The sequence below is a fragment of the Methanofollis aquaemaris genome, from assembly GCF_017357525.1.
In the GTDB taxonomy this organism is placed as follows: Archaea; Halobacteriota; Methanomicrobia; order Methanomicrobiales; family Methanofollaceae; genus Methanofollis; species Methanofollis aquaemaris.
The window spans coordinates 1759758-1816030 of sequence record NZ_CP036172.1; the positions used below are offsets into that span (position 1 = coordinate 1759758).

A 56273-nucleotide genomic window follows, 5' to 3' on the forward strand; every position below is an offset into this window, starting at 1 on the left:
CACCCTGACGGCCTCTTCGGGGGGGAGTTCCTTTTCCAGGGCGTAGAGTTTGAGGGTTCCTTTTTTTAGTCTTGCAAGAGCATCATCCATGGAAGTACAGAGGGGTACGATACTTTTTGAACTTATGGAAGTCCCGGATCCGGGGTTCCCGTCAGGTTTCAGGTGGTATCGAACCCCTCCTTGCGACGGAGAATCTGGATATCATGGAGGAAGAAGAGCGGGTGCGACGGTGGTGTCTGCGGGTGGAGAAACGGCGTGCTGAAGAGGAGCGGCAGGTTCTGATCGCCGGAGGTCTTCTGGACCGGAGTGTGCGGCCCTGTGCCGACGGCGACGATCTCCTTCTCCCGCTTATCGAGGAGATGGAGGGCGCTGAGGAGGCTTTGTTCAAACCCTTCCCCCGGCACGAGGATCTGCCCAGGCACGAACTTGTCGGCGGGATCGCGATCATGCAGGAGGAGGACCGGGCCGGTGCCGCCCGCATCCTCGCCTCCCGCCCCTCGCTCCACACGGTCCTCTACCCCACCTCCGCGGTGGAAGGGGAGTTCAGGACCAGGGAGTTTCTCATCCTCGCCGGCGAGGAGACGACCCGGACGGTGGTCACCGAGCACGGCCATCACTTTGTCGTCGACCTGGCCCGCGCCTATTTCTCGGCCCGCCTCTCCACCGAGCGCCACCGCGTCTGTGCAGAGATGACGGAGGGCGAGCGGGTCGTCGATATGTTTGCGGGCGTCGGGCCCTTCGCCCTCACCCTGGCAGACCGCGCCTCCCTCGTGGTCGCCGCCGACCTCAACCCCGCGGCCGTCTCCCTCCTCTGCGAGAACATCACGAAGAACCGGAAGACCAACGTCATCCCGGTCCTCGCCGACGCCATTCATCTTCCGGGCGTCTTCGGCCGGACCTTCGACCGGGTGATCATGAACCTCCCGATGGAGTCGGTCCAGTTCCTCAAGGCCGCCTTCGCCCTCTGCCGTCCGGGCGGAACGATCCACTTCTATGCGCTGGTGGATGAGGAAGGGAAGTACCTCGATGCGATCCGCGCCTTCCCGGTGAGAGAGGTGCGGGAGCGCCGGGTAAGGAGTTACTCGCCGGCCGAGTGGCATGCGGTGTACGAGATTGTGGTGGGGGAGTGAGGGATCACTCCCGGGCGTACGGGATCGATGCGATATATTCGCTGGGCGTGAGATGGCCTTCGGTCAGGCGGCTCCCCTTGAAAAAATGGATTTTTGGTTCTGAAGTTTTTGCACCTGAGACCAGGTAAAAATAATAATTCTTCAGGCGTGTGCAGGTCCTCCACTCGTTCTGAGTGAGGTAAAACGAATGGCGTGTGTTGCCACCTGAGATGGCCTTCACCTCGATATATCGCTCTTCTCCGGTTTCGTCGTATGACTTGATGTCATAACCGAGGGCTGCGTTCTTTGATACGATATTCACCTGCTCTGCAAGATCAGGGCGTCCGGCCATCTCCAGGCGGCGTATTTCTGCGCGGAACGCGATGTATTCGGCGCAACGGCCCAGGAAGATGTTTTTTCGGTGCTGCGCTTCGTAATCGATTGGGCCGTTCGGCGTGCGCCTGTTCTGGTCAGGGTCACGGTTCTTGCGGTCGGTCGGCACGGGGCCCAGGACCTTGACCTCCTCGGGTAGAGGGATCGAGATCAGATCGCCGGATGTCTCCTTGACGAGATGTTCCAGCATCCAGCAGAAAGAGTGGGCATGGATCAGCGACACGTCCACGAACCCGTCCAGTTCAAGCGCCTTCTTCACCTCCCGCAACGCCGCGAGGTACGCCTGATAGTTTTCCCATGAACATTTTCGCGCCGTTTTGAGGGGTATGCCCATCATCGAAAAGGCCCGATCGAAGTGTGTGGTCTTGATGGGGGCGTAGCGTTCTGGCCGGTATAAAAAGAAGACATATGCGATATAGTCGTATATTTTCCCGGCATGGTCGATGAAACCCTGGAATGCTCTGTCTCGTGGGATCTTTTCTTTGAAGAGATCGTAGATGAGTTGTTCGTAGGAACGCGTCACGCCGGGATCGTGCAGCGCCTCATAGAGTGACCGATGACTGCGGGTCTGTTCCCCGTACCGTTTCCCTGACTCAATGAGATTGTTTGTGGTGTCGGTATTGGGGATGTCGATCTCGATCGCCGCGATCAGTCTTCTGATGATCTGCCCGCTTCCGATCTCGTCCTCGGTCCATTCATCGACAGCGAGTCGTTTCCGTCCTTCTTCGCAGACTTTCTTTTTGTAGTTCTCCCAGTCGCGGGGGAGACCTTCCTCAAAAGAAAAAAATGGCTGGCCTGACTTTTTCAGAATGGCCTCATTCAGTTGGAGACAACGCTGGTGGAAGAGCGGATAGGAGAGATTAACCTCTGGCGATGGCATAATTGTCAATTGGGAGATATAAATTTAATTTTGTTGATTTCATTCTTTTTTTGTGATTCTGATCTCGGAATGGTGGATCAGGAGAGGTCTTTGACTGACGAATGCGGCCGTTCAGACGTGCCGCCCCCATCGTAGAATCTTCCCCGCCGTCTCGCGCCGGGGGGCCGTGCCCCCCGGAACCCCCCATGGAGAGAGGATAGGTGGGGGCGGCAGGCTGCTCAGTTTCTGTCCGCTCCCCCGTCGTAAGGAGATCTCTCAAGGTTTTACCATGAAACAGCATGAGGCAAGAGCCTCATGCTGAACCAATGAAAACCTACACATTGAATTCGATTTCTGATTTCAATGGGGTTTTCATGGAAAATTGATTCCATCCGGTATGCTTGTGGCTGCTTTCGCTTCATACCAGATTCAACAAAACCGGAAAAAAAGAGGAATCGGAGATAATTTGTTCACAGGAGGAATTTCGAAATTCGCTCACATCGGAGCGAACTTCGTCCCATAGTAGATGACCCCGCTCTCGCCCTCGGCGCCGATCTTGCGGAAGACACCTTTGACCGGCATCCCGATCGTGACCTCTTCAGGCGAACAGACGAGTTGCGCCGTCAGCCTCGGGCCTTCTTCGAGTTCGACGATGGCCAGGACATATGGTGTCAGGGCCGAGAACTGGTCGCTCGCCGTCCTGATCACCGAGTAGGTCACGACCTTGCCGACACCCTTGAAGGTGTGGTTGACGATCGTGCCCTCGCGCCGGCAGTCAGGGCAGAGGTTCCTGGGCGGATAGAAGTACCGCCCGCAGGTCTCGCAGTGGGTTCCTTCCAGGTTATAGCGCTGGGGGATCTTTCTCCAGAAACGTGGTACCGACATCTCAGCCCCTCCCGAAGATATGCGCGGCGACCGTCGCACCGGTCCCGCCGACATTGTGTGTCATACCGATCTCGGCCCCGTCGACCTGCCGCTTCCCGGCCTCGCCGCGGAGTTGGAGCACGGCCTCGCAGACCTGCTTGATACCGGTCGCACCGACCGGGTGACCGCAGGACTTCAGCCCGCCGCTGGTGTTCACCGGGATCTGCCCGCCCAGTGCGGTGGCGCCCTCTTCGGTGAACTTCCCGGCCTCGCCCTTCTTGCAGAAGCCGAGATCCTCGATGGCGCAGATCTCCGCGATGGTGAAACAGTCGTGGACCTCGACGAAGTCGATGTCTTTTCGTTCGAGCCCGGCCATCTTAAACGCCCGGTTGCCCGCGGCCACGCTCGCGTCCATGGTCGAGATGTCCCGGCGGTCATGGAGCGCGATGGTGTCGCTGGCCTGCGCGGTGGCGAGCACCTTGATGGGGGTGTCGGTGAACTTCTTCGCCATCTCCAGCGGTGCGACGACCACGGCCGCCGCCCCGTCGGTGATCGGCGAACAGTCGAAGAGCCGCAGCGGGTCGGCGACCATCGTCGAGTTGGTCACGGTACTCAGGGTGATCTCCTTCTGGAACTGTGCGATGGGGTTGCGTGCGCCGTTGTAGTGGTTCTTCACCGCCACCTGGGCGAGCTGCTCTCTGGTCAGCCCGTACCGGTGGATGTAGTCGTTGGCGATCATCGCATACAGTCCGGGGAACGTCGCCCCGGCAAAGCCCTCCCACTCGCGGTCGGCCGCCCCGGCCAGGGCGTCGGTGGAGAGGCTGGTGTCGACGTCGGTCATCTTCTCGACCCCGGCGGCGACGACGATGTTGGACATCCCTGAGGCGACCGAGATGACCGCCTCGCGGAAGGCCAGGCCGCCCGAGGCACAGGCCGCCTCGACACGGGTCGAGGGGATGTGTTCGGATGCGAGCCCGGCGTAGTCGGCGATGAGCGCGCCGATGTGTTCCTGCTCGATAAACCGTCCGGCGCTCATGTTGCCGACGTACATCGCGTCGATCTGTTCGCCCGCGAGGTTTGCGTCCTCGATGGCACTGACGCCTGCCTCAACAAAGAGGTTCCTGAAGGAACGGTCCCACCATTCACCAAATTTGGTGCAACCGATCCCGATTACTGCTACATCTCTCATTTTTGCACCATGATCTTACCCTTGTGCTTGGCATACTGTGCATAGTCGAGATAGATCGGGTTTTCGAGGAGTTTCTCCACCGAAGGCGCCGCCGCCCGGTCGAAGACAGTGGTGTCTGCGATCAGGTCGGTGACCGTGATGTCGAAGGCGTCGCTGCCCGCACCCGACCCGAAGGAGGTGACGAAGATCCGGTCTCCCGGTTCGGCGACGTCGAGCGTCGCCGCAAGTCCGACCATCGAGGCGCCCGAGTAGGTGTTGCCGAGGCGCGGCACGACGAGGCCCGGCTTGATCTGTTCTTTCGTAAACCCGAGCATGCCAGCGACGCGGGAGGGGAACTTCGCGTTCGGCTGGTGGAAGACGGCGTAGTCGTAGTCGGAGGGTTCTGTCCCCCTCTGTTCGAGCATCATCCTGGCTGCGCCCTGGACGTGCTTGAAGTATCCGGGGTCGCCGGTGAACCGTCCGCCGTGGCGGGGGTACGCCTGCCCTTCGCGGCGCCAGAAGTCCGGGGTGTCGGTGGTGAACGAGCAGGTGTGGTTGATCTCGGCGATCGGATCCTTCGACCCGATGACCATCGCGCACCCACCTGCTGCGGCGGTGTATTCGAGGGCGTCGCCGGGCGCGCCCTGGGCGACGTCGGCGCCGACGGCGATGCCGTACGTCACCATGTCGCTCCCGACCAGACCCATGCAGGTCTGGACTGCGGCGGTGCCGGCCTTACATGCGAACTCGTAGTCGGCCGCGGTCATGACGGGGGTTGCCCCGATGGCCGCTCCGACGGTCGCCGCCGTCGGCTTGACGGCGTACGGGTGTGACTCGGAGCCGACATAGATTGCTCCGATGCCGTCGCGGTCGACGTTTCTTCTGAGAAGTGCGTTCCTGGTCGCCTCGACGGCGATGGTTGCGGTGTCTTCGTCGAGGTCGGGAACCGACTTCTCCTGAACGCCGAGACCGCCGGAGATGTCCTTGGGGTTGTCCCCCCAGACCCGGGCGATCTCCTCGACCTTGATCCTGAACCTGGGGATATATGCCCCATAACTGATGATGCCTACCATTCTTTTTCCCTCAATGTGCTTACGATTTGTTCGACGTCCATCGATGTGCAGAGAACGGTGATACGGTCGCGTTCCGCCAATTTCGGGACCAGCGGATGGACCTGCTCTAAATCGAGTCCCTGGAGGAAGATGCACCGCGGTTTGAAGGGGGTCACCCGAATCGCCACCAGCGGAGACTTCCCGGTCGAGACATTGGTAAAGATGAGCGCACGCTCGGTGCTCCATCCGTAGATGCGGTTGAACTCGTTCGAGGAGAGTTGCATGATCGCGTTGAGGCTGTTGACCACGGTGTACCCGAAGATCGAGAGGTCTTCTGATCCGCAGAGTGTCCGCGCCTCCACGGCCTTCGCAAATTCGGTCAGTGGGACCGAGGATGCGTAGTCGTGGATGTCGTAGATGACGTCGTCGTCGTCAAAGGCGTTGTAGAGGATCTTTGAGAAACGCTGGATATACTTGCCGCCGTTCTCCTCGTCGATCGAGAGGATGGTGTCGACGATCTTGCCGACCACGGCGGTCCCGGGGCTTTTGCGCCTGCCCCCCTCGTAGTCGGAGATGACCGAGGGAGAGACGCCGAGCCGCTCTGAGAGCACCCCTTGAGGGATGCCGAAACTCATGCGCCATTTTTTCAGGGCTTTTCCCGGTGAGTCCGAGAGCGTAATCTCACCTGCCATCTTCTCGGCAAGCTGCTTACGCAGTTCGGAGTTCATGAAGGTAGATGTTTACCAGGCACATTAAATAATTAACGAATCGACCATCGACAATCTACGAAGTGCGCGGGACAAACCCATATATAGGATGCATCTCAATTTTGAAATACATGATGGATGCAGGAGATCTCCAGTGCTTGAAGGTCGTTGCCCTCATGGGCGGTCTACGGAGTTCTGCCTGGATGTCTTCGCAGTCTCTGGCCAATGCCCTGAACATCAGCCCCCAGACGGCCTCTCGTCGGCTCAAGGGCCTTGAAGCGACCGGGATGATCACGCGCACGGTCAGAACCGACGGGCAGTATGTGGCCGTCGCACCCGCCGGGGAGGAGGAACTCAGGCGCGAGTACTCGGCCTACTCGCGGATCTTCTCGCCGGAAGGCGGGTATTATGTCCTGAAAGGGGCGGTGATCAGCGGCCTCGGCGAGGGACGATACTACATCGACCACCCCCAGTATCGGGAACAGTTCATCGAGAAACTCGGGTTCAATGCCTATCCGGGCACCCTCAATGTGAGGCTCGACCCGGAGAGTGTTCGGGTGAAGCGCCGCCTTGAGGCTCTGGTCTGGATCGGGATCGAGGGCTTCGAGGCCGACGGCCGATCGTTCGGGAACGCCCGGTGTCTCCCGTGCCGGATCGATGACTGTCCGGGTGCGATCATCGAGCCCGGACGGAGCCACTATCCTGAAGAGATCATCGAGATCATCTCGCCGGCACCCCTGCGCGAGACCTTTGGACTGCATGACAACGATATCGTAAGTGTTGAGGTAACTCATGATTGAAGACGCGTGTTCCGCCCTCAGAGAGGGCAAGATTGTTCTGCTCTATGACTTCGACGACCGCGAGAAAGAGACCGACCTGATCATCAGGGCCGACGCCGTCACGCCCAAAGACGTGCTGACGATGCGCCGCGACGGCGGCGGACTCATCTGCACCGCGATCCACCCCGAGGCGGCAAAAAGGCTCGGCCTTCCCTTTGCCTCCGACCTCCTGCAGGGTTTCGGGGCGGTCGAACACCTCGGCGACATCCCGTACGACCGGAAGAACCATTCGTCGTTCTCGATCTGGGTGAATCACCGGAGCACCTACACCGGGATCCCCGACCGCGATCGGGCGACGACCATCAACGCCATCGCGGACCAGGTGAAGTCCTCCCTCAACGGCGGGGGCCAGAACTTCGCTGCCGAGTTCAGAACGCCCGGCCATGTGGCGATCCTCAGGGCGGCCGAGGGTCTCCTCGACGACCGCCGCGGGCAGACCGAACTCTCGATCGCCCTTGCCGAGCAGGCCGGGGTGACGCCGGCGGTCGTGGTCTGCGAGATGCTCGACGACGAGACAGGTCTTGCGCTCTCGAAAGAGGACGCGATAGAATATGCGGAGAAGCACGGCCTTGTCTTCATCGAAGGGAAAGAGGTTCTTGACCACTGGGAAGAAGTGAAAGCCGCTAAGAATGCCTGAATGTTGGCTGTGTTGAAAATCTCATACTTTTTTCGTAACCCTCCGATCCCCTGCCTTTCCACATTCTCGCGCCAGAACACCGCGACTCCCAACCCCCCACGCGAAGAGTGGGGCGGGAAGACAGAGGGCCGATCGTTTTGAGTTTGATCTGATCCTTGATCCTATCGGTCGTGTACGGGTCCGAAGAATTCTCTCCTGGCCATTTTCCCTCTCCTTTTCTTGCATGAACATGCATCACCCGCCTTCCCTCTCCTGCTTTGCCGGGGCGCGGCCAACCCTCCGCCATTCGCACTCTGGAATCAGATTTCAACAAAGCCTGAATGTCTCCATTTATTTCCTTGAATCGATATTTCTTCATTTTTTTATTCTTTTTCTTTATGCTCCTTTTTTTATAGCAGTTGTCGGGGATCGCAACAGATAAATGGTCATGAATTTTAATATTTTTTATGAAGAAAGATGCCGTGGCCTACTTTTCTACCCGGAAAAGGGGCGATATGGAGCATCATCGGGCAATTGTTGAAGAATTTTGCAAATATAAGTTTAGCATCAATAGAGTCTTCACCGATCATCGGGTGAACAGCGCACCGCCCAGAAAACGGGAAGGCTATGTTGAAATGCTCACTTATTGTCAGAAGCATGGGATCAAACACGTTCTGTTTTTAAATCTCCCTTCTGTCTCCAGAAATCTCGACATCGGACTCGAAGAACTGAAACTCCTCCTCAGCGAAGAAATCATTCCATACTTTGCCGAAGATGATTTTATTGCGAATACGGACGATTCTTCGGCAAGGGTCAGGGACTTCAAAAACTTCCTTGCATACATGAATGCCTACCGCGAGTTCGCCCGCAAGAACCTGCCGAACCATGCGCGCCCGGCCTCCCAGCCGAAAGGTACCATCGGCCGTCCGCGGGCTCTGAACGACGGTCAGATCGAGGCCTTGATCACGGTCAGGCGTTCGGGGATCAGCATCTCTCAGATCTGTCGGATGTTCAATGTGAGCAGGAGCACGGTCTCCAAGATCCTTGCCGACTATCCTGAGTTGAAGGGCGAGTGGAAAGGGGCGCAGTCGTCTTCCGTGGCGAAGAGCGAATAATCAGCTCTTTTGAAACCCTCATACTTTTTTCGTAACCCTCTGATCCCGCGCTATCCCTGATACTTCCCTCATTTTCAACTCTATTATATTCCTCTTCTGGAGTCTGAATCAGGGGCTGACCACACCCCGGTGGACCTGATAGGCAGAGGACGGGATCACCTCCCGCCTTCCCGCCCAACCGCTGCGCGGAGAAAGGCGTGAGATCAGATGGACGCCGCGACAGAAGGACGAAGAATGCTATCCGGGGAAAAAAAGATTTCAGAGATTGATCTGCCGGAGGGCCTCATAGGCCATCTGCCGGTAGACCTTCAGATCAAGTGCCGGATAGTGTTCTTGCGTGAGTGCTGCATCCTTGCTCTGGTCGAAGCCCTCGATCCGTTTCAGCGTGTTCTCGGCAGCGTCAAGGACCCAGCAGTCCCGCATCTCCTTGTCGACGACCGTCACCGACTCGGCCCGCACCGAGACGAAGATCCTGCCGTCAGGAGTCTCATAGACACTTGGCTTCCCCACGACCGCCACGAATGCCGGCGGCTCGATCCTGGAGACCTGCTGCATCGCCTCCTGCTGGAAGGAGGAGGCACTGACAAAGAAGATCCCGGTCGGGTCGGCGACGCGGAACTGATAGAAGAGATTCTGCTCGCCGCGCTTCTCTTTCTGGGTCATCGACCCGATGATAAAGATCCGATTGCACCGCTCGCCGGTGGGCAGGAGTACATAGGCCGGGCTCTTCTCGTCCTCGCCGTCCTTGAAGTGGTAGGTGGCCTCCCGCAGTTCGGTCGCAAAGACCCGCCGGGCAGGCTCGCGTTCGTACGTCTGCTGTTGTTTGAACCGTACTTCATTCGACATTGTCTTCACCTCCAAGGCGGTTGAGCAGTTCGGCATGTCGGTCTCGATCATAGGTGATCGGCGAACACTCCTTGACAAGGATCGTGTCGCCGAGGTCGTTGCCTGCGCAGATGAAATATCGCCCCACCATGGTGTCTCTGAGGCGGTAGAAGACATCGTCCATGCCCATAGGGCTGTTCTGGGCGATCTCGATCGCATCGTCGAGAGAAAGCCCGGTCACCGCCTCAACGACCTCGCGCTGCATCAGGATGTTGTGCGCCTTCTCGCCGTCGTCGAGGACGCCCTTGATCCGCAGGTCGTACCTGAAGTCGCTCTGCATCTCGTGCACCGGGCAGTAGTTCATCCGTGAGAGGACGCGGTTGCACCCCTCCACCGGACAGCGCTTGATCACGCCGGAACCTGGGCCGATGCTGACAATTGCGCCCCTATATTGTGCGCCGCCCACGCCGACCTCGATATCGCCCTCTTCGTCGGGGAAACACCGGGCCCCATTGAGGGTGATGTCCAGACGTCCCTGGAATTCGCTGACCGACGCATAGAAGATATTGTAGACCTTTCCGACCTCGAGTTCGGTGGCATCGTCGTCCTTCCAGATGGTGAACTTGACCGTCCCCGACTCGTCGCCGACAAGTCCGGTCTGGAGGATCCGTTCGTGGCGGGCCTCCCACTCCTGGACCATCTTCACCCGCATGCTTGCAACGCCGGGCCGCAGATCGCTGACTTTGACCACCTGCGGGAGTGCCGCGACATTCTCCTCAAGAAGGGTGATCGTTGTTCCAGCGTGGAAGTTCAACTTCGGCACACCCCGGTAATCGTCCACGACCGCGGACTCGATCCGGTAGGACTGACCTTCCTCAACGAGGGGGGCGTTTGCCCGCGCCCAGGCCGTGAACTGGATCGCCCCGGTGGCGTCGGCGATGATTCCGGTCTGGCTGATGGAGGGCGAGAAGGGTTTTGCAAGCCCGACGATTTTTCCCTCGACCGTTGCCCACTCGCCGGGGAGGAGCGAACCGATCTCGCGCTGTTCCGAGGTCTGGCGAGGGACACTCTCCAGACCGTGCTCCTTTGCGATGTTCTCGGTCACCGTCTTCTCGGCCTCCGCGAGGTTGACCCCGAACTCCTCGACAAGAGTCCTGAGTTTCTTCTCAATGAAGGCCGGATCGACCTCGACAGACTGTGATGCGAACTTCTGGGAGATTCTTTTTGATGCTTCGGATAGGTCCATACACATCTCCACAGGAGCATCGGTGTCATGGGTATAAAGCAGATCGGGCGAGGTGTGAAAGTGAATGCCCTCCCTTCCCTGGTTGTATCTTTAAGTACTCCTGAGTCCAAACCCTGAATATGGCGATCACCGCTGATAGTACGATCCTGGAACTTCTCCAGGAGAAGCCAGAATCCGCAGATGTCCTGATGCGCTTTGGTATGGGCTGCCTTGGCTGTGCCATCGGTAGGGGCGAGAGCATTCGTCAGGCCGCGGCCGCTCACGGCATTCCGCTCGAAGAGCTCGTTGCCGCGCTGGGTATTCAGGAGTAAAATCTATTTTTTTGGGTTATCCGTGATGGATGCCCGGTATTTTTTGAGTTCTTTGAGTGCCGCCTCAGGGTTGCGTCTGAAGTAGGCCGCCACTTCCGGTTCATGGAGGAGGGTGCACCGGCTGCAACTCCAGATCCGGCCCCCGTTTGAACTCTCGACCCAGTCGCCGAGGCCTTCGTCCCGGCATGGATAGAAGGGACAGTAACAGAAGTCGCAGGCCTGCCCCTCGAAGTGGCAGGGATAATACGGACACCCCTCCGGCTGCCACTCCACCCAGTGGTCGCCGCCGTACCTGCTGAAGATAAAATAGGACGGGCGTTCTCTGACGACACGCTCTTCCTGCCGGTCGAGCGCTGCCTGCACGCCATGGAGCACGGCGGCATACACCCGGCGGCCGACCTCGGTGAGGGTGCCCGCATAGGTGTGACCGACCTCCTCCCCTTCGGAGGCCACGACCACGGCGTCGGTCGTCGTCCCGGTGAAGGGCCGCCCCGCCTCCCGCAGGGCCATCGCCTTCGCCTCGGTGGCGGTAATGATCGTCTCGAGGAGCGCCCCGTCGCCAAGTCCCTCCCTGGAGGTGACGATGATGTTGATGGTATGGGGGCGAGCGGGGTCAGGGTCGGGGTTCGGGTTCGTGACCCCGGCGGTCACGAAAACGGTGATGAAGTCGTACTGCAGGACGCAGAGGTGGCGCATCGGAACCGCGGTGAGAAGGCCGAAGTAGTCCGGCCCATAGCCCCAGGAGGCCGCACGTTCCTGGAGGTACCGTGACGGTTCGGTGTGGTCGAAATCGGTCGGGACCGAGTGGTTGAAGATGGTCGTGACCCTCCCGACTCCTCCGGCGATCCCGGTGCTCGCCGCTCTGAAGTCTCCCCTGACAAAGAGGGTGTCAGAGGTGTAGTAATACCTCATGCGACAGTGTATCTGACCCTGTCCTTAAGTTCCTGCTGTTTCCCCGCGTTCCACCCGGAGACGTCCTGGAGGTAACCGGTGACCCTGCTGATCTGGGTGACGTCGTGGGAACCGCACTCCGGACAGACCGGTGCGCCGCAGAGGGGACAGTAGTCGATGCCGGAGATGATCTCGTGGGAACAATGGGTGTGGTCGAGGGGACACATGATCTCGAGTTCGGTCTCGCCGCAGACCGGGCATGGTGTGCTCTCGACGACATGGTTGCAGGTGTGGCACTTGTACCGCCGCTCTTCAACCGGAATATCCGTAAGTTTCTGATATTTCTTCGCCAGCGCCAGGTGCTCGTCGCTCCACTGCATGCATAATCCTTCCTGTTGAAATTATATAGAGATTCGGACCTGACCAAAAGGTCTGCTTCATCAGGGAAAGGGGGACCCTGTCTGAAGGGAAACCCAAGATATATCATCCCTATTGGCCTATGGATCACTGATGCTGTACCCTTCGGAACGTCTCTTTCTTCTGACGTTTTTGTTGTTTATCAGTCTCGGAATGCCATGTATGGCCGGGAACGGCACATTGATGCCGGATTTACCGATGGTAAACCAGAGTCTCGCCGCCCTCGACACCCTCTCCGACGACGAAGTGAGTTATGTCCCTCCCGACTCGGAGGACTATGCGGCCACTGCCGAGTATCGGGTCTTCGGGGCATGTGCCGACTGTACGGGGCCTGCCGCCTCGGCGAAGAAGGTCCGGGTCATTACCTATCCGATGATCACCGATCCCGACCTGGCCGACCCGGTACACCTGGGACGCGCCCACGGGGTGAAGGTCGACGTCTTCCCTGAGGGCGATCTCGATCCCCTCCAGGGTTCGCTCGGCGGGTATGAAGCCGATGCGACCGGGATCGCGGGGACGCTTTTCACCGGCGACCTCGGGACGAGAACCGCCTTCGTCGCCATCTTCTTCAGGGACGGGGCGTCGGAGAAATCATATGCCACGTTCATGCTCACCGCTGCGGACGCCGTGAGGTTTGGCGATCTGTGGGAGAACGGATCGTACATCAGGCTCCGCGACTGGTCGGAGGCGTCGGTCTCGCCGGAGAAGAAACTCGTCGGGTATGAGGAACCGGGTGCCGCGCTGGAACCAACCGGTCCCGCCATGGCGGTGAAGGCGGTTCAGATCCCTGAATCCTGTGACGATGAAGGGCTCCGGGAGAGGATGCGCGAGACCGCCGACGACCTGGCAACTACGGTGAGCGAACTTTCCATCACGGCAGGACGCGGGGACCACGCGAAAGCGGCCACCCTTGCCATGGGCTTGGCCTGCTCGGCCAGGTCGTACGCCGCCGACTTCGGAGACCTGGAGATCCCGGCAGGTTCGGAGGGGGCCAGGGCCGATTTTATCAGGGGACTGGATGCCTATGTCGGGGCGGGTTCGGCGCTCTGGTATGGGGCCAACTTCGAGAACTCAACGATGTATGACGAGGGGGCCACCTCCCTCGCCGAGGCGCGGGACACGCTGAACGGGGTGCTCGGGGCCCTTAACCTCAAGACTCTGGACGACCCGACCCTCGAACTCAAGTCGACCGAACTCTATCCCGATGCGCTCGCCCTCGGGAAGGGATATATCTATGCCGATGCCAGGGGGGAGCATAAACTCTCGGTGAAACCCGGGTCGTACAAGTTCTGGAAGTCGTATTCTGCGGGTGAAGAGGAGGTGACGGCACCGTACGGGAAGACGTTTTTCATGCTCGTGATGGACGTCAACTATGTCGCCTACTACGGTGGCGGGAGTTCGAAGGTCGGAACCCCGGCACCCCAGGTCTTCACCCTGCTTGCCGACGGGGAATCTTATACGCCGGTGAAGGTTTCGGCCTCCTACCTCAGGAACATCGGGTCGGTCTACCGGAGCGTCAACCTCGATCGGGACGATCGTCGTTCTGTCGGCTACCTGGTCTTCGAGGTGCCGGAATCTTTCGACCCCACAGGTGCCCATCTCAAAGCCAATCTTGGTGCGGGCGGTTCGCCGGTCTGGAAGATCGGCTGAGGACTCTGTTGAATCCCTTCGGGTTGATCGTTGCGCGGAGGGCCGGGGGAGATTCTGCGATAGGGGCGGTCCATCTGATCGACGTGCCTTCCTGCACGCTCGCGCCGGGGGCGCTGCCCCCGGAACCCCCGGGATCAAGATAAGGGCGGGAAGGCAGAGATATGAATGTTTTGAGGTTCGTGCTGTCCTCCACCGATCAAGTCCATCTGTGTGGGGGTGGTCAACCCTCATTTGCCCTCGAAGAGATATTCTACAGATCCGTTTTCTCTCTCCATTTTTTGTGTCGTCTATCTCTCCCGGCGCTCCCGTACAGGAGGATAAATTATATTATTTGATTCTTAAGTAGCACAAATAGAGAATGACAATATATATATATTCACACTGCAGAAAAAAATCGCCATATGCATGGTCATTACGGTCCCGCGGAGGCCGCAGGGAAGGGAACATGATCTGGTGCGGGAATGCGTCTGATGCTGGCGGCATCACTCCTTCTTTGTATCTGTTGTGTGGCCCCGGCCGCCGCCGGGCTCATGGACAACTCCGGGGAGGGTCAGGGCCTCGCCCGCCTTGTCTCTCTCTCCGAGCAGATCGGTGAACCGGATGCCGACACGCCGGGGCAGGCGAACCTGACCGGTTCAGGTGAGAATATGTTTGTCTCCTCGGGATCGTCTCAGGAGGACGCGGTTGCAGGGGTGTCCGTCTCCCTCTCGGGAGCTATGGTCAAAGATGTCGCGGTCTATTCTCTCATCACCGATCCCGGTGTGGCAGACCCGGAGCATCTGGAGCGTTCCTCCGGGGTGAAGGTCGTGCCGTCACCGATGCCGACGACCCCCTGGCCGATACGCTCTGGTGGTACGAGCAGGACGCGACGCGGGTGGTGCAGGCCCTCTATGCCGACGGGGTCGGGGATGATCTCGGTTTTGTCGTCGTTGTCTTCACAAAACTCAATGAAAAAGAATATTTTGCGAAGTTTGTCCTCGATGCCGCCGATGTTGCCTCCTTCCCGGCCGGTTTTGACGGCGGCTACATCAGGTACGCCGACTGGTCTGAGGCCCTGGTCACCGGCGGTGCAGGAGTCGTGGGCTACGAATCCCCTGGCCGGGTGCTCGCGTGCAACCGACCGGCCGGCGGGGGCGCCGCGATCCCGTGCCCTGACAGGGTCTTCGGGTCGATAATGACAGACGTGGCCACGGTATTGAACGAGAAGATCTCTGAGATTTCGTGTGCGGCCGGGGCGGAGGAGTACGAGACTGTGGGCACCCTCTCGATGGAACTCGCTGCAACCGCTCGTGCCGACGAACAATTTTTCAGGAGTCTTTCGGTGCCGGAAGAATTGAAACCTGCGTACCGGGAGTTCCTCAACGGTCTTGCGATGTATCAGGACGCGGGTTCGCTCTTCTGGTATGGTGCCTCGCTCAGCGATCTGAAATCTTTCTCAGAGGGGAACGACCGCCTGGTCCAGGGCCAGACTCAGACGCGGTGCGCTCTCGAACGTCTATCTCTCCAGGTTGCGGCACCCGATCTCCCGCCGGCTCCGCCGGAGGATCTCTATCCCGATGCCATCCGCCTCAAACAGCGATACGAGTTCAAAGACCGCGCTGGCGCTAACAACCTCTCGGTGCGGGTCGATTCGTTCGCCTGGATCGATCGTTATCACACCACGAAGGACGAGGTCCAGGAAGAGCACCGCCCGTCGTACGGGAACCGGTTCCTGGGTGTCCTGGTGGAGGTCAACCATCTCGGGTACTGGGGCAAGGGCAACCAGAAATTTAAAACTCCGAAGCCCGGCGACTTCACCCTTCTCTCACAGGGCGAGTGGGTCAAACTGACCCAACCCGACACACCGTACATCCGGAACGTGGGTTCGATATATCAGCAGGTGACCCTGGACCGCAAGGAGCGGATCATCGGGTACCTTATCTATGAGGTTCCCGGGTCATTCGATCCCTCGGGCTCGTACCTGAAGGCCGAACTCGGGGATGCCGGCACTCCGATCTGGCGGCTTGGGTAAGTGCATAGATCCGGAGAGAAGAACGTAATCAGACAAAAAGCGTGAAGCAGGCCGGAGCCGTCAGGCCCCGACCCACCGCCTCAGAGGACTCATAGGGTTCGTCAACGCCGGACGCGCCGGCTCGGAACGGTCAATCTCATCATCGACGATAGGGAGCGTAGGCCCTGGCCGCCGCGGCCGGGTCCACCGCACCGTAGATGGCGCGGCCGACGATCATGCCGTCGACGAGGGGTGCGACCTCCGCCGGGTCGCCGCCCTGCGCCCCGACGCCCGGGGAGAGGATCTTTTTCTCGCCGATCAGGTTTCTCAACACTTTGATCCGTGCGGGCCGGGTCGCCGGGGCGATGATCCCGTCCGCGCCGTTTTCCACCACGAGACGGCAGATCGCTTCGGGCACCCCTTCGGAGAAGAAGGTGAGGGCGCCCGGATGGCTCATCTCGGCGACGACATAGCACTCGCCGCCATGGGCATGGGCGCTCTCCACGCAGGCGGCGATGGAGTCGGGGCCGGGGAAGGCCTGGGCGATGACCGCCGAGAACCCTGCCTCAAAGACCTGGTCGCAGATGAGCATGTTGGTGTTCGGGATGTCGGCAACCTTGAAGTCGGCGATGAGCGGGAGGCCGAGGTCTGCGAGGTCGCGGGCGATCCCAAGGCCGGTGCCGAGCACCAGGGGGTAGCCGACCTTGATCGCGTCGACTTCTTCTGCGCAGGCCGCTGCGATGCTGAGGGCGGATGTCCGGTCGGTGACGTCCAGGGAGAGGACAAGATCAGTCATGCTCCTATGCTCCTTTTGAAGTCTTATTTAAAGTTGCTGAAATGTGACATCCAGGGAGAGGACGAGGTCAGTCCTGCTCCAGCCTTTCCAGGACCGCGGCGGCGATGAGGGGCAGGTTGATCGTCGCATCGCCGTACACCGTGATCGCCGCAGCGTCCTCGTTGATCTTGCCCCAGGACTGCGCCTCGGTGAGGGTCGCGCCCGAGAGCCCGCCAAGGTCGGGACGGTCGCCGGTGAGCTGCACCGCGTAGTCGAAGCCCGTCGGGGTGATGAGTTTGTTCTGGAAGATGAAGTTCTTCGGCACCCCGCCGCCCACCAGGAAGGCACCGGCATGTTCGGCCGCATAGCAGCGATCGATGATATCTTTCATGTCACCAAAGGCGTCGACGGTGATATGGTGCATCTGATTATAGAACCAGAACTGCAGCCCGAGCATCGAGTCCTGGATCGCCGGGCAGAAGACCGGGACATCGTACTTCGCCGCGGTTGCCAGGATCCCGTGGTCCAGGTGCTCGCCGATATGACGGAGAAGTCCTGAGATGGTGATCGTCGTTTTGTCCGGGATCTCGGTGAGACACTCCTGCATGAACTCTTCAAGGTGGATGAAGGCCTCGTCCGGGAGGAAGATGTCGTAGATCCGGTTGATCTCCTCGTGCCGCAGTTCGATATCATCGCAGACTGCGGTGCCGTGGTAGTGGTGGCACCCGATCGCCTCGATGGTGTCGTGGGTGAGGTTGGCGCCGGTTGAGACCAGGATATCGATGTGGCCCCGCTCGATGAGGTCGCTGACGACCCCGCCCATTCCGGCCGGGACCATTGCCCCGGCAAGGCCGAAGAACTTTGTCGCCTTCTCGTCCCTGAGCATCATCTCATAGATGTCGACTGCCTGGGCAAGGGCTCCGCCATTGTAGGCTCCCGCTCCCTTGATCGCACGGACAAGCGTGTCGGCTGTCATGCCGGGGGAGAGTTTGAGTTGCTTGACCGGGTCTCCGCATTCTTCTGTATTAGATTCCATAGGACACCAGATTGTCTATGATCTTCGTCCCGTGATCCATTAACAGTTTTGACCCGGACAACCGGTGGAAAAAAGGGATATGTGCTGTTGTATTGATATTCCCCAGTACTTGATCCTCTCTTTGGCGGCGATATGGATCAATTGTAGTATCTTATATTGTTGGGGAGTGCCTGACTCCCCATATTGTATACGGTGTGTTCGCTTCCATTGCTTCCGAGTTTCCGAGGCTTGTGCGTGTATGTGCTCTTCTTCTCCCCCTGTGGTATTTTCAAGGGACGAACATTCGGAAGATGTGCAGACTTCCACTGGCTCTTAGAAGGCTTCCTTGTAGATAGCCATGACCTCATCCTTCGTCGCGACACGGGGGTTGGTGAGGTTGCAGATGTCCTTCATGGCGTTGTCGGCCAGGGTCGGGATGTCCTCTTCCTTGGCGCCGAGTTCCGTCACGGTTGCCGGGATGCCGACGTCGACCGAAAGCGTCTTGATCGCTTCGATAGCCTTGTTCGCGGCTTCCATGGTGGAAAGGCCCTCGACGTTCTCGCCGAGTGCCTTGGCGATGTCGACAAAGCGCTCAGGTGTGGCGATGAGGTTGAACTTCTCGACGTACGGCAGGAGGATGGCGTTGCAGACGCCGTGCGGGAGGTTGTAGAAGCCGCCGAGCTGGTGGGCCATGGCGTGGACGTAGCCGAGGCTGGCGTTGTTGAATGCGATGCCGGCGAGGTACTCGGCGTGGGCCATCTTGTCGCGGGCCTCGAGGTTGGCGCCGTTGGCGACTGCCGGGCGGAGCCACTTGCTGATGAGCTCAATGGCCATGAGCGCGGCTGCGTCGGTGGTCGGCGTGGCGATGGTGGAGACGTAGGCCTCGACCGCGTGGGTGAGGGCGTCCATACCGGTTGCGGCGGTGAGTGCCGGCGGCATGCTGACCATCAGTTCGGGGTCGTTGATCGCGACGTCGGCAGTGTATTTCCAGTCGACGAGGGCCATCTTGACGTGCCGACGGGTGTCGGTGATGACGGCGAAGCTGGTCATCTCAGAGGCGGTACCCGCGGTGGTGTTGACGGTGATGAATGGTGGCAGGGCTTCCTTTGCCATCCCGGCGCCTTCGTAGTCGTAGATCTCGCCGCCGTTGGTGGCGACGACACCAATGCCCTTGGCGCAGTCCATCGGGGACCCTCCGCCGACGGCGACGATCATGTCGCAGCCTTCCTTCTTGTAGGCTGCTGCACCCTCGTGGACCGAGACATCGGTCGGGTTGGGCTCGGCACCTGCGAAGACGTAGAAGTCGACACCGGCTTCCTTGAGGAGGGCGCCGACCTCTTCGGCGAGTGCCTTGCCGTGGCGACCCTTCCCTGAAACGATGAGGGCCTTCTTGCCGTTGAGCATCTGTGCCCAGTTTCCGATCTCCTTCACTGCACCAGCGCCCATGAGGGCGACTGCCGGGTTCAGATATGTGTATACCATTATTCCCACTCCATTTGAGGACACTCTGTTCTGAGCATCCTATGATCGAAGACTCCACATGGGGCGATATAAAGGGTGGAGATTTCATTCCAGGTCTACGTGCTTTTATAGGATTTATTTATAATTATTAATCCTTAAATTCTCAAAATGGCTCATAATTGGACCTTGATTTCCGTCCTATCAGTTTAAGTCTGGAATTTATACTATAATGGTCTATGATGGCAATTCGTAGATTTCACTCTGATATGCCATGAAAAATCATGAAAGATGCTTATTTTGCCGGTAAAATTCCGGTATTTTTGCCCCGCGACCTCTTCGAAATCTGCGCGCTCCAGAGTGAGGACGGCGGGAGTTGCCGCACCCCCCGGGACGGCGTGCACCCGGGTGGCAATGTGTTCAGATAGGATAACGAACAATGTCGGAAGAAGAATAGTTTCGAAAAAATTGATGGGGATATATTTTATTTGAAGTAAACCCCGACGTCCCGCTTCTTGCTGAACCTGGCAATGTTGATGACGAGGGGCGTGATGGCCTCGATGTACGGCGAGACTGCGAGAGGTCCGGCGTTCACGGCTTCAAGTTCTGAGATCGTGTTGACCAGTTCGATGACTTTCTCCTTTGCGTCCTCGTCGTCAGAACAGACACAGACCGAATAGTCGAGGGGCTCGGAGAGTTTCTGCCACTTGCCGGCCGGGATGTTGTTGAAGGCGGCGACGATCTTTGAGTCCGGCAGGAGTTTCTGGAGTTTCAGGGCCGCTGAGCCGTCCTCGGGTGGATTGTACTTGAAGTAGTCGGTCCTGACCATCGGGTTCATCAGGCTGACGATGGTCTTGCCCTCGAGTCCGGTGAGGGAGTCGATGGTCCTTTCCAGGTTCTCTGCCGGGATCGAGAAGACGACGATCTCTGACTCGTCCACGACACCCTGGTTGGTCGTCGGGTTGAGGTCGAAGGGGAGACCGAGCACCTTGAGCGCGTAGCCGCACATCTCACAGGCGGCCTGAGCCTTTTCCTCTTTGCGCGATCCGATATAGACGGTGTGGTTCTGTGAAAGCCGCAGTGCCATACCCTGTCCGATTCCACCGGTTCCGCCGATGATTCCTACTTTCATGGTCGAGGAGTGGATGATCCCTGGTAATTATTATTTTCGGTTTGTAATCTTTCCAATATGTCTAAATATTTTCTAAAAATCGTGAAGAATTGGTTGTACGGGCGATCGGGGGAAAGATCTACAATCAGAATGATTTCCGGTCCCTGATCTCGATCTGATCTGTGGCTCCCTGCATGGGTCGAACCCTCCCCTCCGACATGGTCGTACCTGCCTCCCTGGCGGGGATCTCTCCAAATTGCTGTCCGATCCCCTGCGCGCCCCTCTGCGGGCGATTCATGCCGGGCTTTCGTCGGCCCTCCGTGAGTGTGCTGGATGGAATCAATTCTAATCTTTTAAAAAAATATTCCTTTCATCATTTCTCATTCTCCCTGTTTAATCATGAAAAACCCTTAAATTGGGGGGGAAATCAACAGACGTAAATAGTTAGAGATTTTTTCATTAACTGGAACCTGAGTATACCAATATCATGGAGGGTTTGAAACGACAGAGACACAAGAACAGATCCCAACGGTGCGTCAGATCATCGAAGGCTACCCGAAAGAGCCTCGTTATCTGCTTGCAGCGTTACAGGATATCCAGGAAAATCACACGTACCTGTCTGTCGAATCGATGAAGATGGTCGCCGAGTATCTCGGCGTTCCTGAGAGTCGGGTCTTTAGTGTCGCCACTTTTTACAAAGCGCTCAGTCTTGTCCCCCAGGGCAAGAAAGTGATCAAGGTCTGCAACGGCACGGCATGCCACCTCCGCGGTGCGCCCAAACTCGTTGAAGCCCTGGAGAAAGAACTTGGCATCAAGAACGGCGAGACGACCGATGACGGTCTCTTCACGATCCAGACAGTGAACTGTGTCGGAGCCTGTGCAATGGCTCCGGTTGTCATGGTCAATGACCGGGTCTACGGGAAGGTGACCATCTCACAGGTCTCGGAAATTATTGAGGAGGAGAGGAAAGATGCGGTTTGATACGATAAAAGACCTCGAAGAATACCGTGCGGGTCTTCTTGCCTCAGCACCCGATGTTCCCCACATCTGGGTCTGTGCGGGGCCAGGGTGTCTTGCCAACGGCAGCATGGAGATCTACGAGGCCTTCATGGCGTATGCCGACGAGCACGACCTGAAGGCCGAGATCGACCTCAAAGCGGAGGCCACCGGCTGCCAGGGGCTCTGCGAGCGCGGTCCCCTCGTCACCGTTCGCCTCGCAAAGGACACCGATGAGATCTTCTACCAGCATGTAAGGGTCAAGGACGTTTCCGAGATCATGGAGAAGACCGTCCTCGGCGGTAACGTCGTCGACCGTCTCCTGTACCGCGATCAGGCCACCAAGTCGAAGATCGCCTCGACCTCGGCCATCCCGTTCTATGCTCACCAGAAGAAGATCGTCCTCAAGAACTGTGGGCATGTCAACCCCCTCTCCATCGACGAAGCCATCGGCGCCGGCGCCTATGCCGGGCTTGCGAAGGCACTCGCTATGGAGCCTGCAGAGGTCGTGAAGGTCGTCAAGGACTCCGGTCTCCGAGGTCGCGGCGGCGGAGGGTTCCCGACCGGTGTGAAGTGGGAGTCGGCCGCCGTCGTCGACGCCCCGCAGAAATATGTGGTCGTGAACGGCGACGAAGGTGACCCTGGTGCGTTCATGGACCGGGCCGTCATGGAAGGCGACCCGCACACCATGCTCGAAGGCCTTGCCATCGGTGGATATGCCATTGGGGCTACACGGGGTCTGATCTATGTCAGGAACGAGTACCCGATCGCCGTCGAGCACCTCCATCTCGCCATCGAGCAGGCGCACGAGTACGGTCTCCTCGGCAAGAACATCCTGGGCAGCGGTTTCGATTTCGAGATCGAGATCGTCCGGGGTGGCGGCGCCTTCGTCTGCGGTGAATCGACCTCCCTCATGACCTCCATCGAGGGCAGGGCCGGTGTCCCGCGGGTCAAGTACATTCGTTCGACCGAGAAGGGTCTCTGGGAAGGCCCGACTGTCCTCAACAATGTCGAGAGTTGGGCAAACATCCCGCAGATCCTGCTCAACGGTGCTGAGTGGTTCAAGAGCATGGGCACCGACAACAGCAGCGGGACCAAGGTCTTCTCTCTCGTCGGCAAGATCAAGAACAGCGGCCTCGTCGAGGTGCCGATGGGCGTCACCCTGCGCGAGATGATCTACGAGATCGGTGGGGGGGTGCTCAACGACCGCGAGTTCAAGGCTGTCCAGACCGGCGGGCCGTCGGGCGGCTGCCTCCCGGCAAGCGAACTCGACCGCCCGGTGGACTTCGACCAGCTCAAGGCTGCCGGTTCGATGATGGGCTCAGGCGGGATGATCGTCATGGACGACCACACCTGCATGGTCAACCTCGCCCAGTATTTCGTCGACTTCCTGGTCGAGGAGTCGTGCGGGAAGTGCACACCCTGCCGCGAGGGTCTGAAAGCGATGCAGACGCTCCTCCACGGCCTCACCTCGGGCACCGCCAGACCCGGCGACACTGCGCTTCTCAAGGAGATCGCCGAGCATGTCCGGGACACCGCACTCTGCGGCCTGGGCAAGACCGCCGCCAACCCGGTGCTCTCGACGATGCACTGGTTCCCTGAAGAATATGAGGAGCATGAGAAGGAGGGCTTCTGTCGGGCCGGGGTCTGCAGCGGACTCTACACCCTTGAGATCGATCCCGATCTCTGCACCGGATGCACCCTCTGTGAACGGGTCTGTCCGGCCGGTGCGGTCGCCGGCGAGAAGAAGATGCCGCACACCATCGACAAGCATGCCTGTGTCACCTGCGGCTCATGCATCGACGCGTGTCGGTTCAAGGCGATCAAGGTCGTGAGGAGGAGTGAGTAACATGGTTGAAGTGACGATCGACGGGCAGAAAATTGAGGTTGAGAAGGGAACGACCGCCCTGGAGGCGGCGCGTGCCCTGGGCATCGAGATCCCGACCCTCTGTTACCACGAGGGCCTGCCGCCCGACGGCAACTGCCGCCTCTGCCAGGTGGAGGTCACCGACCACCGCGGCCGCACCAGTCTGGTCATCTCGTGCATGTACCCGATCAAGGGACCGGTCGAGATCAGGACCGACACCGAGCGGGTCCGTGACGCCCGCGCCTTTGTGGTGAGGCTCCTCCTCGCCCGCTCGCCTGACTCCCCGATCCTCCAGCAGCTCGCGGAGGAGTACGGTGTCGAGCCCCTGGACGCACGCTTCGTCCCTGAGGGCGAGAGCGATCTCTGCATCCGGTGTGGCCGGTGTGTCCGGGCTTGCGCCACCCTCGGCAACGACTGCATCGAGTTTGTCTGGCGCGGGTGGGAGAAAGAGGTGAACACCCCCTTCAAGGAGCCTTCAAAGTCCTGCGTCGGTTGCGGTTCCTGCGCCCAGGTCTGCCCGACCGGTGCGATCCGCGCCACTACGGACGGTGCCACCAGGACGATCTGGGGACGGACCTTCGACCTCGTCGCCTGTGAGCGTTGCGGGGAGCTTTTCGCGACCCCCGAGCAACTCGAGGCCGCCGTGCCGGAGTCCGGGGAGGTGGACGGCCGCGTGCTCTGTCCGAGGTGCCGCAAACTTGAGCAGGCACGTGCAATCGCGTCCGGTCTGGGAGCGCACCAGGAGAGTTGAAGGGAGGTTAATGAAACCCCCTCACCTCTGTTCAAGATCTAACCGGGGTATGTTGACTATTCTCACATAATTTATCATTAAAAATTAAATAATCGCCCAAAATATTTGGATCGATCATAGAAATATTTAAATTATGGATATGTTAATCCTCAACCTGTAGGAGTGTACAACCATGGAGAAAACTGAGAACCTGTTGCTGATCACCCCTGAGCGGTGCATCGGCTGCGGGACATGCGAACTGGCATGCTCGATCGGGCATGTCGGAGAATTCAAGCCGACTGTTGCGAATATCTCGGTCCTCAGATTTGAGGCCGGAGTGAACGTGCCCATGGCCTGTCTGCAGTGCGACAAGCCCGCCTGTGTTGCTGCGTGCAAGAGTGGCGCCCTCGAGAAGGATCCTGCAAGCGGTCTCGTCAGCGTTAACGGCGCCAAATGTATCGGATGCCGGATGTGCGTGATGGCCTGCCCCTTCGGCAACATCTCGTACAACGCTGCTGCAAAGCAGGCCCTGAAGTGCGACCAGTGTGGCGGTCACCCGATGTGCGCCGAGTTCTGCCCGGCAAACGCTATCGAATATCTGCCCGCCGACACTGCGAATGTTCAGAGGAAGAAGGCGTTCGCTGCAAAACTTGCTGCCGGTATCTCGGAGGTGAATGTATAATGTATGGCTGGACTGGAACGGTGCTCCGCGTCAACCTGACTGAGGGCACGGTCAAGAAGGAACCCCTCAACGAGGACTTCGCAAAGAATTACATCGGCGGGCGTGGGCTCGGCGAGAAGTACTTCGTCGACGAGGTCGACATGGCTGTCGACGCCCTCTCTCCCGAGAACAAACTCATCTTCGCCACCGGCCCGTTGACCGGGACGATGGGTGTCTCGACCGGGCGCTACGACGTCGTCGCCAAGGGCCCGCTCAACAACACCCTCGCCTCGTCCAACTCAGGCGGCTACTTCGGTCCGGCGATCAAGTACGCCGGCTACGACCTGATCATCTTCGAGGGGAAGGCTGAGAAGCCGGTCTACCTCTGGATCAACAACGACACCGTCGAACTCCGCGACGCCTCCCACCTCTGGGGAAAGACGATCTACGAGACCGACGACGCCGTGAAGGCCGAGACCGACCCGGACGCTGAGGTTGCCTGCATCGGTCCTGCCGGTGAGAAACTCGTCCTCTTCGCCTGCATCATGAACGACAAGCACCGTGCCGCCGGCAGGACCGGGATCGGTACGGTCATGGGCTCCAAGAACCTCAAGGCCCTTGCCGTCCGCGGCACCGGCGGGATCAAGGTCGCCGACAAGGAAGGTTACCTCAACGCCGTCCGCGCCGCCAGAAAAAAGATCGCTGAGAACCCGGTCACCTCCCAGGGTCTGCCGACCTTCGGGTCCAACATCCTGGTCAATATCATCAACGAGTCCGGGGCACTTCCAACGAAGAACTGGCGTGAAGCCTACGACCCCGAGGCCGACAAGATCTCCGGCGAGACCCTCAGCCGCGACAACCTCATCCACAACAAGGGGTGCGCCTCCTGTGTCATCGGGTGTGGGCGTGTCGCCAAGGCGAAGGGTCGGTTCAACGAGATTGGCGAAGGGCCTGAATATGAGTCGGCCTGGTGCTTCGGTTCTGACTGTGCTATCCACGACATGGACGCTGTCCTGAAGGCGAACTTCCTCTGTAACGAACTCGGGATGGACACCATCTCTCTGGGCTCGACGATCGCCTGTGCGATGGAGCTCGTCGACATCGGCGCCATCGACGGTGAGAAGACCGGGTGCGACCTCAAGTTCGGCAACGCCGAAGCGATGGTCGAGATCACCCGTGCTACCGCCTACCGTGAAGGCTTTGGCGACGAGATCGCCGAGGGTTCCTTCAGGCTGGCCACGAAGTATGGCCACCCCGAACTCTCGATGACCGTCAAGAAGCAGGAGATGCCGGCCTACGACCCGCGTGCGATCCAGGGTATCGGTCTGGAATACGCCACCTCCAACCGTGGCGGGTGCCACGTCCGCGGCTACACCATCTCACCTGAGATCCTCGGCCTCCCGATGAAGATGGACCCCTCGGTCACCGAAGGCAAGCCCGAGATCCTCAAGATCTTCCAGGATCTCACCGGTGCGCTCTCCGCCTCCGGAACCTGTCTCTTCGCCTCGTTCGCGATCGGCGCCGACGAGATCGCCGCCGAACTCTCGGCCGCGACCGGCGTCGAGTTCACGACCGAGAAGGTCATGGAGATCGGCGAGCGGATCTACAACATGGAGCGGATGTTCATCGTCAAGAACGGTTACTCCGGGAAGGACGACGCTCTCCCGCCCAGGCTGCTCAACGACCCGATCCCGGCAGGCCCGGCAAAGGGCGGTGTCAACCACCTGCCTGAGATGCTGCCGCACTACTACGATATCAGGGGTTGGGACGCCGATGGTATCCCGACGCAGAAAAAGCTTGAGGAGCTCGGCCTGGCCGACATGGCCTGAGGCCCTCCTCTTTTTCGGATCCTATCGGTCCTATTTTTTTATCAGGGGTCGGGACGGTGCAGTTCCTCCCACATACTCCGGTTTTGGTCCTGATTTCACATTGCCTCTTTATAGATCTCCATGACCTCTTCCTTCGTCGCCTTTCGCGGGTTGGTGAGGTTGCAGATGTCTTTCATGGCGTTCTCGGCGAGGGTCGGGATGTCCCCCTCCTTGGCGCCGAGTGACTTGACGCCCGGCGGGATGCCGATGTCGGCCGAGAGTGTCCTTATGGCGTCGATAGCTTTGTTTGCGGCATCGATGGTGGAGAGTCCCTCGACATTCTCACCAAGTGCCTTGGCGATGTCAACAAAGCGCTCTGGTGCGGCGATGAGGTTGAACTTCTGGACATGCGGCAGGAGGATGGCGTTGCAGACACCGTGCGGCAGGTTGTAGAGCCCTCCGAGCTGGTGCGCCATGGCGTGGACGTATCCGAGGCTGGCGTTGTTGAAGGCGATACCGGCGAGGTACTCGGCGTGGGCCATCATGTCGCGGGCATGGATGTCGTCGCCGTTGGCGACTGCCGGGCGGAGCCATTTGCCGATGAGATGGATGGCCATGAGGGCGGCGGCGTCGGTGGTCGGCGTGGCGATGGTGGAGACATAGGCCTCGACTGCGTGCGTGAGGGCGTCCATGCCGGTGGCGGCGGTGAGTGCGGGCGGCATGCTGACCATCAGTTCGGGGTCGTTGATCGCAACCTTGGGGGTCATCTTCCAGTCGACGAGGGCCATCTTGACGTGCCGTCGGGTGTCGGTGATGACCGCGAAGTTGGTCATCTCAGAGGCCGTGCCCGCGGTGGTGTTGACGGCGATGAGTGGCGGCAGGGGTTCCCTGACCTTGCCGGCACCCTCGTAATCATAGATCGTCCCGCCGTTGGTGGCGATGATCCCGACGCCCTTGGCGCAGTCCATCGGGGACCCGCCGCCGGCGGCGACGATCATATTGCAGCCCTCTTTCTTGTACATCTCGGCGCCCTTGTGGACGGCGTTGTCGGTCGGGTTGGGCTCGGCGCCAGGATAGATCACAAAATTGACCCCGGAATCCTTGAGGAGTGCGCCGACTTCATCGGCGAGTGCCTTTCCGTGTTTCCCGATGCCGCAGACAATGAATGCTTTCTTTGCCCCCAGCATCTTTGCCCAGGTTCCAATTTCTTTCACCGCTCCGGCGCCCATGAGGGCGACCGGCGGGTTCAGATAGGTGGATGTCATCTCTTTTTCCCCTCCGTATCAGGCACCACAACAGGTGCCCTGTGAAGGGGACAGACTCTCTGAAACCATAAAAGATTTTGCCAGGTTCGGGAGATTTTCCGGACTCCTCGCCGGAAACGGTCTACATCTCTTGAGACCTTTGTCTCCTGCCGGTCGGGGTTGTGCCTCTCTGTTCTGAGTGTCTGGGGAAGAAACGATGATTCGGGGGTATGGGGTGGCTGAATGTTGTCGGTGCGGTCTTTTCCATTCTGAGAAGGCGCAGTCTTCTCGGGGTATGGTGTCAGGTCCGGACCTGAACTGGGAGTGAGAGGGGATGAGATGAGGGTGATGATCACATCTGGTCTTCGGGGATCTCCCGTGACCAGGAGGGTGATGGGAACTGGGCACCTCGCCATCCCCGGAGATCCCGACGGCTGAGGTTGCCGCCCCCTTCGATGAAAAAAGAAGAACGTCGGATCTATTTGAAGTAGACCCCGACGTCCCGCATCTTGCTGAACCGTGCGATGTTTATGACAAGCGGGGTGATGGCCTCGATGTACGACGAGACCGCCAGCGGCCCGGCGTTCAGGGCCTTGAGTTCGGAGATCGAGTTGACCAGTTCCATGACACGTTCTTTTGCGTCGTCAAAGTCCGAACAGACACAGACCGAGTAGTCGAGGGGTTCGGAGAGTTGCTGCCACTTGCCGGCCGGGATGTTGTTGAAGGCGGCGACGACCTTTGATTCCGGCAGGAGTTTCTGAAGTTTTTCTGCAGCCGATCCTTCCTCCGGCGGGTTGTACTTGAAGAACTCGGTTCTGACCATCGGGTTCATCAGACTGATCACCGTCTTGCCCTCCAGTCCGGTAAGCCCCTCGATCGTCCTCTCCAGGTTCTCGGCCGGGATCGAGAAGACGACGATCTCCGATTCGTCCACGACCCCCTGGTTGGTCGTCGGGAGCAGGTCGAAGGGCATGCCCAACACCTTGAGGGCGTAGCCGCAGAGCTCGCAGGCGGCCTGAGCCTTTTCTTCGATGCGCGATCCGATATAGACGGTGTGGTTCTGCGAGAGCCGCAGTGCCATCCCCTGTCCGATCCCCCCGGTCCCTCCAATAATGCCTACTTTCATGACCGCTTCCTACCTTTTTGTATCTCTTATGCTTTTCGGCTTAAGGTTTTTGAGATTTGATCTGCCCTGATGCAGGTCGTCATCTCCTCAGGGATCAGATCAGGGGTTGGGCCTGGCCACATTTTTCTCCCGTGTTTCTGCGGCAGCACCCCGACACCCCGCACTCGAAGGTTTTTTCTATCAATAAACCCGGTGAGGGTAGCACGGGGGGTTGATATGACCGAAGGCGTGGGAGATCAAACAGCGGTGCAGGAGATTCTCGGGGCCTATCCCAGGGATCCCAGACATCTGCTCGCGGCATTGCAGGACATCCAGGCTGAGTACAGTTATCTCTCGGTCGAGTCGATGAAAGAGGTCGCCAGATATCTCGGCGTCCCTGAAAGTCAGGTCTTCAGTGTCGCCACATTTTACAAGGCACTCAGTCTTGTCCCGCTGGGAAAGAAGGTGATCAAGGTCTGCACCGGTACGGCGTGCCATCTCCGCGGTGCGCCCAGACTCGTCGAGGCTATCGAAGGAGCACTCGGGATCAGGGACGGGGAGACCACCGCAGACGGAGTGTTCACCCTCCAGACCGTGAACTGCGTCGGTGCCTGTGCGATGGCGCCGGTCGTGGTGGTGAACGAGCGAGTGTACGGGAAGGTGGGGATTGCTCAGATCCCGGAAATGATCGAGACGGAGCGTGAGGATGAGGCTGAAGAGTAGAGAGGCGCTTGAGGCCTACCGCACCTCGTTGCCGCCGAAGGGTGCCGACGCTCGAGCGTGGGTGCAGGTCTGCGCCGGCACCGGTTGCATCGCCTTCGGGAGCGTTGCGGTGCGCGAGGCCTTCGAGGAGGAGGCTAGAAAGAGAGGCATGGAGATCGGGGTCACGTTCCTGGCCGATTCCACCGGGTGCCACGGGTTCTGCGAGCGGGGCCCCCTGGTGGTCATCCATCCGGGAAATATCTTCTACCAGCAGGTGAAGGTCAAGGATGTTCCCGAGATCTTCGAGAAGACGATCCTGAACGGGGAGGTGATCAAGCGCCTCCTGTACCGCGACCCGTTGACGAAGGAACACTACCAGACCGCCGAGAAGATCCCCTTCTATGCCAGTCAGCACCGGATCGTCCTCAAGAACACCGGGCATGTCAACCCCTTCGAGATCGACGATTACCTCCGTGCGGGGGGGTATGCCGGGCTTGCGAAGGCTCTTTCGATGTCGCCGAAAGAGGTGGTCGGGGTCGTCAGGGACTCGGGGCTTCGCGGCCGCGGCGGCGGCGGGTTCCCGACCGGCGTGAAATGGGAGTCGGCCGCCGGTGTCGAGGCACCTGAGAAGTACGTCGTTGCCAATGGTGACGAGGGCGATCCCGGCGCCTTCATGGACCGCAGTCTCATGGAAGGCGACCCGCACAGCGTCATCGAGGGGATGATCATCGGGGGGTATGCGATCGGCGCCACCCGCGGGATCATCTATGTCAGGAACGAGTATCCGCTCGCGGTCAGGCACCTGACCCGCGCCATCGAGCAGGCGCACGAGTACGGCCTCCTGGGTGAGCAGGTGCTCGGCAGCGGGTTCGACTTCGAGATCGAGATCTTCCGGGGCGGGGGGGCTTTTGTCTGCGGCGAGTCCACCGCCCTGATGACTTCCATTGAGGGGAAGGCCGGGGTTCCGCGGGTCAAGTACATCCGTTCGACTGAGAAGGGACTCTGGGAGGCCCCGACGATCCTCAACAATGTCGAGACCTGGGGGAACATCCCGCAGATCCTGGTGCACGGCGCCGACTGGTTCAGGAGCATGGGCACCGCGAACAGCAGCGGGACCAAGGTCTTCTCGCTCGTCGGCAAGGTCAAGAACAGCGGTCTTGTCGAGGTGCCGATGGGCATACCTCTGCGCACGATGATCTACGAGATCGGCGGCGGGGTGCTCAAAGACCGCGAGTTCAAGGCTGTGCAGACCGGCGGGCCGTCGGGCGGGTGTCTGCCGGCGGAGAGACTCGATCTCCCGGTGGATTTCGACGAATTGATCAAGGCCGGGTCGATGATGGGGTCGGGGGGGATGATCATCATGGACGAGCACACCTGCATGGTCAATGTCGCCCAGTATTTCATCGATTTCCTGGTCGAGGAGTCGTGCGGGAAATGCACGCCCTGCCGCGAGGGGCTCAAGGCGATGCAGACTCTTCTCCACGGTCTCACCTCGGGCACCGCCCGACCCGGCGACACCGCACTGCTCAAGGAGTTTGCCGGGCATGTGCGGGACACCTCGCTCTGCGGCCTGGGCAAGACCGCCGCGAACCCCGTGCTCTCAACGATGCACTGGTTCCCCGAGGAGTACGAGGAGCACGAGAAGGAGGGCTTCTGCCGCGCCGGGGTATGCAGCGGGCTCTACGCCCTTGAGATCGATCCCGCACTCTGCACCGGGTGCACACTCTGCGCCAAGGTCTGCCCGGTCGATGCCGCCACCGGGGAGAAGAAACAGACACACCGGATCGACATGGAGAAATGCATCACCTGCGGTTCGTGCATCGATGTCTGTCCGGTCAGAGCGGTCAAGGTCGTGAGGGGGGTGACGTGAGATGGTTGAAGTGACGATCGACGGGCAGAAGACCGAGGTGGAGAAGGGGACGACCGCCCTGGTGGCGGTGCGGGCCCTGGGCATCAATGTGCCGACCCTCTGCTATCATGAGGGTCTGCCGCCCGACGGCAACTGCCGCCTCTGCCAGGTGGAGGTGACCGAACTCGGCCGGAGCAAACTGGTCATCTCGTGCATGTACCCGATCAAGCGGTCGGTCGAGATCAAAACCGACACCCCCCCGGTCCGCGAGGCCCGTGCGTTTGTGCTCAGACTGCTTCTCACCCGCTCGCCCCACTCGCCGGTCCTCCGGCAACTTGCCGCGGAGTACGGCGTCGAACCCCTGGACGAACGTTTCGCCCCAGGGGGAGAACCCGACCTCTGCATCAGGTGCGGGCGGTGTGTCAGGGCCTGCGCCGATCTTGGAAATTGTCTCGGGTTTGTCGGGCGCGGCTGGGAGAAGGAGGTGCACACGCCCTTCAGAGAACCGACCGCCGACTGTCGGGGGTGTGCGGCCTGTGCGGAGGTCTGCCCGACGGGAGCGATCCCGGTCATGGAGGACGAGGCGGCGGGCACCAGGACGATCTGGGGACGGACCTTCGAACTGATCGCCTGCGAGATCTGCGGCGATCTGTTTGCGACGCGGGAACAGATCGAGGCGGTGGAACCGGGGTTCGAGACGAAGGGCCTGCGGCTTCTCTGTCCCCGGTGCCGCCGGATCGTCGAGGCGCAGGAGGTCGGGACCGGGGTGGGATCGCGCGAGGAGAAGAAGGAATGACCGTGTCGTCCCGGGCGACGGCATGGGAACGGTTAAATGAAAGTGTATGGATCGTGGGACTGACCGAGGGGGGAAGAAGATGGAAAAAACTGAGAACTTGCTGCTGATCACTCCTGAGAAGTGTATCGGCTGTGGAACCTGTGAACTGGCATGCTCGGTCGGGCATGAAGGAGAGTTTCGACCGGCGACATCGAGGATATCGGTCCACCGGTTTGAGGCGGGAGTGAACGTCCCGATGACCTGTCTGCAGTGCGACAAACCGGCGTGTGTGGCGGGGTGCCCCACCGGCGCCCTGGAGAAGGACACCGAGACCGGGCTGGTCAATGTCATTGCATCGAAGTGTATCGGGTGCCGGATGTGCGTGATGGCCTGTCCGTTCGGCAACATCTCGTACAGCATGGCGGCGAAAAAACCATTGAAATGCGACCAATGCGACGGCAGTCCGATGTGCGTCGAGTTCTGCCCGACGAACGCCATCGAGTATCTGCCGGCCGACACAGCGACGATCCGGCGGAAGAAGGCGTTCTCGGCAAAGATTGCCGCCGGTATTTCGGAGGTGGAGATCTGATGTACGGCTGGATGGGGACGGTGCTCCGTATCGACCTGGGTGCGGGCACGGTCAAGAAAGAGGCACTGAACAAGGCGTTTGCCGAGGAGTTCATCGGGTCCAGGGGACTTGGCGAGAAGTACTTTATGGAGGAGGTCGACCCGACGGTGGACGCCCTCTCGCCGGAGAACAAACTCATCTTCGCCACCGGGCCGTTGACCGGGACGATGGGCGTCTCGACCGGGCGCTACGACGTGGTCGCCAAGGCCCCGCTCAACAACACCCTGGCCTCGTCCAACTCGGGCGGGTACTTCGGTGCCGAGGTGAAGTACGCAGGCTACGACCTGATCATCTTTGAGGGGAAGGCCGCAAAACCAGTGTATATCTGGATCAACAACGGCGCCGTCGAGATCCGCGACGCCTCCACTCTCTGGGGCAAGACGGTCTACGAGGCCGACGACGCCCTGAGGGCCGAGACCGATCCCGAGGCTGAGGTGGCCTGCATCGGTCCGGCCGGCGAGAAACTTGTCCTCTTCGCAAACATCATGAACGACAAGCACCGTGCCGCCGGGAGGACCGGGATCGGGGCGGTGATGGGATCGAAGAATCTCAAAGCCATCGCCGTCCGCGGCACCGGCGGGATCAAGGTCGCCGACAAGAACGAGTTCCTCACTATCGTGAGAGATGCAAGGAAGAAGATCAACGAGAACCCGGTCACGTCCCAGGGTCTGCCGACCTATGGGAGCAATGTCCTGGTCAACATCATCAACGAGGTTGGGGCCTTCCCGACAAACAACTGGCGCGAGGCGTACTTCGACGAGGCCGACAAGATCTCGGGGGAGACGCTCACCGGCAAGCATCTGGTCCATGGCAAGGGCTGCGGGAGTTGCGTGGTCGGGTGCGGCCGCGTCGCGAAGGCCCACGGGCGGTATCAGGAGGTCGGCGAAGGCCCGGAGTACGAGTCGGCCTGGTCGTTCGGGGCGGACTGCGGGATCTCTGATATGGATGCCGTCCTGAAGGCGAACTTCCTCTGCAACGAACTCGGGATGGACACGATCACGATGGGCTCGACGATCGCCTGTGCGATGGAACTCGCGGACATCGGGGCGGTCGATGCGATGCAGAACGGGGTCGAGGTTCGTTTCGGGAGTTCGGAGGCACTGGTCGAACTGACGCGGGCCACCGCCTACCGCGAGGGTTTCGGCGACGACCTGGCACTCGGCTCGTACCGTCTGGGCGAGAAGTACGGCCATCCCGAACTTTCGATGAGCGTCAAGAAGCAGGAGATGCCTGCCTATGACCCGCGGGCGATCCAGGGGATCGGTCTGGAGTACGCCACTTCCAACCGCGGCGGGTGCCATGTCAGGGGCTACACCATCTCGCCCGAGGTGCTGGGCCTCCCGATGAAACTGGACCCGGCGGTCACCGAGGGCAAGGCCGAGATCCTCAAAATCTTCCAGGATCTTACTGCGGCGCTCTCCTCGTCGGGCACCTGTCTCTTCTCTTCGTTTGCGATCGGCGCCGACGAGATCGCCGCTGAACTGAAGACGGTCACCGGGGTCGACTACACGCCCGAGCGGATCATGGCGATCGGGGAGAGGATCTGGAATATGGAGCGGATGTTCAACATCAAGAACGGTTACACGGCCGAGGACGACACGCTCCCGCCCAGACTGCTCAAAGAACCGATCCCGCGAGGGCCGGCGAAGGGCCAGGTCAGCAGGCTTCCAGAGATGTTGCCTCAGTACTATAAGGTCCGCGGCTGGGACGAGAAGGGGGTTCCGACGCAGGAGAAGCTGGAAGAACTCGGGTTGGCGAAATTGATCTGAATTCTTTTTTTTTTTGAGTTCTGCTGAATTGAGCATGAGTCAAGAGCACGCCTCAAGCATACCGGATGAAAAGTTTTTCATGGAAATTGGGCGTGAACCCCTGACTCAAGCGTACGCGATGAAAATGATCGTGGATCTCTGGAGCAGGCATGGATCTGTGCTCCCTCTTTTGAGCAAGACCTCCTGTGGGAACATCATCGCATTGCCGCCCCGGTGCGTATGATGGAGAAAGGCACGTCGTTCAGAGATGCCGCTCCCAATCGTCGAATCTTCACCTTCGTCTCGCGCCGGGGGGAGACCCCCCGACCCCCCACGTATGAGGATAGCCGAGGGGCGGCGATTGAACAGGGCCTCCACTGATCCTATGTCCTGAAAAGAGGGATCGAAACCATTTCAACACCCGGAGATCGAGCGACGAGTAATTTTCATCCCGTATGCTTGAGGCGTGCCCCTCGCCTCATGTGAAATTCTACAACGCGCTTTTTTTCATCGTTTCCCGGGATCGAAATTTACACCTTTGCAATGGTTTTCACTCTTGTGCTTCTGTTTTGGCACCCCGAGCGCCGTCACCTGTGCCGGTCGATCCGAAAACAGCGGCCCGAATGCCTGACTCTCCCCCGTCGTTTCCACATTTGAATCCGTCCTGAGAACACAGCCGGAGATGCCCGGCCACCGATCAGGGGTGCCGGGTGTTCTCTGAAATGTGTGAAAATTATTGGGGGTACCTGTACATACTTCTCTCTATGTACTCTGTACGCAGATCCAGGTCAGGATCGGCTTTCCTCTGCGGCCGTCTGGTTTTCACCCCGCAAGTGGAAACCGGGCGCGAGGGTGAAAGAGTCGGGATCGTCGTCAAGCCAGACGTCCCCCTTCGCCGCCCACTCGCGGTAGGTCCGGCAATCGAACGAGAAATCATATTCCCGGCGTTTCATCTCGATCTTGTACGGCTTTTCAGCCACCGCGGCGTCGATGAGACTGACCGCCGGACACCTGTCCGGGATGCCACGGTTCAGATCGCCCTGCAGTTGCCTGACGGTGAGGCCGTGTAGAATCAGGTATGACCCCCTGGCTCAAGCATACGCGAAAAAATTTCTCATCATAGATATCCTGGGGGTCTCCCCCCGGCGCGATTCATGGGGGAAGGCACGTCGATCAGACGTGCCGCCCCATCAGAAGGATGAGGAATCTTAAGTTGCTATCTCGTGTCACGGGAGAGTGACACAGCGTACTGGATCAGTTGAACTCGTTTCGCCGCAACCCCGGTTCCCCCCGCACCAGCGGTTTCGAGAGATGCCGGCGTGCCGTCGGCGGCACCTCATACCACCCGGTGCTGATCGATCTCGGAGAGACGACGCATTCGGGCTCGGCCTCCCTCGCCCCACAACGGCGGCATTTGTAGCCCTTCTCCCGTCCCGCCGAGGTCATCCGCTTCCCGCAGGTCTGGCAGATGGGCGGGCGATAGCGGACGTCTGCCGCCGCATCTATGAGCCTGACCTTCTCCAGGTTGAGACTCCCGTTTTTGTAACTCCCGCAGACGACGACCTGGTCGTCGGGGACCAGCGCCCGCACGACGTCGCGAAAACCTTTCGTCGGTTCGTAGGCCATGCACCTGAGACGCTCGTCGCCGTCGCGGACTTTGATCTCGACGTGCCTACCCTCGCCGGTCGTCGCCCGCTCCGCGACCGTGGCCTCCACGCAGTACGACCGGCCGTCGAGGAGGGTGCCGATCGTGCCGGAAACGAGGTGGGCGTCGGTCCCCTGGTTCGTGACCCATACCTGCGCGAGGGCCTCCTCCTCTGCGACGATATGCCCTGCCGCCGCCTCCACCCATGCCGGACTCTCGCCCCTGATCCCGAAGAGGACCGGGTCGGGCGTATGGGGGACGCAGACGACGACCCGGTTCTCGGAGTCGACCGAGTCCCAGGTGTGCGGCCAGGTCGCCGCCTCGGCCGCGAAGATCGAATCTCGCTCCACCTTTCTGGGCGTGCCAAAGCGGTCGGCGGAGCGGTAGGCCAGGAGTTCGTACGTCCGGTCGGGCAGTTCGCTTGAGATGGCGGCCGTCGCCCCGATCAGGCCCCGGCAGTTCTTCCACCCGCGTGAGAGCGCCCCGACCTCGTCGAGAATCTCCCGCGCCTCCCCGACCGTGCAGAAGTCCTGCACCGCCTGCCAGTAGAAATCCGGCGGCGGCGCCTCCTCGGCGATCACCAGACCGGGGTTGGTGTTCTCGCAGGAGAGATCGGCGAGTTCGTCCACCAATGCTCCGGCGATCGAGAACGCCGTCTCGGGATCCCCCTCCGCCCTGATACAGACCGCGGCGTTTCCTCTCGTCTTGTGGGGAGCGTTCGGATTGAGCCTGACCAGTCTGGTCTCTGCGACCCCGATCCCTGCGCCCCTCAACTTCCTGACCAGCACGGCCCCCAGATAGGTCGTGCACATCCCTGCCGGCGAGTCGGTGTCGTCGATACCGATGAGCATGAAGCGATTATTTATTAGGGCGTCGTACTATATCCACCTTTAACGAGTGTTATGTCACAGGGACGTCTCCTTGATATGGTCGTCAGCGTGATGCTTACGGCGGGCTTTGAGGTTTCCGAACGCTGTAGCCTCAGGCCCCGGTCGTTTGATCTGATCGCGGGCAGAGAAGACGTTCTCATGGTCGTGAAAGTCGTCTCGCACATCGACTCGGTCACCGAAGAGATCTCGCGGGACCTTGACGCCATCGCCCGCCACCTCAATGCCTCCCCGATGATCGTGGGCGAACGGGCCAGGGACACCGACCTCGAACGCGGGACCGTCTATGTGCGCTACGGGATCTACGCGATCAGCCCGGCCACGCTGTACGACTATCTTGTCGACGGTGTTCCCCCCCTCATCTATGCCCAGCCAGGTGGGCTGTACGTGAACGTCAACGGGGATATGCTCAAGGGGCTGCGTGAAGAGCACCAGTTTTCTCTCGGCGACCTTGCCCGGTACCTCGGGGTCTCCCGCCGGACCATCTCCAAGTATGAGGACGGGATGAACACCACCCTTGAGGTGGCGGTCCAGCTCGAGGAACTCTTCGACGAAGCGGTGATCGAGGCGATCGATCTCCTCTCGTATATTCCGACAGACCAGACCGAGGAGCCGCGGCCCGGCGGTGTCCCCGACGACTTCGAGCGGATGGGGATCGAGGTCCACCAGATGCGTCGGGCGCCCTTTCAGGCCCTGGCCCTGGTGGAGACCGAGACGATCTTCACCTGCTACGGGACCGCACAAAAGACCGTCAAGCGCGCCGCCCTTATCGGGAATATCTCGCAGATCGCAGGAGCTTATGCGATGTGCGTCATCTCCGACTACAAGAAGAAAAAAAGGATCGGAAGGACGCTTGTTGTCGGAGAGGAGCACCTGCATACCCTGGAGGATGGTTCCGACCTCATTGACCTGATCTCTCTCTGATAAACTTTATATAGAACTACAAACCATCTATTTTAGCACTACATTATATGGTGATTTGAAATGTCGCAACAAATGGGAGGACAACCGATCCTGATTCTGAAGGAAGGCAGCTCCCGCACTCGCGGGAGGGACGCGCAGAGCATCAACATCTCCGCCGCTAAGGCCGTAGCCAGCGCCGTTCGGACGACCCTTGGTCCCCGGGGCATGGATAAGATGCTCGTGGACACCATCGGGGATGTCGTCATCACCAACGACGGCGTGACCATCCTCAAAGAGATGGACATCGAACACCCGGCCGCCAAGATGATGGTCGAGGTTGCAAAGACGCAGGACGACGAGGTCGGCGACGGCACCACCACCGCGGTCGTCGTGGCCGGCGAACTCCTCAAGCGTGCGGAGGATCTCCTCGAACAGGACGTCCACCCCACCGTCATCGCTCAGGGCTACCGCAAGGCGGCCGAAAAGGCCATCGAACTCCTCAATGAGATCGCCATCGACGTCGAACCCGGCGACGAGGAGATCCTCATGAAGATCGCGGGCACCGCCATGACCGGCAAGGGTGCCGAGGCTGCCAAGGACAAACTCTGTGACCTCGTTGTCAGGGCTGTCACCATGGTCGCCGACGAGGACGGCACCGTCGACACCGACTACGTCAAGGTCGAGAAGAAGGTCGGCGGTTCCATCGAGGACTCCGAGATCGTCGAAGGCATGCTCATCGACAAGGAGCGTGTCCACCCCGCGATGCCCAAGAAGGTCGAAGAGGCCAATATCCTCCTGCTCAACGCCGCGGTCGAGTTCAAGAAGACCGAGGTCGACGCCGAGATCAACATCACGAGCCCTGACCAGCTCCAGATGTTCCTCGACGAGGAAGAGCGGATGATCAGAAACATCGTCGACAAGATCGTCGCCTCCGGTGCGAACGTCCTCTTCTGCCAGAAGGGTATCGACGACATCGCCCAGCACTACCTCGCAAAGTCCGGCGTCTTCGCAGTCCGCCGTGTCAAGAAGTCCGACATGGAGAAACTCGCCCGTGCAACCGGTGCGTCTCTGGTATCCTCCATCGATGCTATCTCTCCCGAGGAACTCGGCTACGCCGGGCTCGTCGAGGAGCAGAAGGTCTCCGGCGAGGACATGATCTTCGTCAAGAAGTGCAAGAACCCGAAGGCCGTCTCCATGATCATCAAGGGCGGCACCGAGCACGTCGTCGACGAACTCGACCGTGCGATCGAGGACGCCCTCAGGGTCGTCGAGGTTGCCATCCGCGACAAGAAGTTTGTCGTCGGCGGCGGTTCGCCTGAGATCGAGCTCTCCCTCCGTCTCCGCGAGTACGCAGCGACCGTCGGCGGCCGGGCCCAGCTCGCCATCGAGGCCTTTGCAACCGCTCTCGAGATCATCCCGAGGACACTTGCCGAGAACGCCGGACTCGACCCCATCGACACCCTGGTCGACCTCCGTGCAGCCCACGAAAAGGGTCAGAAGACCGCCGGGCTCGATGTCTACACCGGCAAGGCTGGCGACATGCTCGCTCTGGGCGTTGTCGAGCCCCTGCGTGTCAAGACCCAGGCGATCTCCTCGGCCGCCGAGGCCGCTGTGATGATCCTCAGGATCGACGACGTCATCGCGTCCGCCAAGTCTGCCGGCCCCTCGCCCGAGGAGATGGCAGCCATGGGCGGCGGCATGGGTGGCATGGGCGGCATGGGCGGCATGCCCCCGATGTGAGCCTGTAAAATATACTGCAGATGCCCGGAATCCGGGCACCATCAATTTTTTGTGTATTGTTGTGGTCGAAGCTCGTTTCGGCTGAGTGACATTTTTCTGGACGAATTCTGGTGTGAAGGATGCATCAGGCACGTCATGATAGATTTTCTCTTCATGTTCTGCTCTTCTCCTTGATCGACCGGTGCGATTTGATAGGGGGAAGGCGTGCGGTCAGACATGCTGGATCGTTGACTTTTTAGATATTGGGCATGAGCCGAAAGCACGTCTCAGGCATATCGAATGAGAATTGTTATGAGCAGTGCTTCGGGGTGTGGAAGGATCCCCCGGTGCGAGGCGGCGGTGAAGATTCTGCGACAAGGACGGGAAGGTAGAGGGAGGAATCGTTCAGAGGGTGGTCCCGTCCTCTGCCGATCCGTCACGCAGGGGCAAGGGTGTGGTCGGCCTCTGGTGTTCACTCCGGAAAAGGAATTACCGTGAACATCACCCCGAAGATATGCTATGAGGTCATCCCAAAACTCTCCTGACTTCCCCCTCTTCCAGAGATAAAGAAAGATGATGGTTTCAAACTCTCCTCTCTTCGTAGCGTGAACATCCATTCCTCGCCTTCTTCTATCCTTTCACCGGGTGCTCTGCCGCCCGACCCCTATCTTCGTCGTGGGGGGTCCTGGGGGTCTCCCCCCGGCGAGAGAAAGCAGGAGAACATTCTTTAGTCTCTATGTGGGGCGGCACGTGGATCGGTCTGCCTTCCCGCATGCGCGTGCCGGGGGCGCTGCCCCCGGACCCCCGGGATTGCGATAGGGGCGGGAAGGCGCACGTGATGATGATGAAAAGGGGATTACCGTCCTCCTTCCTATCTTCTGCGGGGGGAACGAGGGGCAACCAGCCACCCCGTGGAAGATCTGCGATCAGATTTTCTGGAATGAAGGGTTTTGATACGGACGAAGATTCATGTTCGGAATACTTTTGGGATATGCTCTATGAAAGATTTTCATTCGGTATGTTTGAGGCATACTTTCGCTTTATGAGCGATTCTAAAAGGCCTGTTAAAAAAAGGTTAGGTGGAAATGCCGGTTATCTCTTCCAGGATCTTTTCCATATCAACCCAGATGATAAGGTTCTTCTTGCCTGCGCTCTCGTCTCTCTCCTGAGATTTCTCGGTGACCTTGATGATTCCCTTCACGTGAGCGTCCCTGGAGAGCGACTCGTCTACCGTTTCGACTTCTTCCTCCGAGATCTGCATCACTGAGAGGACATCGTCGACGATCACGCCGACATTGGCTCCTCCGGCCGCCTCGGAGACGAGGATGATGATCTTCTGCCGTTCCTGTTCCCTGGATCGAGGGATTCCAAGGATGGTGCTGAGGGCCATAACGGTCGTGATCTCACCACGCAGGTTGATGATCCCGGCGATATGGGGGGGTGACCTCGGCACCGGAGTGATCGGGACCATCTCGACGATCTCGCGGGCGAGCGAGATGTCAAGGGCGTACCGTTCCTCCGCCACCTCGAACTCGACAACGTCTATCTGTGCCACACATTTCACCTTACTCTAACTTGAACCCTTCAAGATTCTTCTTCATCTCGCCGGCCATCCCGGCCACTTCCATGGCGCCGCTCCCGACCTCTTCGGCCGAGGCCGAGACCTCCTCGGTCAGGGCTGCCATGTCCTCGATCATGGACATCGTCTCTTTGGTCATCCGGGTCGTTGTGTCCATCCGCTCCATCACGCCGTTGGTGGAGTTGGCCTGATCTTCGGTCGCCCGTGCAATCTCAGAGACGCTCACCTGTGCTTCTTTGGAGGCAGTGACGATCCGGCCGAGTGCTTCGATAGTCTTGTTGACACTCTCGATCCCTGCCGTGATCGCCTCGAAGGAGGCCCCGAGATCCCGGGCGGTCTCTTCACTCTTTGCCTGGATGCTCCCGATGAGTTCTTCGATGTGGTTGGTGGCATTCTTCGACTCGCCGGCAAGGTTCCTCACCTCACCTGCGACGACGGCGAAGCCGCGGCCGTGTTCACCGGCTCTTGCCGCCTCGATCGCGGCGTTGAGTGCAAGGAGGTTGGTCTGGTTGGAGATGTCGTTGATAAGTTTGACAATCTTTGAGATCTCGTTCATCTCCTCCTTCAACTGCCTGAATTCTTCGACACCCTCCTTCGTAATTCTTTCGACCTCGCCCATCTTCCGGGCCGCCTGGCGGCCGATCTCTTCAGCTTCGTCTCCCGCCTGGACTGCCGTCTCGGTCCCTTTGAGCACTTCCTGGGAGGTGCTGGCGATCTCCTCGATCGAGGCCGAGAGGTCGGCCATCGACCTGGCGACTTCTTCGAGGTTCTCGAGTTGGGCCTTTGCATCGTCGGCGGTCTGCTGACTCTTGGCGGCGACCTGCTCGACTGCCCGGGAGATGTCCTCGGCATTGCGCCCGCTCTCCTGGGAACTTGCCTCGACTTTGATCCCGAGGTCGGCGATCTTCATCAGCGCCTCTTTTATCGCGTCCCTGGATTGGCGGTAGTTGAGCTTGAGGTCTCTGAGAGGATCGTCGTCTCTGATATCAGTGATGAACGTGAGGTCGCCTTTAGCCATCTCGCCCAGTGCCGTCTTAAACGCCTCCGCGCTATCGCCGAGGGTTCTCGCTTCTGCCTGGGCCTCCAGTTCCTTCTTGACCAACTCGGTGTTGTCCTGGTAGATGTAGTAGTTGACGTCGATCTCGCCTTTGTCATTGAGGATAGGGAGTTGGAAGAGGCGGAGGTACGACTTTGTGTTGTCCTCCCAGGAGATCTCCATATCCGAGATCGCGAGTTTTTTGGTCTCGTATGAGGCGTAGAAGTCGTCGCCGGAGGTCTTGATGTTGAAGTCGTAGAGTTTCTTGGCCATCAACTCTTCATAGGAGCCACGCCAGACACGTTCATATTCCTTGTTGAGGTCGAGGCGGTGCTTGTCGCCGGCGAGGACGGCGATGGCCTGCGGGTTCTGCTTGACGAAGGCGTCCGCCCGCCTCTGGAGGGCTTCGACCTGTTTGAGTTCCTCTTTCTGTTCGGTGAGATCCTGGTAGATGTAGTAGTTGACGTCGATCTCCCCGTCTTCGTCGAGGATGGGGACCTGGAAGAGACGGAGGTACGACTTTGTGTTGTCCTCCCAGGAGATCTCCATGTCCGAGATCGCGCGTTTCTTGGTCTCGAATGAGGCGTAGAAGTCGTCGCCGGAGGTCTTGATGTTGAAGTCGTAGAGCTTCTTGGCCATCAATTCCTCATAGGAACCACGCCACTCCCGCTCGTACTCCTTGTTCAGGTCGAGGCGGTGTTTGTCGCCGGCGAGGACGGCGATGCCCTGGGGATTGTATTTGACGAATGCCTCGGCGCGTCTCTTCAGCTTTTCGAGATCTTTTTTCTCCTCTTCTCTCTCACCCATGATCCTGATGACCTTGTTGATCATCCTTGCGAGCGGTTTGAACTCGTCGTCGAGAAGATCTTCGTTGACCCTGACAGAAAAATCCCCTTCAAGGGCTTTTTCGAGGATTGTTTCAATTCTCTCTGGTTCTTGTGTGGTCATGTCTTCTGTACCCTCCATTGTTAATGATCGATGCTTTCTTTTGATTGATTCAATCAACTCATTATTATGTCTTTGTATTTAATCAAAACTTTATTTGATCTATTTTTTTGATAATTGTGGCATAATAATCCAAATTATCCTTTTAAAATCTTATAAAATAGTATTTACATGTCGAGGCCCTGGGGAAGGTATATATCGTACCTATCCAAGTAGAGGGCATGGGTGAGCGGTTTATCTTCACAAGGCACCGGACTATCTGCTATCACTGTCATGAGGAGGCCGACCAGGTGATCAAGGCGGTATCGTCACAGGCCCGGGTGGCCTGCGCCCACTGCGGGGCCACCAGGATCTTTCTTCCCCGGGTGGAGGAGGTCGGGGCCGCGGGGGCGTACACACCGATCAGTTGCTATGAGGTCTGGCACCTGAAGCCGATGGCCCCCTGCAAGAATTGTGGGGTTGAGGGGCCGCACGACCTGATCGTCGGGTGCAACCAGTTCACGACGCGGTGCCACAACTGTGGGTACACCCATTTTTACAAGTTCAATCTGGAATATATCGGGCAGTGTCCGATCAGGGAGGAAGATGTCTGATCACCGTCTTGCATCCCGCAGTCCGGGGCTGCCTGTGCCGCATCCCTGAGAGATCCTTAATCCTGTCAGGTCTCATAATCTGAGATGACAGGAACCATCAGCCGCAGCATTGCGCTGGCGAAGGCATCGTTCTCGGTCCTGAGAAAGGACCGGGAGATGATGCTCTTCCCCATCCTCTCAGGCATCGTCACCCTGATCCTCGTCGCCTCCTTCGCCCTCCCCCTGGTTCTCGCCGGGTTCATGACGGAGAGCACCTTCGAGGGGTATGGGGGCATCGTGCTCCTCTTCCTCTTCTACCTGCTCAGTTACGCTGTTGTGATCTACTTCAACACCGCACTCATCGCGTGTGCCGACATCAGACTCCGCGGCGGTGACCCGACGGTCGGCGACGGTTTCAGGATCGCCACCGCCAACTTCGGCCGCCTTCTCTCCTGGGCGATGGTGGCGGCGACGGTGGGCCTTGTCCTTCGCCTCATCTCGGAACGTTCGGAGGGGCTCGGGCAACTTGCGGTCGCCCTCGTCGGAGCGGCCTGGAGCCTTGCGACCTTCTTCGTCATCCCGGTGATGGTCTTTGAGAAGATGGGGGTCGTCGACGCCATCGGCGAATCCTGGCAACTCTTCAAGCGGACCTGGGGCGAGAATGTCGTCGGCGGGTTCGGTCTTGGGTTGATCATGGTTCCGGGCATCCTCCTCATCGTCGCCGGCGTGATCGCCCTGGTGGTGGCTCCGGGTACGGTTTCCATCGCGTTGTTGAGCCTCGGGGTCATCGCCACCGTCGTGCTCGCCGTCGTCTATGCCGCCCTCCAGGGGATCTTTGTCGCAGTGCTCTACCGGTACGCAAAGGAAGGCACCGTCTCCCCTGCGTTCGGCGCGGATCTTGTGCAGGGTGCGTTTACGCCGAAACCCTGAGCACGGCCTGGCCTGCTATTCCCTCTTTTTCTGGCTCTGTTGAATCGCTCATGAAGCGAAAGCATGCCTCAGGCATACTGCATGAAAAACTTTCATAGCAGATCTTCTGGACTGATCTCGATGTGGGAGGGGGTGGCCGCCTCCTGGTCGCCCCGCGTCAGTATCGGGTCAGGGGTGGCAATGGTCTCTTTAAGATCTCCTGCTCTGCCTTCCCGGCCACAATCCTGAGGTGGGTGTCCGTGGTTCAGGATCGCCCTGAGGAAACCGATGCAGGCAACTAATGGTAAATCTATATCTTCTTCGTTTTCATCATCAAAATAGACGAAGAAGACCTTGTTCCAGGGGGGTCATCCCTGACAGCCCCCCTCCTCTGTGTGGGGGTACGTGTGGGCTGCAAACAGACAGGAGATATACATGGAGAGAGACGAGCGTTCTGAAAAGGAAAAAGCAGAAGGTATGGACAGAATCGCAAAGACCATCTTTGCCCCGATCTACCCGGTGCTTGCCGAATATTTCCTCGGTCGCTTCGGGCGGCGGGACGGGGTGTGCATCGACCTCGGGAGCGGACCCGGACACCTTGCGATCGCGGTGGCGAAGGCCTCGGAGATGCAGGTGTATGGCCTCGATGTCTCTGAGGTGGCGCACGCGCTCGCCCGCAAAAATATCAGGGAAGCGGGGCTGGAGGGCAGGATCACGCTCATCTCAGGGGATGTAGGGGCAATACCTCTCCCTGACGATTCGGTCGACCTTGCCGTCAGCCGCGGTTCGATCTATTTCTGGGACGATCTCCACGCCGCCTTCCGCGAGGTCGCCCGAATCCTCAGACCGGGCGGCATGACTTTTATCGGTGGCGGGTTCGGGAACGCAGAACTCTGGGACGATGTTGTGCAGAAGATGATCGCCCGCAATCCGGACTGGGAGACGCGGTATACAAAGAACATGTCTTCGGAGACGACTGCACGGTTTGAAGAGGCCCTTTCCAGGACTGAAGGCGTCGAAGGTGAAGTGGTCAGAGATGAGTCCGGCGTCTGGGTTGTGATGAGGAAAAAGCCGGTCCCATGAAGTGCGGGATCTGCGAACAGGGTTGCAATATCCTTGAGGGCGGGACCGGGCTGTGCAGGATGTACACGCAGACCGGTGGACAGATCGTCGAGCGCCTCCCTGACTCGTACCTCGCCGTGTTGCCGTTTTCGATCACCTCCGCCCCCCCCTGAGCGCCATCTGCTCAAGAAGGGCGTCGGCGAGGACGAGGGCGAGCATCGCCTCGGCCACCGGGACCAGGCGGAAGGCGATGCAGGGGTCGTGACGCCCGCCGACTGAGATCTCGACCTCGGTGCCGTGGAGGTCGACGGTCTGCTGTGGTCTGGCGATGGACGGCGTGGGCTTGACGGCGAGGCGGACCCTGATCTCCTGCCCGGTCGAGATCCCGCCGAGGACGCCGCCGGCATGGTTGGAGAGAAAACCGGTGGCGTCCATGGGGTCGTTGTTCTCGCTTCCCAGGAGACGGGCGGCGGCAAACCCTTCCCCGATCTCGACGCCCTTCACCGCCCCGATCCCCATCATCGCGGCGGCGATGGCGGCATCCAGTTTCCCGAAGACCGGCGAGCCCAGGCCAGGGGGGACGCCCCCGGCCGTCACCTCGACGATCCCGCCGACCGAGTCGCCGGCCGCCGCCGCAGAGCGCACCTCCTCCTCCATCGCGCCGGGGTCACGTTCGCCGTGCACCTCGACGACCCGCCCGCCCACGCCGATGCCGTGTGTTGTGAGGAACTTTGCGGCCACTGCACCGGCCGCGACCCGTGCGGCCGTCTCCCGGCCAGAACTCCGGCCGCCTCCCCGGTGGTCCCGCCGCCCGTATTTCTGGAGATAGGGGTAGTCGGCATGGCCCGGCCTGAAGACCTCGCGGAGTGCGTCGTAGTCGCCGCTCCGCACGTCGCGGTTCCTGATAAGGAGGGCGACCGGCGTGCCGGTTGTCCGTCCTTCAAAGACGCCTGAGAGGATCTCGACGGCGTCGGCCTCCTTGCGGGGGGAGGCGAGCGGGCCGCCAGGCCGGCGGCGGTCGAGCATGGGCTGGATTTCGGCCTCGGAGAGCGAGAGGCCCGGCGGGACGCCGTCGACGATCGCCCCGACCGCCGGGCCATGACTCTCCCCGAAGGTCGTGACCCTGAGCCACTGCCCGAAGGTGTTCATAGCCCGAGCACCTCCCGCACGGCCTCGGGCCCGACCTGGATCCCGGTCATATGAAGGAACTGTTCACACGCCTGGTAGACAAACATCTCGGTCCCGGGGATGGTGCGGCAGCCGCGGGCGGCGGCAGCCCTGAGGAGCGGAGTCTCCTGGGGGGTGTAGACGAGGTCGAAGATCGTCGTCGCAGGATCGAGGTCGGCGGCGGAGAGGAGTGCACGCGGGTCGGTGCCCATCCCAACCGGGGTGGCGTGGACGACGACGTCGGGAGGGGTTATCCGGGTGAAGTCTCTGATCTCCCCGGCCCCGCATCCGAACCGCCCGGCCAGGCCCTCTGCCTGCCTGAGGTTGCGGGCCAGGACCGTCACCTCGCACCCGAGGTCGAGGAGGGCATAGACCGCGGCCGCCGCCGCACCCCCTGCTCCGAGGACGACGGCCGTCCTGGCGCCCGTGCCTTCGAGGGGGCGTCGGACCCCGGTCCAGTCGGTGTTTGTCGCCCTGACCTGGTCGCCGCAGAAGACCAGGGTGTTTGCCGCCCCGATCGCCTGCGCATGCGAGTCGACCTCGTCGGCCGCGGCCAGGGCTGCCGCCTTGTGTGGGACCGTGACCGAGAGCCCCTGCACGCCGAGGGCCCTGGCCGCCCTGAGGACTTCGCCAAATTCAGGGTGGTCGAAGAAGGTGTACGCGGCGTCGATGCCGTAGGCCGCAAAGAGGGCGGTGTAGAGTTCAGGGCTCCTGCTGTGAAGACATGGGTGGCCGGCGATCCCGTAGAGCCCGGTCGCCGCTTCCAGGGCAAGGAGGCGGTCGGCCTCGCCTGATGGGAGGCAAAAACCCTCCATCACCCGGAGATCGCGCTCGCGTCCGGCCAGAAGGGCGAGGACGGCGTCGGCCGTCTCCGCCGGGGTCAAACCCGCAGTGGAGAAGGCGAAGTCTGCGGCGGCGCAGTAATATGGACGGCGGCGTGCCAGGAGGGCCGCCACCTCGTCGGTGAGAGGGAGGGGGGTGAGGGGTGGGCGGTCAGAACCTGTTGTCCTCTCCGCGATCGTCTCTGCGTCCGCCTCCAGGAGGACGACCCGCCCGCCGCGGCGGAGTGCGGCGACATTGGCCGGGTCGAGCACGGCCCCGCCGCCGGTGGCGACGATCCCATCGACGCCGGCGAGGTCGGCAACGACCGCACATTCCAGGGCCCTGAACCCCTCTTCCCCCTCTCCGGCGAAGATCGCCGGGATGGACCTGCCTGCTCGCGCCTCGACCATGGCGTCGGTGTCGTAGAAGGGGAGGCCGAGGCGGTCGGCCAGGATGCGGCCGACCGTCGACTTCCCGGTGCCGCGGTAGCCGATGAGGACGACCTTCATAGCAACCCGGCCTCCTGCAACGCCTCCCAGAACCCGGGGAAGGACTTGGCCACGCACTCGGCCTCCTGCACTGTCACCTCGCCGCTCCCGAGGCCGAGGACGGCGGCGCTCATTGCCGTCCGGTGGTCGCGGACCGGGTCCACCACGAGATGGCCGCGGCGGGGTCCGGGTGAGATGGTGATCTGATCCTCCCCGACCTCGACCCCCGCGCCGAAGCCGCGGAGCACCCGTGCGATCGCCGCCACCCGGTCGCTCTCCTTGTACCTCAGATGGGCGGTCCCGGTGATGGTGGTCGGGCCGCGGGCAAAGGCGGCGACGGCCGCGAGGTTCTGGACGGTGTCGGGGGAGGCTGCCATCTCGACCTCGGTCCCGTCGAGGACGCCGTCCGACTCCAGGACCACGCCGGTCGAGTCGGCCCGGACGCGGCACCCCATCGCCGCGAGGGCGTCGAGGAACCGGCGGTCTCCCTGCGCCGAGGTCGGGTCGAGATGGTCGACCCGCACCCGCCCGCCGCAGACCGCCCCGATCGCAAAGAAGGTCGAGGCCGAGGACCAATCGCCCTCGACCTCGTAGTGCGTCGGGTGGTATCGGCCGGGCTCGACCAGGAAAGTCCTCTCCTCCTGGCGCACCTCCACGCCGAAGGCGGCCATCACCCCGGTGGTGAGGTCGAGATAACTTGCAGAGACCGGCGGTGTGGTGAGGGTGAGGGCAAGCCCGTCGGCCCAGCAGGGGGCGGCGATGAGGAGGGCCGAGATGAACTGGCTCGAGACGTCGCCTGGCATCGACACGCTCCCGCCTCGCACCGGCCCACGGACTATAATAGGCGGGAAACCAGGACGGCCGGCATAACCGACCTCGCCGCCCAGTGCCGCCACCGCGTCGCCGAGCGGCCCTATGGGGCGCTCCTGCATCCTCGCGCTCCCGGTGAGCGTGACCGGGAAGTCGGCGAGGGTGGCGAGGCCGGTCAGGAACCTGAGGCTTGTCCCTGAATCGCCGGCGTCGACGACGGCAGGGGCGTCGAGGGGGAGGCGGCCAGCACACCCCTGCACCGTGAGGACGTCGGCGTCTCCGACGACCCTGATCCCCAGGGTTTCAAGCCCGGTGCGGGTGCGGGCGATGTCGCCGGCGTCGAGGGGCCTGACGATCTCTGACTTGCCGTCGGCAAGGGCGACGACGACCAGGGCGCGGTGGGTGAGGCTCTTCGACGGCGGGGCGGCGACGGTGAGGTCGACCCCGCGTCGGCGGGCAAGGCTCACCTCCATCCGCTCACCTCCAGGTGCGGGTAGCACCCGAATTCTTTCACCTCTACGAGGGCCTGGAGTTCGGCGACGGCCCCGGCCCACTCCGGCCCTTTCTCGCCATCGATGAAAAAAACGTATCGTCCAAGCCCGCGTCGTGCCGGCCGCGACTCGATCCTGGTGAGGTTGATCTCCCGGCGGGCAAAAACGGCCAGGAGGTCGGCGAGGAGGCCGGCGCGGTCGGTCCTGGGGTCGAGGAGGAGCGAACATTTCGTCGCCTTGTCTCCGGTATAGGGTGTCTTTGAGATCTGCACGAATCTGGTGGTGTTGTCGGGAGCGTCCTGGACGTCTCGGGCGACGAGCGAGAGCCCGCACCGCTCCGCGGCCAGGGCGGTGGTGAGGGCCGCCGCCCCTCCCCCGGCACGGGCGGCCTCCTCCGCACTGGCCGCATTGGATGAGGTATGGACGACCGGGACACCGAGACGCTCGACCAGGGCCGAGGACTGTTCGTGGGCCTGCGGGTGGGCATAGACGAGCGTGACCGCGTCCATGCCGACCGTTGCGGCGAGGTGGAACCTGACCTGGACGCAGATTTCGGCGGTGATGAAGACCTGGTGGGTGAGGAGGGCGTCGAGGGACGGCCCGACCCCGCCAGCCTCGCTGTTCTCCAGGGGCACGAGCCCGTCGCCCTTCCCCGCGGCGACATGGTCGAAGACCGCCCTGATGGTCGGGAGGAGGTGGACCTCATCGGCAAGACGGGCGGCCAGGGCATGGGAGAAAGTGCCGGCCGGGCCCAGAGCGGCGAGGCTCACCGTGTTGCAAGACATTGCACCAGCGCCTCCGATTCTTCGGTCGCCTCCTCGATATATGCCGAGAAGAACGCCGCATCCCTTGCAAAGAGGTCGACAAACTCCTCCTCGCCGTCCCGCACCGCACGCTCCGCCTCTGCCGCGGCCTCCCTGAAGGCGTCGAGGACCGCCGGGACCGCCGGGTTCTCCTGGATGATGGCGGCATAGAGCGCGGGGTCCTGCCCGAGGAGGCGGCCGACCAGGGCCATCTCGGTCCGGTACACCGGACTGGTCACGGCCAGGAGGGCGTCGAGGTCGACGCCGAGACGGCGCATCGTCCCGGCCAGGGTGAGGGTTGTATAATGGGTGAGTCCCTGGACGACGGCCATCAGTTGGTCGTGTGCCGTCGGGTCCATCTCGATGACCCTGGCCCCCCCGGCCCTGAGGACGTCGAGGAGAAGGGCGGCCTGGTCGGGACCTATCCTCGCCGGGCAGGCGACGACCGTCTGGCCGGCGAGGGTGGGGGTGGTGGGGCCAAACATCGGGTGGAGCCCGAGGACGGCGGCCCTGGTCCTGAGCATCGCCTCCACCGGCGCCGCCTTGAGCGAGGTGAGGTCGCAGAGGAGTTGGTCGCTTCTGAGGACAGGGGCGACCTCTTCGATGACCGCCACGGTCTTTCGGATCGGGACCGAGACCATCACCACGTCTGCGGCCCTGGCAAGGTCGGTGTTGGTGAGGGCGGTCGCCTGCCCAGAGACGAGCACCTCCCACCCGGCCTCTCGAAAGACCCTGGCAAAGAAGGTGCCCATCCCGCCGGTCCCGCCGATGATCCCGAGACGCATCCTCAGGTCTCCGTGATCGTCTCCCCGACCGCCATCCCGAAGTGGCGCCCGGCGGTCATCGAGAGGCCCAGGACCACGTCGCCTTCCCGGAGGGCGGCGACCGAGACCGGGCCGTCCGTGCCGAGGAGGCGGACAGTCTCTGCGTTCTGGAGGACGATCCCGGCCGGTCTACCGGCCGCGGTCTCCGCCTCCACCAGAAGGAGAGGCCGGCGCTCGGTCTTCACCCGGCCGACCGCCGCCTCTTCGGTGGTCCCCTTGCCATCGGCGACGAGCACGCCGTCGCCGGCCCGCACCTCCGAGAGGTACGCCGTCTTCCCGTCGGGCTTGAGGAGGTAGGCATGGACCGCCCCGGCATTCACCCTGAAGGGCCTGGGGGAGACGTACGGGTTCTCGGCCGTCTCGGCCAGGACCAGGAAGAAGGCTGACGAAGTGTTGCCGACGAGCATCCCCTGCTCCTCGGCCAGGAGCGAGCAGGTGTCGATGCAGGCGCGGTCGCCCATCCCGATCTGCCGGACCCCCGTGACGGTGAACGCTTCGAGGCCGAGGGCCGGCGTCCTCGCGGCGACGGCGGCGGCCACCCGCCCGACCTCGGTGGGATCGTCGGTGCCGAGGAGCACGCCGGCGACCCCCTTCTCCAGGATGCCGAGGGCGAGGGCGGCCTCCTCCGCGGTGTGGACCACGGCGACGACGTGGTCGGAGACGGCGACCAGGTTCTCCAGCGGGATCACCGTCCAGTCCGGGGTGGAGACGACGAGGAGGCTCTCGCCGGTGGCCTGGGGGAGCGGAGTCTCGGGCGTCACCTCGACGAAGAGGACGTCGGTTCCCGGCACCAGGTCGCCGTCGGGGGCGACAGTGGTCACTCGGCCGAGGGCGCGGGCGTCTTCGGCGGCCTCGACGACAAGGGCCCCGGCCCCGGCCTCGATCGCCGCGGTGGCCAGGTCGGTCCGCCAGGGACGGACGTCCACCCAGAAATGGGTCATCGTCCCTCCAGGGCGGCCGCGGGGTCGAGGCACTGGTGGACGACCTGGCAGATGGCGCGGACAAAGGCCTTCGGGTCGTCGCGCTGGAAGGCGTTGCGCCCGATACAGACCCCTGACGCCCCGGCGTCGATGGCATCGTGGATCGCCTGGAGGGTGGCGAGGTCGCCGGCCTTCTCGCCGCCTGCGACCAGGACCGGGATCGAACTCGCCGCGGTGATCTCCGCAAAGGTCGCCGGGTCGCCGGTGTAGGTGGTCTTGACCAGGTCGGCCCCGAGTTCTTCGGCCACCCTGACGCAGTGGCCGACGGCGGCGGGATCTCGCGGGTCGATGCCGACGCCCCGCGGGTAGACCATCGCCAGCAGCGGCAGTCCCCATCTGGCGCACTCGCGGGAAACTTCCCCGGCGGCCTCGATCATCTTCGACTCGTGCGGGGCGCCCAGGTTGATGTGGACCGAGACGGCGTCCGCCCCCAGGGAAACGGCCTCCTCGACGGTGCAGACGAGCACCTTGTCGTCAGGGTCGGGGTTGAGCGAGGTGGAGGCCGAGAGATGGACGACAAGCCCGATGTCCCGTCCATGACCGCGGTGGCCGGCCCTGACCATCCCTTTGTGCATGACGATCGCGTTCGCCCCGCCGTCGCTGACCGCGGCGACGGTCTCGGGCATCCTGCGCAGTCCTTCGATCTGGCCGAGAGTGAACCCGTGATCCATCGGGACGATGACGGTCCGTCCGGTGTTGCGGTCCATGATACGTTCGAGTCGTATCGCTTTTCCAATCATAATTCCATCATCTCCATTGCTTCTGCGGCACTCCGACCCTGGTGGACGACCGCGGCCGCCGCCCGCATGAACTGGGCCGGGTGCGGGTGGCCGAAGACATTGCGCCCGATCGAGATCCCGGCGGCACCACCCTCCATGGCGCCTTCGATCATGGCGAGGGTCGCCGCCTCGTCGGTCTTCGACCCGCCGGCCACGACCACCGGCACCGGGCATCCCCGCGTCACCTCCCTGAAGGTGTCGGGGTCGCCGGTGTACACCGTCTTGATCAGGTCGGCGCCCAGTTCGGCCCCGGCCCTTGCGGCGAGGGCGACGGCCTCCACCCCGCGTTCGTCCTCGATCGACGGGCCTCTGGGGTACATCATCGCAAGCAGCGGCATCCCCCATTCCATGCACTCGACCGCGACCTTCCCAAGGTCTTCGAGCATCCTGGCCTCCGAACCGGCCCCGATATTCACATGGACCGAGACGGCGTCGGCGCCTATCTTCAGGGCGTTGGTGACGGTGTTGACGAGCACCTTCTCGTTCGGGTCAGGGCCGAGCGTGGTCGAGGCCGAGAGGTGGAGGATAAGCCCGATGTCCCGCCCCCACCGGCGGTGGCCGTACAGCGCAAGTCCCAGGTGGCCGAGCACGGCGTTGGCTCCCCCTTCCGCGACGCAGTCGACGGTCCGTCCCATATCGATGAGCCCGTTCATGGGCCCGACCGTAACACCATGGTCCATCGGGACGATGATCGTCCGTCCGGTGTTACGATCCATAATACGCTCCATCCTAATCTGTTTTCCTCTCATAGAAACACCCCTCAGCAGGATCAGAAGATTCTGCTGAGTTCAAAAGCGATAAAAATACTCAAAAAAGACGCCGTACGGCGCGACCGCTCCAGGCGAGACGGTCAGAGAATGGTCGGTGTGCGGATGATGGTCAGAGCTCGTGAAGATAAAAACATTCACCGGCGAAAAAACATTCACCACACATTGGCTCCATGGTGGATCGTGACGGTATTTAATGGTGTGGATGGAGGGAGGGGAAGATCCGGTGGTAATCCCCTCCCGCTGCCATGTCGTGAAGAGAGGGAGTAAAGATCCTCCCACTCCTCAACAGAGCCTTTCATCCCAGAAAAATCACCGATAGGTGAGCAACTCCTGGAGTTGTTCGAGTTCCCTGATATCGTATTGCCCCTTCGCCGTCGGCGTGCCGATATGACAGTAGACCCATGCCGAACCGAAGTAGGGGAGGAACGTCCGGGCATACCTGAACTCCTCGCCCATCACCGTCGTCACCAGGGGCTTCTCGGCTTCGAGGGTGAAGTCGAGGAAGTCCAGGAGGTTCCTGGCTGACGACGGGGTGACGGCGATCTTCGGGACATCGCCGTACGCCCTGAGGTCTCGCTCGATCGCCTTGAGATCGTCTGGCGAGGGCATATATTTGATATGCGCCGAGGCGACGACCTGGAGGTGCTGGTAGTGGATCATCCTGGCAAACTTCCTGAATTTCCGCTCTACATCCACATAGTCCACCAGGTCCAGGAAGGGCTGGATGGTCGAGAACCATTCTTCTGCGTCACCGGTGAAGGCACCGCCCTCCTCTCTGCTTCTGAGGGTGGCGATGATCGGGATGGTGCACTGTCCCCCGACACCCGCCATCACCGATGAAAGGTCATCGCTCATGAGGTCGAGCCGCAGCTCGATGAGGTCCGCGCCCAGGGCCACCGCCTTCTGGATTTTATCCGGGCTCGACAGCGAGACAACGATCTTCATACACAGAGGAGTCATACACTCACCGGTTATATTCCTGTTCATCTGAGGCTGAAAACGTGCTCGTCCCCCTGCATGAATGGGGTGTCCTGCTTATCCTGATAGGTGAGCCTTTTCCGGCGATCGGGTCGTGAAAAAAAGAGATAATCTTACGGTGCCTCGAACTCGTTGCAGGCATCGATCACATAGCGCATGTAGGCCATCGCGGGGCCGCCGCCCATCGGAACCGCGGTGAGAGCGCCTTCCATGATTTCCTGGCGCGTCGCCCCGGCATTGATGGCGATCTTGACGTGCATCGCGATGCAGAAAGGGCAGTGGTCAGCGACGGCGAGGGCGATCATCATGATCTCCTTGTACTTCGCCGGGATCGCCCCTGCTTTCGAGATACTCCTGACCATCGGGAGGAAGGTGTCCCAGACCTCGGGATCGAACTCGGCGATCTCGGTGTTGGTCTGCTGGACCTGGCTGAGATAATCTCTGATTTCGGTCATGGTAGAGAGATTTTCTGACGAACACGCGGATATAGGTTCCTGCCTGCCCCCTCTGAAAGGGATTTATTTCCTTCGCCCCCATCTATGCACACGAAACCAAGAGCGATCCCCGAACTCCTCGCCCCTGCGGGCTCATGGGAGGCCCTTCTCGCCGCGGTTGCGGCCGGAGCCGATGCGGTGTACCTCGGCGGGACGCATTTCTCGGCGCGCCAGTACGCCGCCAACTTCGACGATGCCACCCTGGAGGAAGCGGTTGTGTATGCCCATGCCCGCGGCGTCAGGGTATACGTGACCGTCAACACCCTCCTCCACGACGCCGAACTCCCGGCGGCCGCGAGGTATCTCCTCTTCCTGTACGAGATCGGGGTCGACGCCGTCCTGGTCCAGGACGTCGGGCTTCTCCGACTTGCCAGGACGATTGTTCCCGACCTCGCCCTCCATGCCTCGACGCAGATGACGGTCACCAGCGAGGCAGGGGTGCGCTGGGCCGCGTCACACGGGATCGAACGGGTCGTCCTGGCCCGCGAACTCCCACTCGCCGAGGTGGAGGGGATGCGGGACGCGGTCGAGGAGACCGGGGTTGGGCTGGAGGTCTTCCTCCACGGCGCCCTCTGTTATGCCTACTCGGGCCAGTGTCTCCTCTCGTCGGTGATCGGCGGACGGAGTGGGAACCGGGGCGCCTGCGCCCAACCGTGCCGAAAGCCCTACACCCTGGTCCGTGGCGACCCGGACCTCTACGGCCGCCCGATTGGGTTCAGGCCGGTCAGGCTCCCTGACGCCTATCGTCTCTCCACGCGCGACATCTGCCTGTACCCGGCCCTTGAGGAAATAGTCCGCGCTCCCATCGCTTCTCTCAAGATCGAGGGGCGGATGAAGACCCCGGCCTATGTGGCCACCGTCGTCTCGATCTACCGGCGGGCCCTCGACGCCCTGGCCGCCGGCCAACCACTCCCCGACCCCGCCGCTGCGGAGCGCGACCTCGCCCTCGCCTTCACCCGCGGGTTTACGGGGGGCTACCTATGCGGCGAGCGGCACCGCGGGGTGATCGGCCCTGAACGCCCTGACAACCGCGGGGTGACCCTCGGCACCGTCACGGCCTTCTCTGACCGGAGGATGGAGGCGACC

54 protein-coding genes (2 of these 54 cut by a window edge) are annotated in these 56273 nt (G+C 61.0%); 24 read left to right on the forward strand and 30 right to left on the reverse strand.

What is annotated here, in order from left to right; translation table 11 throughout:
* Window positions 1–90: the 5' portion of a hydroxymethylglutaryl-CoA reductase (NADPH) gene (gene hmgA / locus RJ40_RS08500; protein ID WP_265580427.1), read on the reverse strand. The gene continues 1122 nt to the left of window position 1, outside the view; only the first 90 of its 1212 coding nucleotides appear in the window; the start codon lies at window positions 88–90; the stop codon falls past the left edge of the window.
* 113 nt (window positions 91–203) lie between these two features.
* Between hmgA and RJ40_RS08505 the strand changes: the two genes are divergently transcribed.
* The gene (locus tag RJ40_RS08505) at window positions 204–1130 is read left to right on the forward strand and encodes a class I SAM-dependent methyltransferase (protein WP_265580428.1); all 927 of its coding nucleotides are present in this window, start codon (window positions 204–206) and stop codon (window positions 1128–1130) included.
* A 4-nt stretch (window positions 1131–1134) separates the two neighbouring features.
* On the opposite strand, the gene RJ40_RS08510 is transcribed toward RJ40_RS08505, so the two are convergent.
* From RJ40_RS08510 to RJ40_RS08530, 5 genes are all read right to left on the reverse strand, one after another.
* Window positions 1135–2382: a DUF3883 domain-containing protein gene (locus tag RJ40_RS08510; RefSeq protein ID WP_265580429.1), complete on the reverse strand. Its 1248-nt coding sequence runs from the start codon at window positions 2380–2382 to the stop codon at window positions 1135–1137.
* Window positions 2383–2856: 474 nt separating this feature from the next.
* A complete protein-coding gene (locus RJ40_RS08515) occupies window positions 2857–3246 on the reverse strand; it encodes a Zn-ribbon domain-containing OB-fold protein (RefSeq protein WP_265580430.1) in 390 nt (129 codons plus the stop codon).
* Between the two features lies 1 nt (window position 3247).
* Complete coding sequence (locus RJ40_RS08520) at window positions 3248–4414, reverse strand: thiolase domain-containing protein (protein ID WP_265580431.1); 1167 nt, start codon at window positions 4412–4414, stop codon at window positions 3248–3250.
* Complete coding sequence (locus tag RJ40_RS08525; RefSeq protein WP_265580432.1) at window positions 4411–5466, reverse strand: hydroxymethylglutaryl-CoA synthase; 1056 nt, start codon at window positions 5464–5466, stop codon at window positions 4411–4413. The genes RJ40_RS08520 and RJ40_RS08525 overlap by 4 nt, the downstream gene beginning before the upstream one ends.
* Window positions 5460–6173: a helix-turn-helix domain-containing protein gene (locus tag RJ40_RS08530; protein WP_265580433.1), complete on the reverse strand. Its 714-nt coding sequence runs from the start codon at window positions 6171–6173 to the stop codon at window positions 5460–5462. Before RJ40_RS08530 ends, RJ40_RS08525 begins: the two co-directional genes overlap by 7 nt.
* A gap of 137 nt (window positions 6174–6310) precedes the next feature.
* Here RJ40_RS08530 and RJ40_RS08535 point away from each other — a divergent pair, with 137 nt between their 5' ends.
* The 3 genes from RJ40_RS08535 (at window position 6311) to RJ40_RS08545 (ending at window position 8722) form a co-directional block, all read left to right on the forward strand.
* Complete coding sequence (locus RJ40_RS08535) at window positions 6311–6952, forward strand: DUF120 domain-containing protein (protein ID WP_322743872.1); 642 nt, start codon at window positions 6311–6313, stop codon at window positions 6950–6952.
* Complete coding sequence (gene ribB, locus RJ40_RS08540; protein ID WP_265580435.1) at window positions 6945–7628, forward strand: 3,4-dihydroxy-2-butanone-4-phosphate synthase; 684 nt, start codon at window positions 6945–6947, stop codon at window positions 7626–7628. The genes RJ40_RS08535 and ribB overlap by 8 nt, the downstream gene beginning before the upstream one ends.
* Before the next feature lie 446 nt (window positions 7629–8074).
* The gene (locus RJ40_RS08545; RefSeq protein ID WP_265580436.1) at window positions 8075–8722 is read left to right on the forward strand and encodes a helix-turn-helix domain-containing protein; all 648 of its coding nucleotides are present in this window, start codon (window positions 8075–8077) and stop codon (window positions 8720–8722) included.
* Window positions 8723–8980: 258 nt separating this feature from the next.
* Here the strand turns inward: RJ40_RS08545 and RJ40_RS08550 are convergent, their stop codons facing one another.
* Window positions 8981–9568, reverse strand: a complete 588-nt coding sequence (locus RJ40_RS08550) for an RPA family protein (protein WP_265580437.1) — start codon at window positions 9566–9568, stop codon at window positions 8981–8983.
* A complete protein-coding gene (locus RJ40_RS08555; protein WP_265580438.1) occupies window positions 9558–10793 on the reverse strand; it encodes a nucleotide-binding protein in 1236 nt (411 codons plus the stop codon). The genes RJ40_RS08550 and RJ40_RS08555 overlap by 11 nt, the downstream gene beginning before the upstream one ends.
* Before the next feature lie 119 nt (window positions 10794–10912).
* On the opposite strand from RJ40_RS08555, the gene RJ40_RS08560 reads away from it, so the two are divergent.
* Window positions 10913–11104 (forward strand): DUF1858 domain-containing protein, encoded by a 192-nt coding sequence (locus RJ40_RS08560; RefSeq protein ID WP_265580439.1) that lies wholly within the window; start codon window positions 10913–10915, stop codon window positions 11102–11104.
* Window positions 11105–11107: 3 nt separating this feature from the next.
* Here RJ40_RS08560 and RJ40_RS08565 read toward each other — a convergent pair whose 3' ends face one another.
* Window positions 11108–12016: an adenosylcobinamide amidohydrolase gene (locus RJ40_RS08565; protein ID WP_265580440.1), complete on the reverse strand. Its 909-nt coding sequence runs from the start codon at window positions 12014–12016 to the stop codon at window positions 11108–11110.
* Complete coding sequence (gene nrdD / locus RJ40_RS08570; RefSeq protein WP_265580441.1) at window positions 12013–12375, reverse strand: anaerobic ribonucleoside-triphosphate reductase; 363 nt, start codon at window positions 12373–12375, stop codon at window positions 12013–12015. Before nrdD ends, RJ40_RS08565 begins: the two co-directional genes overlap by 4 nt.
* A gap of 235 nt (window positions 12376–12610) precedes the next feature.
* Here nrdD and RJ40_RS08575 point away from each other — a divergent pair, with 235 nt between their 5' ends.
* Together RJ40_RS08575 and RJ40_RS08580 are read left to right on the forward strand one after the other, a co-directional pair.
* On the forward strand, window positions 12611–14062 hold the full coding sequence (locus RJ40_RS08575) for a hypothetical protein (protein WP_265580442.1): 1452 nt from the start codon (window positions 12611–12613) through the stop codon (window positions 14060–14062).
* An 877-nt stretch (window positions 14063–14939) separates the two neighbouring features.
* Window positions 14940–16073, forward strand: coding sequence for a hypothetical protein (locus RJ40_RS08580; protein WP_265580443.1), 1134 nt, complete (start codon window positions 14940–14942; stop codon window positions 16071–16073).
* Between the two features lie 139 nt (window positions 16074–16212).
* Here RJ40_RS08580 and pyrF read toward each other — a convergent pair whose 3' ends face one another.
* The 4 genes from pyrF to npdG (RJ40_RS08600) form a co-directional block, all read right to left on the reverse strand.
* Complete coding sequence (gene pyrF / locus RJ40_RS08585) at window positions 16213–16848, reverse strand: orotidine-5'-phosphate decarboxylase (protein WP_265580444.1); 636 nt, start codon at window positions 16846–16848, stop codon at window positions 16213–16215.
* Window positions 16849–16915: 67 nt separating this feature from the next.
* Window positions 16916–17863, reverse strand: coding sequence for a deoxyhypusine synthase (locus RJ40_RS08590; protein WP_265580445.1), 948 nt, complete (start codon window positions 17861–17863; stop codon window positions 16916–16918).
* A gap of 312 nt (window positions 17864–18175) precedes the next feature.
* A complete protein-coding gene (locus tag RJ40_RS08595) occupies window positions 18176–19324 on the reverse strand; it encodes an iron-containing alcohol dehydrogenase (RefSeq protein WP_265580446.1) in 1149 nt (382 codons plus the stop codon).
* A gap of 460 nt (window positions 19325–19784) precedes the next feature.
* On the reverse strand, window positions 19785–20432 hold the full coding sequence (gene npdG, locus RJ40_RS08600) for an NADPH-dependent F420 reductase (protein WP_265580447.1): 648 nt from the start codon (window positions 20430–20432) through the stop codon (window positions 19785–19787).
* A 501-nt stretch (window positions 20433–20933) separates the two neighbouring features.
* Between npdG (RJ40_RS08600) and nuoE (RJ40_RS08605) the strand changes: the two genes are divergently transcribed.
* The 5 genes from nuoE (RJ40_RS08605) (at window position 20934) to RJ40_RS08625 (ending at window position 26494) form a co-directional block, all read left to right on the forward strand.
* Window positions 20934–21392 (forward strand): NADH-quinone oxidoreductase subunit NuoE, encoded by a 459-nt coding sequence (gene nuoE / locus RJ40_RS08605; RefSeq protein WP_265582555.1) that lies wholly within the window; start codon window positions 20934–20936, stop codon window positions 21390–21392.
* A complete protein-coding gene (locus RJ40_RS08610; RefSeq protein ID WP_265580448.1) occupies window positions 21382–23256 on the forward strand; it encodes an NADH-ubiquinone oxidoreductase-F iron-sulfur binding region domain-containing protein in 1875 nt (624 codons plus the stop codon). Before nuoE (RJ40_RS08605) ends, RJ40_RS08610 begins: the two co-directional genes overlap by 11 nt.
* Window position 23257: 1 nt before the next feature.
* Window positions 23258–24025: a 2Fe-2S iron-sulfur cluster-binding protein gene (locus tag RJ40_RS08615; protein WP_265580449.1), complete on the forward strand. Its 768-nt coding sequence runs from the start codon at window positions 23258–23260 to the stop codon at window positions 24023–24025.
* Window positions 24026–24197: 172 nt separating this feature from the next.
* The gene (locus RJ40_RS08620) at window positions 24198–24686 is read left to right on the forward strand and encodes a 4Fe-4S dicluster domain-containing protein (RefSeq protein WP_265580450.1); all 489 of its coding nucleotides are present in this window, start codon (window positions 24198–24200) and stop codon (window positions 24684–24686) included.
* Window positions 24686–26494, forward strand: coding sequence for an aldehyde ferredoxin oxidoreductase family protein (locus RJ40_RS08625; RefSeq protein ID WP_265580451.1), 1809 nt, complete (start codon window positions 24686–24688; stop codon window positions 26492–26494). Before RJ40_RS08620 ends, RJ40_RS08625 begins: the two co-directional genes overlap by 1 nt.
* A 95-nt stretch (window positions 26495–26589) precedes the next feature.
* Here the strand turns inward: RJ40_RS08625 and RJ40_RS08630 are convergent, their stop codons facing one another.
* Together RJ40_RS08630 and npdG (RJ40_RS08635) are read right to left on the reverse strand one after the other, a co-directional pair.
* Window positions 26590–27738: an iron-containing alcohol dehydrogenase gene (locus tag RJ40_RS08630; RefSeq protein WP_265580452.1), complete on the reverse strand. Its 1149-nt coding sequence runs from the start codon at window positions 27736–27738 to the stop codon at window positions 26590–26592.
* 457 nt (window positions 27739–28195) lie between these two features.
* The gene (gene npdG / locus RJ40_RS08635) at window positions 28196–28843 is read right to left on the reverse strand and encodes an NADPH-dependent F420 reductase (protein WP_265580453.1); all 648 of its coding nucleotides are present in this window, start codon (window positions 28841–28843) and stop codon (window positions 28196–28198) included.
* Between the two features lie 216 nt (window positions 28844–29059).
* Here npdG (RJ40_RS08635) and nuoE (RJ40_RS08640) point away from each other — a divergent pair, with 216 nt between their 5' ends.
* The 5 genes from nuoE (RJ40_RS08640) (at window position 29060) to RJ40_RS08660 (ending at window position 34545) form a co-directional block, all read left to right on the forward strand.
* Entirely contained in the window at window positions 29060–29545 is a 486-nt protein-coding gene (gene nuoE / locus RJ40_RS08640) for an NADH-quinone oxidoreductase subunit NuoE (protein ID WP_265580454.1), read from the forward strand.
* Window positions 29529–31394, forward strand: coding sequence for an NADH-ubiquinone oxidoreductase-F iron-sulfur binding region domain-containing protein (locus tag RJ40_RS08645; protein ID WP_265580455.1), 1866 nt, complete (start codon window positions 29529–29531; stop codon window positions 31392–31394). Before nuoE (RJ40_RS08640) ends, RJ40_RS08645 begins: the two co-directional genes overlap by 17 nt.
* Before the next feature lies 1 nt (window position 31395).
* On the forward strand, window positions 31396–32169 hold the full coding sequence (locus RJ40_RS08650; RefSeq protein ID WP_265580456.1) for a 2Fe-2S iron-sulfur cluster-binding protein: 774 nt from the start codon (window positions 31396–31398) through the stop codon (window positions 32167–32169).
* A 79-nt stretch (window positions 32170–32248) separates the two neighbouring features.
* Window positions 32249–32737 (forward strand): 4Fe-4S dicluster domain-containing protein, encoded by a 489-nt coding sequence (locus tag RJ40_RS08655; RefSeq protein WP_265580457.1) that lies wholly within the window; start codon window positions 32249–32251, stop codon window positions 32735–32737.
* Window positions 32737–34545, forward strand: a complete 1809-nt coding sequence (locus RJ40_RS08660; RefSeq protein WP_265580458.1) for an aldehyde ferredoxin oxidoreductase family protein — start codon at window positions 32737–32739, stop codon at window positions 34543–34545. Before RJ40_RS08655 ends, RJ40_RS08660 begins: the two co-directional genes overlap by 1 nt.
* Before the next feature lie 767 nt (window positions 34546–35312).
* Here the strand turns inward: RJ40_RS08660 and RJ40_RS08665 are convergent.
* Both RJ40_RS08665 and RJ40_RS08670 read right to left on the reverse strand, forming a co-directional pair.
* Window positions 35313–35504, reverse strand: a complete 192-nt coding sequence (locus RJ40_RS08665; RefSeq protein ID WP_265580459.1) for a hypothetical protein — start codon at window positions 35502–35504, stop codon at window positions 35313–35315.
* Between the two features lie 274 nt (window positions 35505–35778).
* Window positions 35779–37020, reverse strand: a complete 1242-nt coding sequence (locus tag RJ40_RS08670) for a tRNA(Ile)(2)-agmatinylcytidine synthase (protein WP_265580460.1) — start codon at window positions 37018–37020, stop codon at window positions 35779–35781.
* A gap of 51 nt (window positions 37021–37071) precedes the next feature.
* Here RJ40_RS08670 and RJ40_RS08675 point away from each other — a divergent pair, with 51 nt between their 5' ends.
* Together RJ40_RS08675 and thsA are read left to right on the forward strand one after the other, a co-directional pair.
* Window positions 37072–37980 carry a transcriptional regulator gene (locus tag RJ40_RS08675; RefSeq protein ID WP_265580461.1) on the forward strand — a complete coding sequence of 303 codons (909 nt, stop codon included), beginning with the start codon at window positions 37072–37074 and terminating at the stop codon, window positions 37978–37980.
* A gap of 60 nt (window positions 37981–38040) precedes the next feature.
* Window positions 38041–39699: a thermosome subunit alpha gene (thsA, locus tag RJ40_RS08680; RefSeq protein WP_265580462.1), complete on the forward strand. Its 1659-nt coding sequence runs from the start codon at window positions 38041–38043 to the stop codon at window positions 39697–39699.
* A 1054-nt stretch (window positions 39700–40753) separates the two neighbouring features.
* Here thsA and RJ40_RS08685 read toward each other — a convergent pair.
* Window positions 40754–41233, reverse strand: a complete 480-nt coding sequence (locus tag RJ40_RS08685) for a chemotaxis protein CheW (RefSeq protein WP_265580463.1) — start codon at window positions 41231–41233, stop codon at window positions 40754–40756.
* Between the two features lie 10 nt (window positions 41234–41243).
* Window positions 41244–43241 (reverse strand): methyl-accepting chemotaxis protein, encoded by a 1998-nt coding sequence (locus RJ40_RS08690; RefSeq protein ID WP_265580464.1) that lies wholly within the window; start codon window positions 43239–43241, stop codon window positions 41244–41246.
* Between the two features lie 218 nt (window positions 43242–43459).
* On the opposite strand from RJ40_RS08690, the gene RJ40_RS08695 reads away from it, so the two are divergent.
* The 4 genes from RJ40_RS08695 (at window position 43460) to RJ40_RS08710 (ending at window position 45954) form a co-directional block, all read left to right on the forward strand.
* Entirely contained in the window at window positions 43460–43831 is a 372-nt protein-coding gene (locus tag RJ40_RS08695) for a hypothetical protein (RefSeq protein ID WP_265580465.1), read from the forward strand.
* Between the two features lie 84 nt (window positions 43832–43915).
* A complete protein-coding gene (locus tag RJ40_RS08700; protein ID WP_265580466.1) occupies window positions 43916–44740 on the forward strand; it encodes a DUF6159 family protein in 825 nt (274 codons plus the stop codon).
* Window positions 44741–45154: 414 nt separating this feature from the next.
* A complete protein-coding gene (locus RJ40_RS08705; protein ID WP_265580467.1) occupies window positions 45155–45802 on the forward strand; it encodes a class I SAM-dependent methyltransferase in 648 nt (215 codons plus the stop codon).
* Entirely contained in the window at window positions 45799–45954 is a 156-nt protein-coding gene (locus RJ40_RS08710; protein ID WP_265580468.1) for a hypothetical protein, read from the forward strand. The genes RJ40_RS08705 and RJ40_RS08710 overlap by 4 nt, the downstream gene beginning before the upstream one ends.
* Here the strand turns inward: RJ40_RS08710 and RJ40_RS08715 are convergent.
* From RJ40_RS08715 to RJ40_RS08760, 10 genes are all read right to left on the reverse strand, one after another.
* Window positions 45935–46930: a chorismate synthase gene (locus RJ40_RS08715; protein WP_265580469.1), complete on the reverse strand. Its 996-nt coding sequence runs from the start codon at window positions 46928–46930 to the stop codon at window positions 45935–45937. The two genes, RJ40_RS08710 and RJ40_RS08715, sit on opposite strands and share 20 nt — an antisense overlap.
* Window positions 46927–48279 carry a shikimate kinase gene (locus tag RJ40_RS08720; protein WP_265580470.1) on the reverse strand — a complete coding sequence of 451 codons (1353 nt, stop codon included), beginning with the start codon at window positions 48277–48279 and terminating at the stop codon, window positions 46927–46929. The genes RJ40_RS08715 and RJ40_RS08720 overlap by 4 nt, the downstream gene beginning before the upstream one ends.
* Window positions 48276–49541 (reverse strand): 3-phosphoshikimate 1-carboxyvinyltransferase, encoded by a 1266-nt coding sequence (gene aroA, locus RJ40_RS08725; protein ID WP_265580471.1) that lies wholly within the window; start codon window positions 49539–49541, stop codon window positions 48276–48278. Before aroA ends, RJ40_RS08720 begins: the two co-directional genes overlap by 4 nt.
* Window positions 49532–50344 (reverse strand): prephenate dehydratase, encoded by an 813-nt coding sequence (locus tag RJ40_RS08730; protein WP_265580472.1) that lies wholly within the window; start codon window positions 50342–50344, stop codon window positions 49532–49534. The genes aroA and RJ40_RS08730 overlap by 10 nt, the downstream gene beginning before the upstream one ends.
* A complete protein-coding gene (locus tag RJ40_RS08735) occupies window positions 50326–51147 on the reverse strand; it encodes a prephenate dehydrogenase/arogenate dehydrogenase family protein (RefSeq protein WP_265580473.1) in 822 nt (273 codons plus the stop codon). Before RJ40_RS08735 ends, RJ40_RS08730 begins: the two co-directional genes overlap by 19 nt.
* A gap of 2 nt (window positions 51148–51149) precedes the next feature.
* Window positions 51150–52127, reverse strand: a complete 978-nt coding sequence (locus RJ40_RS08740; protein WP_265580474.1) for a 3-dehydroquinate synthase II — start codon at window positions 52125–52127, stop codon at window positions 51150–51152.
* Window positions 52124–52906: a 2-amino-3,7-dideoxy-D-threo-hept-6-ulosonate synthase gene (locus tag RJ40_RS08745; protein WP_265580475.1), complete on the reverse strand. Its 783-nt coding sequence runs from the start codon at window positions 52904–52906 to the stop codon at window positions 52124–52126. Before RJ40_RS08745 ends, RJ40_RS08740 begins: the two co-directional genes overlap by 4 nt.
* The gene (locus tag RJ40_RS08750) at window positions 52903–53694 is read right to left on the reverse strand and encodes a 2-amino-3,7-dideoxy-D-threo-hept-6-ulosonate synthase (protein WP_265580476.1); all 792 of its coding nucleotides are present in this window, start codon (window positions 53692–53694) and stop codon (window positions 52903–52905) included. Before RJ40_RS08750 ends, RJ40_RS08745 begins: the two co-directional genes overlap by 4 nt.
* 330 nt (window positions 53695–54024) lie before the next feature.
* Window positions 54025–54660: a type I 3-dehydroquinate dehydratase gene (locus tag RJ40_RS08755; protein WP_265580477.1), complete on the reverse strand. Its 636-nt coding sequence runs from the start codon at window positions 54658–54660 to the stop codon at window positions 54025–54027.
* Between the two features lie 146 nt (window positions 54661–54806).
* Window positions 54807–55148, reverse strand: coding sequence for a carboxymuconolactone decarboxylase family protein (locus RJ40_RS08760; protein ID WP_265580478.1), 342 nt, complete (start codon window positions 55146–55148; stop codon window positions 54807–54809).
* 84 nt (window positions 55149–55232) lie between these two features.
* Between RJ40_RS08760 and RJ40_RS08765 the strand changes: the two genes are divergently transcribed.
* On the forward strand, window positions 55233–56273 hold the 5' end (the start) of the coding sequence (locus tag RJ40_RS08765; RefSeq protein ID WP_265580479.1) for a U32 family peptidase. 1494 nt of this gene lie beyond the right edge of the window; 1041 of the gene's 2535 nt are visible here — the first part of the coding sequence; its start codon is at window positions 55233–55235; its stop codon lies beyond the right edge, outside the window.

Bases quoted from the DNA above. Each gene is read 5' to 3' on its own strand.
- RJ40_RS08505 (WP_265580428.1), top strand. From the start codon at position 204: ATGGAGGAAGAAGAGCGGGTGCGACGGTGGTGTCTGCGGGTGGAGAAA.
- RJ40_RS08510 (WP_265580429.1), bottom strand. From the start codon at position 2,382: ATGCCATCGCCAGAGGTTAATCTCTCCTATCCGCTCTTCCACCAGCGT.
- RJ40_RS08515 (WP_265580430.1), bottom strand. From the start codon at position 3,246: ATGTCGGTACCACGTTTCTGGAGAAAGATCCCCCAGCGCTATAACCTG.
- RJ40_RS08520 (WP_265580431.1), bottom strand. From the start codon at position 4,414: ATGAGAGATGTAGCAGTAATCGGGATCGGTTGCACCAAATTTGGTGAA.
- RJ40_RS08525 (WP_265580432.1), bottom strand. From the start codon at position 5,466: ATGGTAGGCATCATCAGTTATGGGGCATATATCCCCAGGTTCAGGATC.
- RJ40_RS08530 (WP_265580433.1), bottom strand. From the start codon at position 6,173: ATGAACTCCGAACTGCGTAAGCAGCTTGCCGAGAAGATGGCAGGTGAG.
- ribB (WP_265580435.1), top strand. From the start codon at position 6,945: ATGATTGAAGACGCGTGTTCCGCCCTCAGAGAGGGCAAGATTGTTCTG.
- RJ40_RS08545 (WP_265580436.1), top strand. From the start codon at position 8,075: ATGAAGAAAGATGCCGTGGCCTACTTTTCTACCCGGAAAAGGGGCGAT.
- RJ40_RS08550 (WP_265580437.1), bottom strand. From the start codon at position 9,568: ATGTCGAATGAAGTACGGTTCAAACAACAGCAGACGTACGAACGCGAG.
- RJ40_RS08555 (WP_265580438.1), bottom strand. From the start codon at position 10,793: ATGGACCTATCCGAAGCATCAAAAAGAATCTCCCAGAAGTTCGCATCA.
- RJ40_RS08560 (WP_265580439.1), top strand. From the start codon at position 10,913: ATGGCGATCACCGCTGATAGTACGATCCTGGAACTTCTCCAGGAGAAG.
- RJ40_RS08565 (WP_265580440.1), bottom strand. From the start codon at position 12,016: ATGAGGTATTACTACACCTCTGACACCCTCTTTGTCAGGGGAGACTTC.
- nrdD (WP_265580441.1), bottom strand. From the start codon at position 12,375: ATGCAGTGGAGCGACGAGCACCTGGCGCTGGCGAAGAAATATCAGAAA.
- RJ40_RS08575 (WP_265580442.1), top strand. From the start codon at position 12,611: ATGGTAAACCAGAGTCTCGCCGCCCTCGACACCCTCTCCGACGACGAA.
- pyrF (WP_265580444.1), bottom strand. From the start codon at position 16,848: ATGACTGATCTTGTCCTCTCCCTGGACGTCACCGACCGGACATCCGCC.
- RJ40_RS08590 (WP_265580445.1), bottom strand. From the start codon at position 17,863: ATGGAATCTAATACAGAAGAATGCGGAGACCCGGTCAAGCAACTCAAA.
- RJ40_RS08595 (WP_265580446.1), bottom strand. From the start codon at position 19,324: ATGGTATACACATATCTGAACCCGGCAGTCGCCCTCATGGGCGCTGGT.
- npdG (WP_265580447.1), bottom strand. From the start codon at position 20,432: ATGAAAGTAGGAATCATCGGCGGAACCGGTGGAATCGGACAGGGTATG.
- RJ40_RS08610 (WP_265580448.1), top strand. From the start codon at position 21,382: ATGCGGTTTGATACGATAAAAGACCTCGAAGAATACCGTGCGGGTCTT.
- RJ40_RS08615 (WP_265580449.1), top strand. From the start codon at position 23,258: ATGGTTGAAGTGACGATCGACGGGCAGAAAATTGAGGTTGAGAAGGGA.
- RJ40_RS08620 (WP_265580450.1), top strand. From the start codon at position 24,198: ATGGAGAAAACTGAGAACCTGTTGCTGATCACCCCTGAGCGGTGCATC.
- RJ40_RS08625 (WP_265580451.1), top strand. From the start codon at position 24,686: ATGTATGGCTGGACTGGAACGGTGCTCCGCGTCAACCTGACTGAGGGC.
- RJ40_RS08630 (WP_265580452.1), bottom strand. From the start codon at position 27,738: ATGACATCCACCTATCTGAACCCGCCGGTCGCCCTCATGGGCGCCGGA.
- npdG (WP_265580453.1), bottom strand. From the start codon at position 28,843: ATGAAAGTAGGCATTATTGGAGGGACCGGGGGGATCGGACAGGGGATG.
- nuoE (WP_265580454.1), top strand. From the start codon at position 29,060: ATGACCGAAGGCGTGGGAGATCAAACAGCGGTGCAGGAGATTCTCGGG.
- RJ40_RS08645 (WP_265580455.1), top strand. From the start codon at position 29,529: ATGAGGCTGAAGAGTAGAGAGGCGCTTGAGGCCTACCGCACCTCGTTG.
- RJ40_RS08650 (WP_265580456.1), top strand. From the start codon at position 31,396: ATGGTTGAAGTGACGATCGACGGGCAGAAGACCGAGGTGGAGAAGGGG.
- RJ40_RS08655 (WP_265580457.1), top strand. From the start codon at position 32,249: ATGGAAAAAACTGAGAACTTGCTGCTGATCACTCCTGAGAAGTGTATC.
- RJ40_RS08660 (WP_265580458.1), top strand. From the start codon at position 32,737: ATGTACGGCTGGATGGGGACGGTGCTCCGTATCGACCTGGGTGCGGGC.
- RJ40_RS08670 (WP_265580460.1), bottom strand. From the start codon at position 37,020: ATGCTCATCGGTATCGACGACACCGACTCGCCGGCAGGGATGTGCACG.
- RJ40_RS08675 (WP_265580461.1), top strand. From the start codon at position 37,072: ATGTCACAGGGACGTCTCCTTGATATGGTCGTCAGCGTGATGCTTACG.
- thsA (WP_265580462.1), top strand. From the start codon at position 38,041: ATGTCGCAACAAATGGGAGGACAACCGATCCTGATTCTGAAGGAAGGC.
- RJ40_RS08690 (WP_265580464.1), bottom strand. From the start codon at position 43,241: ATGACCACACAAGAACCAGAGAGAATTGAAACAATCCTCGAAAAAGCC.
- RJ40_RS08695 (WP_265580465.1), top strand. From the start codon at position 43,460: ATGGGTGAGCGGTTTATCTTCACAAGGCACCGGACTATCTGCTATCAC.
- RJ40_RS08700 (WP_265580466.1), top strand. From the start codon at position 43,916: ATGACAGGAACCATCAGCCGCAGCATTGCGCTGGCGAAGGCATCGTTC.
- RJ40_RS08705 (WP_265580467.1), top strand. From the start codon at position 45,155: ATGGAGAGAGACGAGCGTTCTGAAAAGGAAAAAGCAGAAGGTATGGAC.
- RJ40_RS08710 (WP_265580468.1), top strand. From the start codon at position 45,799: ATGAAGTGCGGGATCTGCGAACAGGGTTGCAATATCCTTGAGGGCGGG.
- RJ40_RS08715 (WP_265580469.1), bottom strand. From the start codon at position 46,930: ATGAACACCTTCGGGCAGTGGCTCAGGGTCACGACCTTCGGGGAGAGT.
- RJ40_RS08720 (WP_265580470.1), bottom strand. From the start codon at position 48,279: ATGAAGGTCGTCCTCATCGGCTACCGCGGCACCGGGAAGTCGACGGTC.
- aroA (WP_265580471.1), bottom strand. From the start codon at position 49,541: ATGGAGGTGAGCCTTGCCCGCCGACGCGGGGTCGACCTCACCGTCGCC.
- RJ40_RS08730 (WP_265580472.1), bottom strand. From the start codon at position 50,344: ATGTCTTGCAACACGGTGAGCCTCGCCGCTCTGGGCCCGGCCGGCACT.
- RJ40_RS08735 (WP_265580473.1), bottom strand. From the start codon at position 51,147: ATGCGTCTCGGGATCATCGGCGGGACCGGCGGGATGGGCACCTTCTTT.
- RJ40_RS08740 (WP_265580474.1), bottom strand. From the start codon at position 52,127: ATGACCCATTTCTGGGTGGACGTCCGTCCCTGGCGGACCGACCTGGCC.
- RJ40_RS08745 (WP_265580475.1), bottom strand. From the start codon at position 52,906: ATGATTGGAAAAGCGATACGACTCGAACGTATCATGGACCGCAACACC.
- RJ40_RS08750 (WP_265580476.1), bottom strand. From the start codon at position 53,694: ATGAGAGGAAAACAGATTAGGATGGAGCGTATTATGGATCGTAACACC.
- RJ40_RS08755 (WP_265580477.1), bottom strand. From the start codon at position 54,660: ATGAAGATCGTTGTCTCGCTGTCGAGCCCGGATAAAATCCAGAAGGCG.
- RJ40_RS08760 (WP_265580478.1), bottom strand. From the start codon at position 55,148: ATGACCGAAATCAGAGATTATCTCAGCCAGGTCCAGCAGACCAACACC.